Source organism: Streptomyces sp. NPDC050674, assembly GCF_040654575.1.
Classification (GTDB): domain Bacteria; phylum Actinomycetota; class Actinomycetes; order Streptomycetales; family Streptomycetaceae; genus Streptomyces.
Genome location: NZ_JBFAIG010000009.1, coordinates 1 through 55,301 on the forward strand (window position 1 = coordinate 1; position 55,301 = coordinate 55,301).

The 55,301-nt window shown below is 70.0% G+C and carries 55 protein-coding genes and 1 pseudogene (1 of these 56 running past the window's edge); 26 read left to right on the plus strand and 30 right to left on the minus strand.

Annotation, left to right across the window (positions count from 1 at the left end; genetic code table 11):
• Both AB0I06_RS16430 and AB0I06_RS16435 read right to left on the minus strand, forming a co-directional pair.
• Window positions 1–840, minus strand: a pseudogene (locus AB0I06_RS16430) (phosphoketolase); the annotation flags it as partial.
• A 216-nt stretch (window positions 841–1,056) separates the two neighbouring features.
• Window positions 1,057–3,504, minus strand: a complete 2,448-nt coding sequence (locus AB0I06_RS16435; protein ID WP_363119481.1) for a glycosyl hydrolase family 65 protein — start codon at window positions 3,502–3,504, stop codon at window positions 1,057–1,059.
• 368 nt (window positions 3,505–3,872) lie between these two features.
• Here AB0I06_RS16435 and AB0I06_RS16440 point away from each other — a divergent pair, with 368 nt between their 5' ends.
• Both AB0I06_RS16440 and AB0I06_RS16445 read left to right on the plus strand, forming a co-directional pair.
• Complete coding sequence (locus AB0I06_RS16440; RefSeq protein ID WP_363119482.1) at window positions 3,873–4,331, plus strand: cyclic nucleotide-binding domain-containing protein; 459 nt, start codon at window positions 3,873–3,875, stop codon at window positions 4,329–4,331.
• A 42-nt stretch (window positions 4,332–4,373) separates the two neighbouring features.
• On the plus strand, window positions 4,374–5,039 hold the full coding sequence (locus tag AB0I06_RS16445; protein WP_363119483.1) for a CBS domain-containing protein: 666 nt from the start codon (window positions 4,374–4,376) through the stop codon (window positions 5,037–5,039).
• Between the two features lie 84 nt (window positions 5,040–5,123).
• On the opposite strand, the gene AB0I06_RS16450 is transcribed toward AB0I06_RS16445, so the two are convergent.
• Window positions 5,124–5,798 (minus strand): pyridoxamine 5'-phosphate oxidase family protein, encoded by a 675-nt coding sequence (locus AB0I06_RS16450; protein WP_363119484.1) that lies wholly within the window; start codon window positions 5,796–5,798, stop codon window positions 5,124–5,126.
• A gap of 443 nt (window positions 5,799–6,241) precedes the next feature.
• Between AB0I06_RS16450 and AB0I06_RS16455 the strand changes: the two genes are divergently transcribed.
• Window positions 6,242–6,619, plus strand: a complete 378-nt coding sequence (locus AB0I06_RS16455) for an STAS domain-containing protein (RefSeq protein WP_363119485.1) — start codon at window positions 6,242–6,244, stop codon at window positions 6,617–6,619.
• A 13-nt stretch (window positions 6,620–6,632) separates the two neighbouring features.
• On the opposite strand, the gene AB0I06_RS16460 is transcribed toward AB0I06_RS16455, so the two are convergent.
• The 4 genes from AB0I06_RS16460 to AB0I06_RS16475 all read right to left on the minus strand — a co-directional run bounded on the left by AB0I06_RS16460 (window position 6,633) and on the right by AB0I06_RS16475 (window position 9,475).
• Complete coding sequence (locus AB0I06_RS16460; protein ID WP_363119486.1) at window positions 6,633–7,130, minus strand: flavodoxin domain-containing protein; 498 nt, start codon at window positions 7,128–7,130, stop codon at window positions 6,633–6,635.
• A 17-nt stretch (window positions 7,131–7,147) separates the two neighbouring features.
• Window positions 7,148–7,870, minus strand: coding sequence for a CBS domain-containing protein (locus AB0I06_RS16465; RefSeq protein ID WP_363119487.1), 723 nt, complete (start codon window positions 7,868–7,870; stop codon window positions 7,148–7,150).
• A gap of 205 nt (window positions 7,871–8,075) precedes the next feature.
• Window positions 8,076–8,948: a universal stress protein gene (locus AB0I06_RS16470; RefSeq protein WP_363119488.1), complete on the minus strand. Its 873-nt coding sequence runs from the start codon at window positions 8,946–8,948 to the stop codon at window positions 8,076–8,078.
• Between the two features lie 86 nt (window positions 8,949–9,034).
• Entirely contained in the window at window positions 9,035–9,475 is a 441-nt protein-coding gene (locus tag AB0I06_RS16475) for a pyridoxamine 5'-phosphate oxidase family protein (RefSeq protein ID WP_363119489.1), read from the minus strand.
• 235 nt (window positions 9,476–9,710) lie between these two features.
• Here AB0I06_RS16475 and AB0I06_RS16480 point away from each other — a divergent pair, with 235 nt between their 5' ends.
• Window positions 9,711–10,001, plus strand: a complete 291-nt coding sequence (locus AB0I06_RS16480; protein ID WP_363119490.1) for a hypothetical protein — start codon at window positions 9,711–9,713, stop codon at window positions 9,999–10,001.
• A 39-nt stretch (window positions 10,002–10,040) separates the two neighbouring features.
• On the opposite strand, the gene AB0I06_RS16485 is transcribed toward AB0I06_RS16480, so the two are convergent.
• Together AB0I06_RS16485 and AB0I06_RS16490 are read right to left on the minus strand one after the other, a co-directional pair.
• Window positions 10,041–10,706, minus strand: coding sequence for a response regulator transcription factor (locus AB0I06_RS16485; RefSeq protein WP_363119491.1), 666 nt, complete (start codon window positions 10,704–10,706; stop codon window positions 10,041–10,043).
• A complete protein-coding gene (locus AB0I06_RS16490; RefSeq protein ID WP_363119492.1) occupies window positions 10,703–11,854 on the minus strand; it encodes a sensor histidine kinase in 1,152 nt (383 codons plus the stop codon). Before AB0I06_RS16490 ends, AB0I06_RS16485 begins: the two co-directional genes overlap by 4 nt.
• A 242-nt stretch (window positions 11,855–12,096) precedes the next feature.
• Here AB0I06_RS16490 and AB0I06_RS16495 point away from each other — a divergent pair, with 242 nt between their 5' ends.
• The 3 genes from AB0I06_RS16495 (at window position 12,097) to AB0I06_RS16505 (ending at window position 15,154) form a co-directional block, all read left to right on the plus strand.
• Complete coding sequence (locus AB0I06_RS16495) at window positions 12,097–12,549, plus strand: hypothetical protein (protein WP_363119493.1); 453 nt, start codon at window positions 12,097–12,099, stop codon at window positions 12,547–12,549.
• Between the two features lie 243 nt (window positions 12,550–12,792).
• Window positions 12,793–13,569 (plus strand): MBL fold metallo-hydrolase, encoded by a 777-nt coding sequence (locus AB0I06_RS16500; protein WP_363119494.1) that lies wholly within the window; start codon window positions 12,793–12,795, stop codon window positions 13,567–13,569.
• 166 nt (window positions 13,570–13,735) lie between these two features.
• The gene (locus AB0I06_RS16505) at window positions 13,736–15,154 is read left to right on the plus strand and encodes an FG-GAP-like repeat-containing protein (RefSeq protein WP_363119495.1); all 1,419 of its coding nucleotides are present in this window, start codon (window positions 13,736–13,738) and stop codon (window positions 15,152–15,154) included.
• 30 nt (window positions 15,155–15,184) lie between these two features.
• On the opposite strand, the gene AB0I06_RS16510 is transcribed toward AB0I06_RS16505, so the two are convergent.
• The 4 genes from AB0I06_RS16510 to AB0I06_RS16525 form a co-directional block, all read right to left on the minus strand.
• Window positions 15,185–16,018 (minus strand): zinc-binding dehydrogenase, encoded by an 834-nt coding sequence (locus tag AB0I06_RS16510; RefSeq protein ID WP_363119496.1) that lies wholly within the window; start codon window positions 16,016–16,018, stop codon window positions 15,185–15,187.
• 230 nt (window positions 16,019–16,248) lie between these two features.
• On the minus strand, window positions 16,249–16,614 hold the full coding sequence (locus tag AB0I06_RS16515; RefSeq protein ID WP_363119497.1) for a MerR family transcriptional regulator: 366 nt from the start codon (window positions 16,612–16,614) through the stop codon (window positions 16,249–16,251).
• 51 nt (window positions 16,615–16,665) lie between these two features.
• On the minus strand, window positions 16,666–16,911 hold the full coding sequence (locus tag AB0I06_RS16520) for an MOSC N-terminal beta barrel domain-containing protein (protein ID WP_363119739.1): 246 nt from the start codon (window positions 16,909–16,911) through the stop codon (window positions 16,666–16,668).
• 127 nt (window positions 16,912–17,038) lie between these two features.
• Window positions 17,039–17,701, minus strand: a complete 663-nt coding sequence (locus tag AB0I06_RS16525) for an HNH endonuclease family protein (protein WP_363119498.1) — start codon at window positions 17,699–17,701, stop codon at window positions 17,039–17,041.
• A 392-nt stretch (window positions 17,702–18,093) separates the two neighbouring features.
• Here AB0I06_RS16525 and AB0I06_RS16530 point away from each other — a divergent pair, with 392 nt between their 5' ends.
• The 3 genes from AB0I06_RS16530 (at window position 18,094) to AB0I06_RS16540 (ending at window position 20,950) form a co-directional block, all read left to right on the plus strand.
• Entirely contained in the window at window positions 18,094–19,137 is a 1,044-nt protein-coding gene (locus tag AB0I06_RS16530) for a polyprenyl synthetase family protein (RefSeq protein WP_363119499.1), read from the plus strand.
• A 191-nt stretch (window positions 19,138–19,328) separates the two neighbouring features.
• Entirely contained in the window at window positions 19,329–20,192 is an 864-nt protein-coding gene (locus tag AB0I06_RS16535; protein ID WP_363119740.1) for an ABC transporter ATP-binding protein, read from the plus strand.
• On the plus strand, window positions 20,189–20,950 hold the full coding sequence (locus tag AB0I06_RS16540; protein WP_363119500.1) for an ABC transporter permease: 762 nt from the start codon (window positions 20,189–20,191) through the stop codon (window positions 20,948–20,950). The genes AB0I06_RS16535 and AB0I06_RS16540 overlap by 4 nt, the downstream gene beginning before the upstream one ends.
• 64 nt (window positions 20,951–21,014) lie before the next feature.
• Here AB0I06_RS16540 and AB0I06_RS16545 read toward each other — a convergent pair whose 3' ends face one another.
• A complete protein-coding gene (locus AB0I06_RS16545; RefSeq protein WP_363119501.1) occupies window positions 21,015–21,155 on the minus strand; it encodes a hypothetical protein in 141 nt (46 codons plus the stop codon).
• A 261-nt stretch (window positions 21,156–21,416) separates the two neighbouring features.
• Here AB0I06_RS16545 and AB0I06_RS16550 point away from each other — a divergent pair, with 261 nt between their 5' ends.
• Entirely contained in the window at window positions 21,417–22,010 is a 594-nt protein-coding gene (locus AB0I06_RS16550) for a CAP domain-containing protein (protein ID WP_363119502.1), read from the plus strand.
• Window positions 22,011–22,038: 28 nt separating this feature from the next.
• On the opposite strand, the gene AB0I06_RS16555 is transcribed toward AB0I06_RS16550, so the two are convergent.
• Window positions 22,039–23,112 carry a hypothetical protein gene (locus AB0I06_RS16555; RefSeq protein ID WP_363119503.1) on the minus strand — a complete coding sequence of 358 codons (1,074 nt, stop codon included), beginning with the start codon at window positions 23,110–23,112 and terminating at the stop codon, window positions 22,039–22,041.
• A 200-nt stretch (window positions 23,113–23,312) separates the two neighbouring features.
• Here AB0I06_RS16555 and AB0I06_RS16560 point away from each other — a divergent pair, with 200 nt between their 5' ends.
• On the plus strand, window positions 23,313–23,528 hold the full coding sequence (locus AB0I06_RS16560; RefSeq protein ID WP_363119504.1) for a hypothetical protein: 216 nt from the start codon (window positions 23,313–23,315) through the stop codon (window positions 23,526–23,528).
• A 40-nt stretch (window positions 23,529–23,568) separates the two neighbouring features.
• On the opposite strand, the gene AB0I06_RS16565 is transcribed toward AB0I06_RS16560, so the two are convergent.
• Complete coding sequence (locus tag AB0I06_RS16565; protein WP_363119505.1) at window positions 23,569–25,074, minus strand: WD40 repeat domain-containing protein; 1,506 nt, start codon at window positions 25,072–25,074, stop codon at window positions 23,569–23,571.
• A gap of 548 nt (window positions 25,075–25,622) precedes the next feature.
• Entirely contained in the window at window positions 25,623–26,447 is an 825-nt protein-coding gene (locus tag AB0I06_RS16570; protein WP_363119506.1) for an SAM-dependent methyltransferase, read from the minus strand.
• Between the two features lie 221 nt (window positions 26,448–26,668).
• On the opposite strand from AB0I06_RS16570, the gene AB0I06_RS16575 reads away from it, so the two are divergent.
• Window positions 26,669–27,151, plus strand: a complete 483-nt coding sequence (locus tag AB0I06_RS16575; RefSeq protein WP_363119507.1) for a GNAT family N-acetyltransferase — start codon at window positions 26,669–26,671, stop codon at window positions 27,149–27,151.
• Window positions 27,152–27,160: 9 nt separating this feature from the next.
• Here the strand turns inward: AB0I06_RS16575 and AB0I06_RS16580 are convergent, their stop codons facing one another.
• Complete coding sequence (locus tag AB0I06_RS16580; protein WP_363119508.1) at window positions 27,161–29,911, minus strand: tetratricopeptide repeat protein; 2,751 nt, start codon at window positions 29,909–29,911, stop codon at window positions 27,161–27,163.
• A 785-nt stretch (window positions 29,912–30,696) separates the two neighbouring features.
• Between AB0I06_RS16580 and rpmF the strand changes: the two genes are divergently transcribed.
• From rpmF to AB0I06_RS16600, 4 genes are all read left to right on the plus strand, one after another.
• A complete protein-coding gene (rpmF, locus tag AB0I06_RS16585; protein ID WP_363119509.1) occupies window positions 30,697–30,867 on the plus strand; it encodes a 50S ribosomal protein L32 in 171 nt (56 codons plus the stop codon).
• Between the two features lie 11 nt (window positions 30,868–30,878).
• Window positions 30,879–32,051: a GTP-binding protein gene (locus AB0I06_RS16590; protein ID WP_363119510.1), complete on the plus strand. Its 1,173-nt coding sequence runs from the start codon at window positions 30,879–30,881 to the stop codon at window positions 32,049–32,051.
• A 212-nt stretch (window positions 32,052–32,263) separates the two neighbouring features.
• The gene (locus AB0I06_RS16595) at window positions 32,264–33,175 is read left to right on the plus strand and encodes a hypothetical protein (RefSeq protein ID WP_363119511.1); all 912 of its coding nucleotides are present in this window, start codon (window positions 32,264–32,266) and stop codon (window positions 33,173–33,175) included.
• A 142-nt stretch (window positions 33,176–33,317) separates the two neighbouring features.
• A complete protein-coding gene (locus AB0I06_RS16600; RefSeq protein ID WP_363119512.1) occupies window positions 33,318–34,187 on the plus strand; it encodes a M23 family metallopeptidase in 870 nt (289 codons plus the stop codon).
• Here the strand turns inward: AB0I06_RS16600 and AB0I06_RS16605 are convergent.
• The 4 genes from AB0I06_RS16605 to AB0I06_RS16620 all read right to left on the minus strand — a co-directional run bounded on the left by AB0I06_RS16605 (window position 34,117) and on the right by AB0I06_RS16620 (window position 37,856).
• Entirely contained in the window at window positions 34,117–34,707 is a 591-nt protein-coding gene (locus AB0I06_RS16605) for a DUF1648 domain-containing protein (RefSeq protein WP_363119513.1), read from the minus strand. The two genes, AB0I06_RS16600 and AB0I06_RS16605, sit on opposite strands and share 71 nt — an antisense overlap.
• Window positions 34,708–34,845: 138 nt before the next feature.
• The gene (locus tag AB0I06_RS16610; RefSeq protein ID WP_363119514.1) at window positions 34,846–36,285 is read right to left on the minus strand and encodes a serine/threonine-protein kinase; all 1,440 of its coding nucleotides are present in this window, start codon (window positions 36,283–36,285) and stop codon (window positions 34,846–34,848) included.
• Between the two features lie 140 nt (window positions 36,286–36,425).
• Entirely contained in the window at window positions 36,426–37,319 is an 894-nt protein-coding gene (locus AB0I06_RS16615) for a hypothetical protein (RefSeq protein WP_363119515.1), read from the minus strand.
• A gap of 264 nt (window positions 37,320–37,583) precedes the next feature.
• The gene (locus tag AB0I06_RS16620; RefSeq protein WP_363119516.1) at window positions 37,584–37,856 is read right to left on the minus strand and encodes a hypothetical protein; all 273 of its coding nucleotides are present in this window, start codon (window positions 37,854–37,856) and stop codon (window positions 37,584–37,586) included.
• A 263-nt stretch (window positions 37,857–38,119) separates the two neighbouring features.
• On the opposite strand from AB0I06_RS16620, the gene AB0I06_RS16625 reads away from it, so the two are divergent.
• The 3 genes from AB0I06_RS16625 (at window position 38,120) to gap (ending at window position 41,126) form a co-directional block, all read left to right on the plus strand.
• Window positions 38,120–38,956, plus strand: a complete 837-nt coding sequence (locus AB0I06_RS16625; protein WP_363119517.1) for a helix-turn-helix transcriptional regulator — start codon at window positions 38,120–38,122, stop codon at window positions 38,954–38,956.
• A gap of 106 nt (window positions 38,957–39,062) precedes the next feature.
• Window positions 39,063–40,019: a helix-turn-helix domain-containing protein gene (locus AB0I06_RS16630; protein WP_363119518.1), complete on the plus strand. Its 957-nt coding sequence runs from the start codon at window positions 39,063–39,065 to the stop codon at window positions 40,017–40,019.
• A 108-nt stretch (window positions 40,020–40,127) separates the two neighbouring features.
• Window positions 40,128–41,126, plus strand: a complete 999-nt coding sequence (gene gap, locus AB0I06_RS16635) for a type I glyceraldehyde-3-phosphate dehydrogenase (RefSeq protein ID WP_363119519.1) — start codon at window positions 40,128–40,130, stop codon at window positions 41,124–41,126.
• Between the two features lie 22 nt (window positions 41,127–41,148).
• On the opposite strand, the gene AB0I06_RS16640 is transcribed toward gap, so the two are convergent.
• The 4 genes from AB0I06_RS16640 to AB0I06_RS16655 form a co-directional block, all read right to left on the minus strand.
• Window positions 41,149–43,005, minus strand: a complete 1,857-nt coding sequence (locus AB0I06_RS16640) for a caspase family protein (RefSeq protein ID WP_363119520.1) — start codon at window positions 43,003–43,005, stop codon at window positions 41,149–41,151.
• Window positions 43,002–43,394: a hypothetical protein gene (locus AB0I06_RS16645; RefSeq protein ID WP_363119521.1), complete on the minus strand. Its 393-nt coding sequence runs from the start codon at window positions 43,392–43,394 to the stop codon at window positions 43,002–43,004. The genes AB0I06_RS16640 and AB0I06_RS16645 overlap by 4 nt, the downstream gene beginning before the upstream one ends.
• Window positions 43,395–43,612: 218 nt before the next feature.
• On the minus strand, window positions 43,613–44,623 hold the full coding sequence (locus tag AB0I06_RS16650) for a BtrH N-terminal domain-containing protein (protein WP_363119522.1): 1,011 nt from the start codon (window positions 44,621–44,623) through the stop codon (window positions 43,613–43,615).
• A 5-nt stretch (window positions 44,624–44,628) separates the two neighbouring features.
• Window positions 44,629–45,384 carry a DNA alkylation repair protein gene (locus AB0I06_RS16655; RefSeq protein WP_363119523.1) on the minus strand — a complete coding sequence of 252 codons (756 nt, stop codon included), beginning with the start codon at window positions 45,382–45,384 and terminating at the stop codon, window positions 44,629–44,631.
• Window positions 45,385–45,594: 210 nt separating this feature from the next.
• On the opposite strand from AB0I06_RS16655, the gene AB0I06_RS16660 reads away from it, so the two are divergent.
• A complete protein-coding gene (locus AB0I06_RS16660; RefSeq protein WP_363119524.1) occupies window positions 45,595–45,732 on the plus strand; it encodes a hypothetical protein in 138 nt (45 codons plus the stop codon).
• Window positions 45,733–45,789: 57 nt separating this feature from the next.
• On the opposite strand, the gene AB0I06_RS16665 is transcribed toward AB0I06_RS16660, so the two are convergent.
• Together AB0I06_RS16665 and AB0I06_RS16670 are read right to left on the minus strand one after the other, a co-directional pair.
• Window positions 45,790–46,230, minus strand: a complete 441-nt coding sequence (locus tag AB0I06_RS16665; RefSeq protein WP_363119525.1) for a hypothetical protein — start codon at window positions 46,228–46,230, stop codon at window positions 45,790–45,792.
• Between the two features lie 234 nt (window positions 46,231–46,464).
• A complete protein-coding gene (locus AB0I06_RS16670) occupies window positions 46,465–47,133 on the minus strand; it encodes a hypothetical protein (protein WP_363119526.1) in 669 nt (222 codons plus the stop codon).
• Between the two features lie 380 nt (window positions 47,134–47,513).
• Here AB0I06_RS16670 and AB0I06_RS16675 point away from each other — a divergent pair, with 380 nt between their 5' ends.
• Complete coding sequence (locus AB0I06_RS16675) at window positions 47,514–47,684, plus strand: DUF5670 family protein (protein WP_030933194.1); 171 nt, start codon at window positions 47,514–47,516, stop codon at window positions 47,682–47,684.
• 292 nt (window positions 47,685–47,976) lie between these two features.
• Window positions 47,977–48,498, plus strand: a complete 522-nt coding sequence (locus AB0I06_RS16680; protein WP_363119527.1) for a GtrA family protein — start codon at window positions 47,977–47,979, stop codon at window positions 48,496–48,498.
• Window positions 48,499–48,750: 252 nt separating this feature from the next.
• Here AB0I06_RS16680 and AB0I06_RS16685 read toward each other — a convergent pair whose 3' ends face one another.
• Window positions 48,751–49,131: a tetratricopeptide repeat protein gene (locus tag AB0I06_RS16685; protein ID WP_363119528.1), complete on the minus strand. Its 381-nt coding sequence runs from the start codon at window positions 49,129–49,131 to the stop codon at window positions 48,751–48,753.
• A gap of 258 nt (window positions 49,132–49,389) precedes the next feature.
• On the opposite strand from AB0I06_RS16685, the gene AB0I06_RS16690 reads away from it, so the two are divergent.
• Window positions 49,390–51,156: a S8 family serine peptidase gene (locus AB0I06_RS16690; protein WP_363119741.1), complete on the plus strand. Its 1,767-nt coding sequence runs from the start codon at window positions 49,390–49,392 to the stop codon at window positions 51,154–51,156.
• Window positions 51,157–51,369: 213 nt separating this feature from the next.
• Complete coding sequence (locus tag AB0I06_RS16695; protein WP_363119529.1) at window positions 51,370–53,511, plus strand: serine hydrolase; 2,142 nt, start codon at window positions 51,370–51,372, stop codon at window positions 53,509–53,511.
• A 75-nt stretch (window positions 53,512–53,586) separates the two neighbouring features.
• On the opposite strand, the gene AB0I06_RS16700 is transcribed toward AB0I06_RS16695, so the two are convergent.
• The gene (locus tag AB0I06_RS16700; RefSeq protein WP_363119530.1) at window positions 53,587–54,783 is read right to left on the minus strand and encodes a cytochrome P450; all 1,197 of its coding nucleotides are present in this window, start codon (window positions 54,781–54,783) and stop codon (window positions 53,587–53,589) included.
• A gap of 155 nt (window positions 54,784–54,938) precedes the next feature.
• Between AB0I06_RS16700 and AB0I06_RS16705 the strand changes: the two genes are divergently transcribed.
• Window positions 54,939–55,301 carry the start of an FAD-dependent oxidoreductase gene (locus AB0I06_RS16705; protein WP_363119531.1) on the plus strand. 1,143 nt of this gene lie beyond the right edge of the window, so the window shows 363 of its 1,506 coding nt (coding positions 1–363); its start codon is at window positions 54,939–54,941; the stop codon falls past the right edge of the window.

The following is a 55,301-nucleotide window of genomic DNA, read 5'->3' on the forward strand; positions in this document are numbered from 1 at the left end:
GCGCCCGGTCACGCCCTCCTCACGGGCGGCGCGCTGAGCCTCGGCGATACGGTCCAGGGCGGTGTCCATGGCCTGCGCCATCGCGCGGTGGACGGCCATGGGTTCGTCCCCCACGACGTGGATGGGGTCATGGCCGTATCCCCGCAGGAGTGCGTCCAGCTCGGCTTCGGGCAGTCGGGACAGCACCGTCGGGTTGGCGATCTTGTACCCGTTGAGGTGCAGGACCGGCAGCACGGCACCGTCGTGGACCGGGTCGAGGAACTTGTTGGAGTGCCAGGACGCGGCCAGCGGCCCGGTCTCGGCCTCGCCGTCGCCGATGACGCAGGCGACCACCAGGCCGGGGTTGTCCAGAGCCGCGCCGTACGCGTGCGACAGGGCGTAACCGAGCTCTCCGCCCTCGTGGATCGAGCCGGGGGTCTCCGGGGCGACGTGGCTGGGCACCCCGCCGGGGAAGGAGAACTGCTTGAACAGCCGTGCCATGCCTGCCGAGTCCCGCGTGACGTCCGGGTAGGTCTGCGTGTACGAGCCTTCCAGCCAGGAGTTGGCGAGCACCGCCGGTCCGCCGTGCCCCGGCCCCCAGATGCACAGCGCGTCCAGGTCACGGGCTTTGACGACCCGGTTGAGATGGGTGTGCACCAGGTTCAGGCCGGGAGACGTGCCCCAGTGGCCGAGCAGCCGCGGTTTGACGTGTTCGGGACGCAGCGGTTCGGTCAGCAGGGGGTTGGCCATGAGGTAGATCTGGCCGACCGCCAGGTAGTTCGCGGCGCGCCAGTGGACGTCCAGCTTCTTCAGCTCCTCCTCCGTGAGCTCGGCGGACGTCTGCTGGGTGTCGACGGACATGGGAGTCCTTCCGGGTAGGGGTGCGGGCCGGGAACACCTACCGGGCCGCGCTTTCCACCTTCGTCCGCTCACCGGGCGCACGACAGGGCCTGTCGGCCCCTCCTGCGGTCCGGGAGTCCTCCTGACGCCGTCCATCGCCGTGGCCTGCTGGAAGCACATCTGCGAACTCGTCGGGAGTGTCAAAGCGTGGCGACGACCTGCCCGATCGCCTCGCGCTCAGCTTCCGGTGTCCATCCGGCGATGGACGTCATCGGTGAGGATCAGCCGGAACGTCTCCCCCGGCCGCACGCCGATCGAACGGTCCGGCAGTTCCACGTCGATGGGCGCAAGGTCGGACGGCGGTACGGCGATCTCCAGCTGCCCGCTCGTCAGGCGCAGCCTGATGCCCCAATGGCCTTGGTAGCGCAGGGAGAAGCCGTACGACGACAGCCCGGGCAACGGCATCGGGTCCAGCCACAGTGCCCCGGCGCGGGTCTCCAGTCCGGGCAGACCCCGTTGCACCAGGTCGAGGGTGCCGGCCATGGCGCCCAGGTGAATGCCCTCGCCGGTCGTGCCGCCCTGGAGGTCGGCGATGTCGCTGCGCAGGGCCTCCTGGCAGAACGTCCACGCGTCGGAGCGTCGGCACCGGGCCAGGACCCAGCCGTGCACGAGACCGCTGAGGGTGGAGCCGTGGCTGGTGCGGGCCAGGTAGTAGTCGACGGTGCGCCGCCAGGTCTCGTCCTCCAGCCGGTGACCCAACCGGTGGAAGAGACGCCCGAGTTCGGACGGTGAGAAGAGGTAGCCGAGCATCAGCACGTCGGCCTGTTTGGAGGCCTTGTAGCGGTTGACGCTGTCCCCCTCCGCTTCCAGGATCCGGTCCAGGCGCCGGATGTCGCCGTAGCGCTCGCGGTAGGCGTCCCAGTCGAGTTCGGCGAGCTCGCCGTACCCGTCGAACTGGCTGACGACTCCGGCGTGGAACGGCACGTGGAGCGTACGGGAGACGTGGTCCCAGCGGTCCGGTTCACCGTCGTCCAGGGCGATGCGCTCGAGGAGTTCGCGGCGGCGGGGCTCGGGCAGGATGCGCAGGACTTCCAGGGCCCGGGTGAGTACCCAGGCGGCCGTGACGTTGGTGTACGTGTTGTCGTCGAGGCCCGGCTGCTCGGCGCCGGGGTGGATCACGTGGTACTCGTCGGGTCCGACCACGCCCCGGATGCGGTGCCGTCGAAGGTCCTCGTCCCAGGTGGCGGAGTCGGCCCAGAAGCGCGCGATCTGCAGCAGCATCTCGGCGCCCTCGGTGTGCAGATAGTCGGCGTCGCCGCTCGCCTCGCAGTACTGCCAGACGTTGTAGGCGATGGCCGAGCCGACGTGGTGCTGGAGGTGGGTGTGGTCGGGCAGCCAGCGGCCCGAGCGGGGGTTGAGGTGCAGCCGCTGGGTCTCCTCCCGTCCGTCGCTGCCGCTCTGCCACGGGTACAGCGCCCCGCGCCGGCCGATGGCCCGTGCCGCGGCGCGGGCGCGGTCCAGTCGCCGGTGGCGGTAGTGGAGCAGGGCGCGTGAGACCTCGGGGAAATGCAGGTTGAGGTAGGGCAGGACGAACAGTTCGTCCCAGAACACATGGCCCCGGTAGGCCTCGCCGTGCAGCCCGCGGGCCGGTACGCCCACGTCCAGGTCGGCGGTGTGCGGGGAGAGCGTCTGCACCACGTGGAAGAGGTGCAGCCGCAGGATGGCGCCCGCTTCCCCGGGGACGTCGAGTTCGGCCCGGCGCCACCATTGGCTCCAGGCGACCCGGTGCGATGCGAGCAGTTCGTCGAAGGCCGGTGCCTCGCTCACCCTGTCCACGGCCGCCTGCAACGGATCACTGATCGCGGGGTCGCGTGAGGTGTGCAGGGCGATGGTCTTGTCGACGGTCGCCGTGCGGCCGACGGCCAGGGGCAGCATGACGCCCTGAGCCGCGTGCGAGGGGTCGGGGGTGTCCGTGACCGGTCCGGGAGCCGTTAGCCGGGCGGCCATGCCGATCCGGATGTCCGAGGTACGGGTGCGGCAGCGCAGCCAGACCGTGCCGGGCGCGGCTGTGCCGGTGTGCACATGGGTCAGATGGTGGCCGTCCAGGTCCCGGTACCGGGGGACGCCCGCGTTGACGACGGTCCCGTCGAGTGCGGCCCGGACCTCCAGTTCGCCGCTGAAGGACTCGGCGGTGAACTCGGTGCGCAGTGCGGCGATGTGCGGATCGCCCATGTGCACCAGTCGCTGCTGCCGTACCGCGAGGACCCTCCCCTCGCCGAGGGCGTAACGGGTGCGGCGCTCCAGCACCCCCGAGTCCAGGTGGAGGGTCTGACGGTGGTCCAGGACGTTCGCCGCGTCCGGTGTGAGCCACTCCCCTCCTCCGAGCCGGAAACGCAGCGGAAGCCAGTTGGGGAGGTTGACCAGGTCCTCGTTCTCCACCCGGCGTCCGGCGACGTCGGAAATGAGCCGGTTGTAGCAGCCGGCCACGTAGGTGCCGGGGTAGTGCACGTCGTCAGCCGTGCACTCGGGGAGTGTCCCGCGGGTGGCGAAGTAGCCGTTGCCGAGCGTGCACAGCGCTTCACGCAGCCGCTCTTCCGCGGGACGGTACCCCTCGTACTCCCAGGACCTGTCCGTCACGGAGCTGTCACCCCCCGGACGCGCTGCGGCACGACCGCCACGGGGCATGCGGCGCGGTGGAGCGGCGTGTGCGCCCAGGGAAGTCGCCTCGTCATCGTTCCCACCGCCTCGTACCCGGGCATGGTGCAGATCCACTCTCACCGTCGCATCTGCCGCGCCCGGGCGCGAGGGGCGACCGGTCCCCCGCCGGGGTTGTTCGGCCCGAGCTTCGGGCTGCTCCGGGAGCACGGACAGGAGAGGGCCGCCGCCACGCCGGACCCGGCCGGGCGGGCGGGCGGGCGGGCGGGCGGGCGGGGACCAACGGCCCCGTCCGAGGGCCGGGCGGCCCGTGGTGCCGGAACCGGGACGGGCACACGCTGAAGTCACAACCCCAGGACTCGCCGCCCGGCTGGGCGGCAACAGAAGGGAGCCTGGCGATGACCTCCACCACCAGTCTGTCCGCGGGCCTGGCGCCCGCACATCGGGAGCGGCTGATGCGCGTCTCCCGAGAGGTGTCCTTCGACGCGGGTTCGCGCCTGTTCGAGGAGGGCCGCCGCGCCGACCGGTTCTGGATCGTGCGCACCGGGACGGTCACGCTCGATCTCCGGGTCCCCGGCCGCCGGGCCGCTGTCGTCGGGTCCCTGGGGCACGGAGAGCTGGTCGGCTGGTCGTGGCACTTCACGCCGTACGTCTGGCATCTGGGGGCGGAGGCGATGACCCCGGTGCGGGCCTACGAGTTCGACGCCGAGGCCGTGCGGGCGATGTGCGCCCGGGACGCCGAGTTCGGCCGCGCCGTCGCGAACTGGGTCGGCCGGGTGGTCGCCCACCGGCTGCACGCGTCGCGCGTCCGGCTGCTCGACCTGTACGCCCCCTACGGCAGCGGCAGCCCGGTATGAGCGACCGGGCCGTGCGCGTCCGATCAGCGAAGGAGCACGACCATGCAGGGCAGCCCGCACATCGTCGGCGACGTCATGACCTACACCGTAGTCGCGGTCGGCCGCGGCGCCGCGTTCAAGGACATCGTCAGGACCATGCAGCAGTGGAAGGTCAGCGCACTGCCCGTCCTTGACGGTGAGGGCAGGGTGATCGGGGTGGTCTCGGAGGCCGACCTGCTGCCCAAGGAGGAGTTCCGCGACAGCGACCCGGACCGCCGCACCCAGATGCACCGGCTGTCCGACCTTGCCAAGGCCGGCGGGGTGACCGCCGAGGAGCTGATGAACGCCCCGGCCGTCACCGTGCGCGCAGGCGCCACGCTCGCGGAGGCCGCCCGTGTCATGGCGCAGCGCAAGGTGAAGCGGCTCCCGGTCGTCGACGACGAGGGCGTCCTCAAGGGCATCGTCAGCCGGGCGGACCCGCTCAAGGTGTTCCTGCGAACCGACGAGGACCTTGCCGAGGAAGTCCGCCGCGAGGTCGTGAGCTACCTCTTCCCCGCTCCCCTCGTCCCCATCCGCGTCGAGGTCCAGGACGGGGTCGTCACGCTCACCGGCCGGATCCGGGACACCCGCCTCGTACCCGTCGCCGCCCGTCTGATCCGCGCCGTCGAGGGCGTGGTGGACGTCGAGTGCCACCTGGCCGGTGCGTCGCCCCGCAGTGACCCTGGGTGACCCGGGGGGCCTACGGCGATGCGTCAACGACCGCACTCCGGCAGGCATCGGACGCCTGGGCCGGAGCCCATGGCCCTCCTGCCGTCAGACCGTGATCCGGCGCCCGGTGACCGCCACGGGCTCGATGCGCAGCAACAGTTCACGCCGGCCTCCCGCCCAGGGCGTGCTGTACGCCAGGGCCGCAAGACGAGCGGCCTCCTCCTCGTCGGTCACGGCCCGGGCCGGGCCGCGCACCAGCACGCTCCAGCCCTCGCTGAACGCCTCGTCGATGCGGTCGACCTCGAAGGCGACCCGTTGCCCGGCTGCTTGTGCCGGGGCCGTGCCCGGGGCGGTGCGGAAGAGGATCTCGCCGTCGACGACGCTGTAGTTGACCGGGACGACGACCGGGCCGGAGTCCGCGGGTACGGCAAGACGCCCCACCCCGTGCGTCGAGAGCAGCGAGCGGCATTCCGTTTCGGTCAGCTCGGTGAAGCGAGGGGTCCGCCCGGCCTGGCCCAGGCCGGGCGGGAGCTGGCTGTCGCCACCGGTCAGGTGCCCCACCGTCGTCTTCAGCGCTCCGGCCAGCCGGAGCAGCGTGCCCGCGCCCGGATCCGCGGTGGGACGCTCCTCCAGGTACTGGAGGTAGGCCGGTGCCATGCCGGCCTGTGCGGCCGTCTCCTGCCGGCTCAGGCCGAGTTCCGTGCGCCGCTGGGTGATGCGCCGCCCGAGGTCACCCATGGGGCGCCCTTCGATGGCGTTCGACGAGGCCGGATCGGTCATGGCCCCTCACCTCTCTCTCCTACGTCCTGCCCCCGGTAGGGGACGGCTTCCTCGTGCTGTTCCTCACCCGGCAGGGCCTTGAGCGCGGTGCCGGTGGCCCGGGCTGAGGCGGGGCAGGGTGCCCGGTCTCACCTCTGGGTCGCCTGCTCGACAGTGGGGTCCGGCGGCGTTTCCTTTCATGCGGGCCGCCCAGGGCCGTGGAAGACGCTGGTGTTCATGCGTCCCACCTTCCTGATGCGGGCGAGTCGACCGGATCGCACCGCACCTCCAGCTTGGACCGGATCGGTGTGGCGCGCTTGGGCCGGTCGGCCCCACCACCCACCCCCGCAGGGGCGCGCCCACCGCGCGAGCCCCCTGTCGCGCGCCGCGATGGTCCCACCGGCCTCGCGGGCGGGACCGAACGGCCTTACCGCACGCCACCGCCGCCCGGCTTTGCTCTGACCATGGCTGACATCTCCAGCAGGTCCGTTCTCCCGCAGCCGCCGGAGCGCAGGGCAGACGTCGCGACGCTGACCGGCGAGATCGACCTGGCCACGGCGCAGGCACTGAGGACGCGTCTCGACGCGCTGACGGGCGGCAGCGGCCTCGACCTGATACTGGATCTGCGCCCGGTGTCCTTCATCGACTGCGCGGGACTCGGAGTGCTGTGCCGGGTGCGAAACCGCGTCCTGGCGCGGCGCGGGCGGCTGCGCCTGGTCAGCGACAGCCCGTCGCTCCGGCGTGTTCTGCGGCACGCCGGACTGGCCGGGGTCTTCGACGTGCTTCCCGAGATGCCGGAGGCCCTGGCCGGCGCGTTGCCGGAGAGCAGCTTGGTCCGGTGACGCCGAGACGGCGTCAGTCGGACCGCAGTTCCCGGCCGATCCGTGCCGCCCACGCCTCGATCCGCTCGACATCGCGGAAGTCGCCACCCTTCCCGTTGCGGATGATCATCCGGGCGACCCAGCCCTTCGCACCCTCCTTGAGACAGCCGCCGAAGGTGACGTGCTCCGTGGCGTCGAGGCCGATCATGGCCTTCTTCACGCCGGGCACGGGAGGAAGGTCCCTCTCCGAGGCCGACGGGTCGAGCGGTCCGCTGCTGAACAACCACAGCGGGCGTTCGCGCAGTGCCTTGCGGTGGTGTCGCACGAAACGGCGGGCGTCCTTGTGCCAGCGGCCGGCGTACAAGCCCCCGCCGACCACCACGGCGTCGTACGACGCCACACCGGGCAGGGAACGGGCCGGGAGAGCCTCGGCCCTCAGCCCGTCCCTGCGCAGAACTTCGGCGACCCACTCGGCGATCTCCGCGGTGGATCCGTTCGTCGTCGCGTACGCGACCAGCACGTTCTTCACCATGACGGTCCGTCCTCCTCTCACAATTCGCGCAGCCAGTCGTCGGCCGCGCAGCGCAGTGTCCGCTCGTCCGCCCGAAGACGCGTGTCGTCCAGACGCCAGGTGAGCCGGTCGACGACCGCGACCACCCCGTCGATCTGCCAGGTCATGGCGACAGCGAACTCCTTCTCGCTCCTGAGTTCCAGCCCGCCGGCGAGCATGACCACGCCCTCGCTGACGGAGACGTCGACGCTGCGCGGCATCAGCCACAGGGCACGCACGAACACCTCGTCGACCACCTCGTCCCGGATGTCCTCGTCGGAGCGCGCGAAGACCTGGAGCAGGTCCCGGTGACTCAGGACTCCGACCAACCGGCCCTCCTCGTCCAGGACGGGCAGCCGCTCCACACCTCGCCCGGCCATGGCCCGCGCGGCTTTGACGACGGTGTCCTCGGCATGCACCGGGACCGGGGGCACCCTCATCACCTGTCCGGCCGTACGAGGGGCCGGGCCTCCGCGCCGCCGGCCGGTGGTGGCGCGTGCGACGAACCGGAAGCGGCGCCACCCGCCCGGCCCGGGAGCCGCGACCTCGTGAGCCCGCAGGTCGGCGTCGGTCACGACGCCGATCATCCGGTCGTCCTCATCGACCACGAACAGCCCGGTCCGGTGCACGGCGAGCATCCGGGCCGCTTCCTCCACAGGCGTCCCTTCGGCGACCCGCACCACTTCCGTACTCATCACGGAGCCGATCTTGGCGTGCTGCATTCGGTTCCTCCTCCAGGACTCGGTCCACGTGAGCGACTCGGCCGAGTCGGCGCAGGCGGGGTCCGGGCAGTTCGGGAATTCTCCTCGGAGCCTTCCCGACGCTTCGAGCGTCCCCCGGCCCGTGGCGCCGTCCCAGGGGCCGATCGGGCCGACCTGGGACCGATGGGCCCTGGACGTCGAGGACCGCGGGGCGCGACCGTGTCCGCTACGGGACCACTCCCACGGGGCAGGCGGCGTGGTGCAGCACGGCGTGGGTCACACGGCCGGTGTGCGGACCGAGGCGTCCCCCGGGGCGCTGAGCGCCGATCACGAGGAGTGCCGCATGGGCCGATGCGTCGAGAAGGGCGGTGCGGGCACGGCCCTCGACGATCCGCTGACGCACCTCGACGTCCGGGAACTCCGCGGCAGGTGCGCGCAGCGCGGTCTCCCAGGCCTCGACCGCGCGCCGCCGGTGCACCTCGGCGGGTTCCCCGGGAACCAGCGCGTGGTCGGTCGTCTCATAGGCGTGCGGGTGCCAGGCTCGGACCGCCTCCAGCGGAACGCCACGCCGGTCCGCCTCACGGAACGCGAAACGCACGGCCGCCGAGCCGTCCGGTTCTTCGGGCACTCCCAGGACGACGCGACGGCCATGGAGCCGGGCCGCGACCGGGTCGTCCTGTACGCCGCGGACGACGATCACCGGACCGTCGGCCCGCCCGGCGACGGCCAGGCTGACCGAGCCCAGCAGCAGTTCCGCGGTGCTCCCACGACCGCGGGAGCCGAGGACGAGCGCGGAGGCCTTGTGCGCGGCATGAAGGAGCACGGGCACCGGCCCCGCGGGCACGACCTCGGTGGTGATCGTCATGCCGGGACATCGCCGGCCGGCGCGTTTGGCCGCAGTCACCACGAGCACGTCGGTGAGTATCTGCTCCGTCCTGCCCGGGCTCGTGGGAAAGACGGCACGCTCGTAGCGCTGCCAGAGTGACGCGTACACCACATGCAAGGGCACCGCGTGCAGCTCGGCTTCGTCGACCGCCCAGTCCACGGCTTGCAGACTGGATTCGGAACCGTCCACTCCGACGACGATGGGCCTGCCCATGGTCTTCATCCTCGCCCCCGCTGAGAGGTTCGGCAGATCGGCCCACAGTCGGCGAGCCGACTCGAGGTGACTCGTTGACCGCTTCACTACGACGAGAGTTCGACCCCGTACAGGGTGCGTCCGCCGGTCAGGGCGCGTCCGGTCACCAGCTCCGGATCCACGCGGACGAAGACCTCCTGTGGGGCAGGCGCCCATGATCGGGGTCCTTCCCGCAGGAGCCGAGTGTGTTCGGCGGGATCGGTGACCAGGGTGGCCGTGCCGGTGACCACGACGCTCCAGCCCGCCTGGGTGTGCGTGTCGAACTGGTCGGCCTCGAAGGCCACCACCGCCCCCGCGACCGCACTCGCCAGCTCGGACGTCACCGAGGTGCACAGCAGAACCGCCCCGTCGCCGGCCAGGCGGAAATTGACGGGGAGCACGGCAGGCAGCGCCTGCCGAGTGAACACGATGCGCCCCACGGGCACCTCGGTCAGAAGACGCAGGCACTCCTGCCGGTTCAGCTCACGAAATCCGTCGTTGGAGTACATCTGCCATCTCGTCTCTCACTCGATGCTCCTGATGAGGGGTGCTCTCATCCTCGGGCGAACGGCTCGGCCGGACCAGGGCCGATCGTCCCCGCGTCACCGGCTGCTGGTCCCGGCACATCGGGACGGCTCTCGACTCCTCGGGCCGGAGACCACCGCGGTCCCGCGGAGCTCCGAGCTCCGGCGGCGGTCCCGCGGCGGCCTCGCGGCGGCCTCGCGGCGGCCATAGGATGCCTGGATGCCCAAGCCGATATGGACGAGCCGCCACACGTGGGTAGCCGCGTGGGTGGTGCTGTGCGCGGTCGGGATCGCCACCACCGCCTGGCTGAACTCCTCCTCCGCACCGGACCCGCAGCCCGAGAAGCCCATCACTGCCGAGTGCGCCGAGTACATCGCGAACATCGAGACGCAGCTGGCCGAGGCCAAGCAGGAAGGCGAGGACGACGGCGTGCTGGCCTTCTCGCGCAGCACGGTCGGCGCGGATGACTGCGGCGACGAGGTTCTCGACCACTTCGGTGGCGAGCGGTGAGCGCGGTCCGGTCGGAGACTCGCTTGTGCCGCCCGGCTGCTAACGGGCTCGTCCGCCCGGGGTGACAAGCCCCGATTCGTACGCCACCACCACAGCCTGCGCCCTGCTGTCCAGGTCCAGCTTGGTCATCGTGCGGTTGAGGTGGGTCTTGACGGTCGCCTCGCTGATGTAGAGGCGGTCGGCAACCTCCCCGTTGGACAGGCCCCGGGCGATCAGTTTCAGCACCTCGAGCTCTCGGGACGTCAAGGGATCCAGGTCCACGGGCTGTTCGACGGCGGTCTGGCGGGCGTACGCCTCGACCAGGCGGCGGGTGACGCTGGGCGCGAAGAGCGCGTCGCCACCGGCGACCGCGGCCACCGCGGCGAGCAGCCGTTCGGGCCCGGAGTCCTTGAGCAGGAAGCCGGAAGCCCCGGCGCGCAGCGCCCCGTACACATACTCGTCGAGGTCGAAGGTGGTCAGCACCAGGATCCGGGGCGGCGGTTCGGCGGCCTGGGCGAGGATGCGTTCGATGGCCTCGATGCCGTTCATGCCGGGCATCCGGATGTCCATCAGGATCACCTCGGGGGCGGTCTCGGCGGCCAGTGTGACGGCCTCCGCGCCGTCGCTCGCCTCGCCGACCACCTCGATGCCGGGTGCGGCACGCAACAGCCCCACGAGTCCGGCCCGGATGAGGAACTGGTCGTCGACGACGAGCACGGTGGTCATGTGGTGGCGTCGTCCCCCCGCCCTGCGGCTCGCGCGGAGGTCGGCAGGGTCAGCCGCACGGCGAAACCCCCTTGCTCCTGCGGGCCGATGCTGATCTGCCCGCCGTAGAGCTTGGCTCGCTCGCGCATGCCGAGCAAGCCGTGCCCGCCGTCCGTTCGTACTCTGTCCGGAATCACCCCCCGTCCGTCGTCCGTGACCGAAACGGACACCTGGTGCGGTTCATACGTCAGCCGTACGTCGGCACGCGCGCCGGGCGCGTGTTTCAGGACGTTGGTGAGCGCTTCCTGCACCACGCGATAGACGCAGAGTTCGACACCGGGGGCGAGCGGGCGTGGGGTGCCCTCGGCGTTCAGAACGACCGACACCCCGCCGGCGCGGACGCGTTCGGCCATCTCGTCGAGACGAGCCAGCCCGGGCATGGGGCCGGCCGGGGCACCGTCGTCGACGGCGCGCAGGACCATGAGCATGCGGCGCAACTCTTCCAGGGCCTCCTTCCCGGTGGCGTCGATGGTGTCGAGTGCGGTGCGCGCGGTCCGGCGGTCGGTGTCGAAGACGAACCGGGCGAGACCGGTCTGCACGGAGATCACGGACATGTGATGGGCGACCACATCGTGCAACTCGCGGGCGATCCGACCGCGTTCCTCGGCCACCTCGCGCCGGGCCCGTTCGGCCTGTTCCCGGCGCAACTGCCGGGTCAGTTCGGCCGAGCGGCGGGCGACGACGCCGAACCGCCACAGCACCGCCGGATAAACCACGGCCTGCCCTACGACGGACGGCCAGGAGTCGGTGTGGCTCACCGCGCCCGCGTAGATCCAGACCCCGCCCATCAGCGCGGCGCACGGCACCGAAATCCGCACAGGGCGCAGGGAGGCGACGGTGTAAACGGCGAGCATGGGGCCAAAGCTGCACACCACGGCCCAGTAGCCGGCGGTGATGTACACCAGCCATGACGCGTGTACGAGGCAGCAGACCACGACCGGGGCCCGGGCGCGAAGCACCAGCGGCAGGTGGACCAGAACCACCAGCGCGTAGGCGGTCGCATCGAGGGGATTCTGCCCTTGGCGCGCGGCTTCCGGCCCCAGCAGTACGGCCACGCCGGTCAGCGCCGCCGCGATCAGAGCGTCGACTGCGAGGGGACGGATCCGCATTGCAGCAGCGTAGGACCGGTTGGCCGAATGAGCGTCACATATGCGGTGTACCGCGGAAGTTGTAGGAACACAGCGGCTACCACGTTGGTCCGGGCGGGAGTTCAACCCCGCGTGGGACGCGGGCCGCGCAGGGCGGACCGTACGTTCTGGGAGCAGAGGGAGACCGGGGTGGACGGCTTGGCGCCACTGCCGGTCTCCTTCCTCGACCGAAGCAGAACTTCGAGCGCTTGGGGGAAACACTCGTGAAGTTGCGTAAGACACTCGCCATGGCAGCCGGCACGCTGATGCTCGCCGGTGGAGCCGTCACCGCCGCGCAAACCAGCGCGGTCGCCGATGGCACCGACCCCGGAGACGAACTCGTGGAGGTGGGCTCCAACGGCTACTGCACCTACAGCAAGTGGGGCGGACGCTTCCTGTGCGGGTCGCAGACGGCGCACAGGCTTCCCAACGGCCACACCCAGGTCTTCGTCATCGGCACCAACAACGTGCCGTACACCAAGTGGAGCTCGGGCAGCGGTGTGAGCGGCTGGAAGTCCATGGGCGGCAAGTGCATCAAGGGCAACAAGTCGATGGGTGTGGAGTGGGCCAACGGCTGGAACTTCGCGGTCACCTGCATCGGAGGTGACCGCAACCGCTGGTACAACGAGCGTTACACCAGCGGCCACTGGTCCGGCTGGGACCGCACCCGCACCTGACACGGCCTCTTCGTGACCGCATGACTGCGGCCCCGCCCCTCTTTCCCGGAGGGTGGGGTCGCAGTCATGGTTCCCCGGGCGCCGAGTTCGTCGAGGGCGAGGCGGTGCGGCATTGGACCAGCTGCGACCACACGTCGAAACAGCTTCCGCGGAGTCTCTGGTACCGATGTCTCGATCACCTCCGCGCCCATGCCCCGAAAATGCCTGCCAACGAGCAGGGCATGGCCGCTAGTGTCCTTTGGCATGCAACTGACCGTTCTCGGCGGCTGCGGGGCGTGGCCCACCGCAGTTCAGGCATGCAGCGGCTACCTCGTCGAGTACGCGGGTTTCCGCCTGCTCATCGACCCCGGGTACGCCACGCTGCCACGTCTGCTGGAGCACAACGCCGTCGACTCCGTTGACGCAGTGCTGGTCAGCCACGGGCACCCCGACCACTGCGCTGACCTCAACCCTCTCCTGCGCGCCCGAGGTCTGAGTGACACCCCACCGCCGGCACTGCCGGTATACGCACCCCACGGCGCGGTCGACGCTGTACTCGCGCTCGACAAACCGAGCATGCTCGCCGAGGCGTACCGCCTGCGCGAGTTCCGGCCCGGCGACCGGTTCGACATCGGTCCGTTCACCACCGACACCTGGCTCCTGCCGCACTTCGTGCCCAACGCCGGCATCCGGCTGACCACGGCGGACGCCGTGCTCGCCTACACCGGCGACACGGGTCCGAGCCGCGACATCCCGCGCCTCGCTGAAGGTGCTGACCTGCTGTTGTCGGAAGCCACATACATCCACGAGGTGCCGGCCGCCGACGCACCGTATCTGCTGACCGCACGGCTGGCCGGCCAGTACGCGAGCCAGGCGGGCGCTGCCAGGCTCATGCTCACCCACCTGTGGCCGGGGACAGATCCGAAAGCCGCACACGAAACAGCGGCGCAGATCTTCCGGCACCCCATCGACGTCGCCACCCCCGGGCTCGTCACCAACCTCGCCCGGGGAAGTGGTCATACGGCTCCTGGCACCGAATGACGCGGAAGACAGTGCCGGAAGGCGATACAACCTTCGGTGCCACTGGGGCGTCTGCTCTTTGTTGCGCATCGTGTGATCTAGCGGGTGGCCGCCGGACACGGGGGCAGCGGTCATCATTTCCACGTCGCGGACACCATCGGCGTCCGCGATACAGCAGGGGGTTCTCGTGCGTCACTCAATCCGTCTTGCCGTGGCAGCGGCCCTCGCCGCTTGTCTGACCGGCAGTCTGGTGGCGGTCTCGGCCGACCAGGCCGTCGCCGCCGGGTCCAAGTGGGCCGACGACTTCAACGGCGACGGATACCGCGACCTGGCCATCGGCATGCCCGGGAAGACGATCAGCGGGAAGGAGAGCGCCGGTGCCGTCCTCCTCACCTTCGGGTCCGCCCGCGGTCTCACCGGCAAGCACGTCTACATCACGCAGAACTCCGCCAACGTCCCTGGCACGCCCGGATACCAGGACTTTTTCGGCAGCAGCCTCGCCAGCGGCGATCTCAACCGCGACGGGTTCGCCGATCTGCTCGTCGGCAGTGAAGGAGACGCGTCGGGGAACGGTTCGGTGACCATACTGTGGGGCGGCACCTCACCGTTCAGCAGTGCCCTGGCGCTGCCCTCGGGGCCCTCGTATCCCTCGCGTCTGTTCGGCTCGCACATCGTCGTGGGCGACTTCACCGGCGACTCGGGCCCGGACATCGCCGTCTCCGGGCAGACATCTCTGCGGCTGTACACCGGCGCCTTCTCCCGCACCAAGGCCCCCGCCGGCACCGACGTCAATGGCCCCGATTCCACCAGCAGCGGCCACCTCGCCGCCGGCGACTTCACCGGGGACGGCAAGGACGAACTCGCTGTCGTCCAGCAGAAGACCACCCTCGTCTACGGCCAGGCCGTCGGCACCACCGATGCCGACTCCTTCACCGCCCGGGCCCGGCTCGCCGGCGGAGACCGCGTGGCGACCGGCGACCTCAACGGCGACGGCCGCGACGACCTCGTCATCGCCCTCTCCAACCCCCGCCTGAGCCCCAACGGCCTGGCCGATCCGAGCAACGGGTCCGGCTATATCACCGTCCGTTACGGCAACCCCCAGGTCGACGGCGGCCTCGCTCCCTCCGGGCGCGTCTACCACCAGAACACCGCCGGTGTCCCGGGTGCCAACGAGAAGGAGGACGAGTTCGGTGCGACGATGTCGATCGGCGACATCAACGGCGACCACCGCGAGGACCTGGCCGTCGGTGTCCCTGACGAAGCCCTCGGCCGAGCCGTCGGGGGTGGCGACGTACTCGTGCTGCGCGGAGGCGCCGACGGGCTCACCACGGCGGGCGCGGCACGCTACTCACAGGACACTCCCGGCGTTCCTGGCAGCGCCGAGAGCAACGACGTCTTCGGCTCTCAGGTCCGCCTCGCCGACTTCAACCGCGACGGCAAGGCAGACCTCGCAGCCTCCGCTCCCTACGAGGACCACGGCAACGGCGCCATCTGGCAACTGCGGGGCACCACCGGCGGCCTGAGCACCAGCGGCGTCAGCGTCTTCGGCCCCACGCAGTACGCCCTCTCCTCCGCCTCCGGCATCGGCAGGACCCTTCTCGGCTGAAGCGGGAGGATGGTGGAAGCACGGACGTTCCTAACGCCAGGGATCGAGGGCGAGCTTGCCCTCGGTCTCGCCCGCTTCGAGTTGCCGCAGCAGCATCGCCCCCTCAGCCAGAGGATGAACCTGGGGGGTGCCGGGCGGGTACACGCCGTGGGCGATGAGCGCCTCGATCTCGGCGAGCAACCACTGGTAGACGGACGGGGCCGCGACCGCCAGCGCACCGATGTGCAGACCCTTGATCTGAACCTGATGGGTGAAGACCAGGTCGTGTGTGGTCAGTGTGGCGTCACCGGAAGCGGCACCGAAGACGACGATGCGTCCGGTGAAGGGCTTGGTGACCGACAGGCTGGTCTTGAACGTGGCCTGCCCCACTGATTCCAGGACCAGGTCGACACCGCCGGTCGAGCGGGTGATCGCCTCGGCCAGATCGGGGCGTCGGCTGTCCAGGACCTCGTCGGCGCCGAGCGCTTGGACGGTGTGGTGCTTTGCTGGTGACGCTGTGGCGATCACGCGCGCACCATAGTGACGGGCGAGGCGGACGGCAGCCTGCCCCACGCCTCCGGCGGCGGCCTGGACGAGCACGACCTCACCCCGCTTGGTCTCGCCCAACGGCTTCAGCGCTGCCAGGGCTGTGGCCCAGTTCAACACCATGCCGAGAGCGGCGGCATCGCTCCAGCCGTACGGCACCGGAAGGACACCCGAAGCCGGCATCGTCATGTACTGCGAGAAGGCCCCCGGGCCGGCTCCGACGACGTGAGTACCGAGCGGCAGCGGACTCTCGACGTCCGGGCCGACACCCACGATCTCACCGGCGGCCTCGAAGCCCGCGACATAAGGGGGCCTGAGGGCCTCCCCCGTATGTCCCACGGGCCTGCATGACGTCAGCGAAGTTGACCCCGGCAGCGCCCACACGGACCAGGTACTCACCGGGCCCCGGGCCGGGGCGGCGCTGATCGGTCGTGAGGGTCAGGTCCTGCGGTCCCCGGTGCGACCGCTGGACCAGTACGCGCATCATCTGCTCAGCGGTGTTCCGCTGCTGGGTGATCTCCATGCAGCGAACGTAGAAATCTGACACTTGCGTCAAGGTCAAGCGGCGGTCAGAGATCAGAACGGCGGGCCTCGCGCAGGTAGGTGTCGAGTGCCGCCTGCTGACCGCTGAGAACGGCGATGCGAGCAGCGAGCCGATCGCGATGACTCTGCACCTCGTGCAGGAACTCCGCGCACACCGCGCCGGTGCCGGCATCGGAGCCGCCGGTGAGGTGGGGCAGGAGCTCCCTGATCAACCGGACAGGCAGCCCGGACTCCAGCAGGGTGCGGATGACGAGCACCCGGTCGATCGTGGACTGGCAGTAGTCACGGAACCCGTTGCTGAAACGGCCCGGGACGATCAAGCCCTCGTCCTCGTAGTGCCGCAACGATCTCGCACTCACACCGCTGACCTTGGAAGCCTCACCGATCTTCATACCAGGGGGCAACGCTGGAGAGCGCCGCGGTCTTCCGGACGGTGCATCAGGTCAGTGCAACGGTGTCCCCGAGTCGTACGCGCCTGATCGAAGTGCGAGATCAAACCCTCTCGGGCGGCTCCCAAAAAGCCCGGGCATGCGCCGGAACCGGCGTGTGTTCTTGCCCGAGCCGAACTTCCCCTCTGCGTCCCACACAGCGTAGAGCCGGTCGCCGTCGAGGCCCCGTGCGTCCACGGCGGCCTCGTCCAGCACTTCACCGCCGATGGACTTGATGGGATACCGCCAGATCCGCTCGATCGTCGATCACAGCTGGGCTGTGACACCGCCCACGGCAGGCCGGGGCGACCGGCTCGGGCGCCCGGCCCCCTGCGGCGCCGCAAGGCGGTGGCACCGCAAGAGCGCCGTTCATCGGTTGCGGACGCCCCTACGGAGCCGGGGTGAAGGTGACCGTGGTGTTGGGACAGGACTCGGCGAGCTGGCTGAGGGACTGGCGCTCATTGCGGTCTGCGGTGAAGCGCCAACGCAGTTTCACAGCGGTCCATTCGGTGATGTAGCGACAAGTCGCCTGGGTGTTGGGCGGCAGCCAATGCGCCGGGTCCTGGTCGCCTTTGCTGCGATGAGAGGTGGCCGAGACGGCGTTCAGCGTGCGGGGATCGCCCAGGTCATTGGCGTAGGCCTCGCGGCGCGCGGCGGTCCACTCGGAGGCGCCGGACTCCCAGGCTTCGGCGAGCGGCACGGTGTGGGTGACGTCGAGAGCGGCTGCGGAGGTGACCTCGCGCGCGTCGTAGTACGACCACCACGTGCCACCCACCAGACGGCAGCCGGGCTCGACCGCGGGGGCGCTCACCGCTTCGGCGAGGAGGACCTCGCCGCGGGTGTCACATCCGTCGCCGGGATCGGCTCCGGCGTTCCAGTGCCGGAACTTCATGCGGTCGTATCCCGTGTGCGATTCGGCGGCCTGCGGAAGGGCTGCGATCGCCTGGTCGAGAGACAGGGACTGTGCGGCGGGGGCAGGTACGGCGAGGACGAGGACGCAGACAGTGCCGGCAGCGGCGCATGCGGCGGCTCGGGCGAAGTGGTTGATCACGTCCAGCAGGGATAGCGGGGCCGCCGCGATCAAGGCCGCGTGGCACGCGCCGGGTCACCCGGGCGGCCGTAGGAAGAAACGATGCCGCAGCGTGTCGCGGGTCAACTCCACCTTGACGCATAGACAAGCGGACCGTCTCCACCTCCCTGCTGTGACCTGCCCTTTCGACACCTGCGCGGTGCGGCCGTACGGCCGCCCGCAGCCCGGCCCGTGATCGTCTTCCGACTGTCCGTTCAGTGCACCGTATGAGGGATGGGCCGCCTTGGTGATCCTTTCGCCGGGTGGTGTGCCGCGGCCGTTTCTGTGCCGCGCGGGGCCGATTGACTGAGGTGAACGCGGTGTCGGCCCTGACTGCCGCGCCGCCCGCTCGAGTTGCTCCTGAGGAGTAGTGCATGTCGCAGATCACCGATCCCGTCCCCGGCGCCGTCTTTCCCCGTCTCGGCTGGGTGGAGGAGATGTTCATGCCGGCCCTCCAGGCGGCTGTGGCGGAACTTCCGCGCACCGAGCAGCGGGTAGCCGGGTACCACCGGGGCTGGTGTGAGGCCGACGGCACACCCCTGGTGTCGGCACCCAGCCGGGGCAAGACGGTCCGGCCGGCGCTGACGCTGCTGTCCGCGATCGCCGTGGGGGGCGACCCGTCGAGCGCGTTGCCGGGAGCCGTGGCGGTGGAGCTCGTACACGACTTCACGTTGCTGCACGACGACGTCATCGACGGTGACGCTCTGCGCCGGCACCGCCCGGCCTCATGGACGGTGTTCGGCACGCCGTCGGCGGTGCTCACCGGGGACGCACTGCTGGCGGCGGCGATGCGGGTGGTCGCCGAGACGCCGTCCCCGGTCGCGGCCGCAGCTGTGCGCGAACTCGTCAAGGCGCTGCTGGACCTCGTCCAGGGCCAGAGCCTGGATGTCGCCTATGAAGGCGCTTCCGAGGTCTCCGTGGCGCAGTACTTGGCCATGGCGGAAGGCAAGACCGGTTCCTTGATGGGCTGTGCTTGCGCGCTGGGCGGGGTGCTGGCAGGGGCGGACGGGGAACGGGTGCGGGGTCTGCGGGAGTTCGGCCGTCGGCTGGGAGTGGCCTTCCAATGTGCTGACGACCTGCTGGGCATCTGGGGCCGTTCGACGCGCAGCGGGAAGCCGGTCGGCGCCGACTTGATGGCACGGAAAAAGTCACTGCCGGTCGTGGCCGCCCTCGCGGGCACCGACTCGGCCGCGGAGCGCCTGCGGGCCCTGTATGCCTCGGCTCACCCCTTGGATGAGCAGGACGTCGCCCGTGCACGGGAGTTGGTGGAAAAGGCAGGGGGGCGGCAGGCGGCCGAGGAGGAGGCGCGTCGGCAGATGTCCGCGGCACTGCGTGCGCTGTCCTGCGCACAGCCGACCGCTGACGCCTACCGGCAGTTGCAGGAAATCGCCTGGGCGATGATCCGACGGGATTCATGACGGTGTCGGAAGGCCCCGCCCGGGGGAATAAGACCACGAAAAGGCCTGGTGCGGCCGTGACTTGTCGCAGCGTGGGCCGTTGACCGTGCGGTGGCGGTTCAATGGTTTCTTTACTCCCCTCGCTTTTGCCACCCGACCGGCATCATTTCGTGACGAAACGCAGTGGAACAGTGCAGCAGACCGAACCGAGTATGGCTCTCCCCGGTGATGTTCCGGCTGTGTCCGCCTATGGACTTCAGGTGGTCCGCGGCAGTCACACGGTCCTATCGAATGTCACCTTCACCATTCCCCGTGGCTGCATCGTCGGTTTGCTGGGTCCCAGCGGATGTGGAAAGACGACCCTGCTGCGCTCCGTGGTCGGCGTACAGACGGCCACCGCGGGTCACATCCAGGTCCTGGGATATTCCGCCGGATCCGCGCCCTTGAGAACCCGCGTCGGCTATGTCACTCAGGCCCCGTCCGTATACGCCGATCTGACAGTGCTCGAGAACCTGCGCTACTTCGCCGCTGCGCTCGGTATGCGTGGCTGGCGCAGGGAGGACGCAGTGGTTCGGGTGGTGAAGGAGGTCGACCTCGCGGGATACGCGGACAAACTCGTCACCCGGCTTTCCGGCGGCCAGTACTCGAGGGTCTCCTTGGCGGTGGCGCTGCTGAACAGCCCCGACCTGCTGGTGATGGACGAACCGACGGTCGGCCTTGACCCCATGGTGCGCCGAGAGCTGTGGCTCGTGTTCCAGCGGCTGGCGTTGGAAGGCACGACATTGCTGATCTCCAGCCACGTCATGGACGAGGCCGACCGGTGTGACCGGCTGCTGCTGATGCGCTCCGGCCGGCTGCTGGCCAGCGCCGACCGGGCCACGCTGCTCAAGCACACGGGCTGCACCGATGTGGAAGAGGCATTCATGCACCTGGTAGAGGCCGCCAGCACCGCGGAGACACGCGCCCGGCAGCGCGCCGCCGCGCAGAGCATCCCGCCCGAGCTGTCCGGTTTGCTCGATCAGCCGACCGCGCGCGATGCGGAGCAGGCCTTCTTCGCCACGGACACACGATCGTGAACCGCTCGCGTCTGGCCGACCGGCTGCCGTTCTCCCCCACCATCACCGCCGCCACGGCCGTCCGGGTCCTTCAGCAGGTCTCGCGCGACAAGGGCAGCACCGCTCTGCTGCTGGGCATCCCCTGCATGCTCATGGTGCTGCTGAAGCTGATGTTCCACGACTCCGCGGACACCTTCCAGCGGGTCGGCCCACAGGTCTTCGGCGTCTTCCCGGTCATCGTGATGTATCTGGTGGCGTCGGTCTCCACCCTGCGCGAACGCACCACCGGCACCGCTGAGCGGCTGCTGACCATGCCCGTGCGGCGGCTCGACATCGTCCTCGGCTACAGCCTCGCCTTCGCCTTCCTGGCACTGCTCCAAGCAGTCCTGTCCACCCTGCTGTCCGTGGGTCCACTGGGGTTGGACATCAAGGGGCCCGCCTATCTCCTTATGATCATCGCGATGCTCGGGGCCCTCCTGGGCTTGGCACTCGGACTGCTGGTGAGCGCCTTCGCCCGCAACGAGTTCCAGGCTGTGCAGTTCCTGCCCGCGGGAGTGCTGCCGCAGTTCCTGGTGTGCGGGCTCTTCGTGCCGCGTGACCAGATGCAGGGAGCGCTGTCGGCGGTGGCCGAGGTCATGCCCATGACGTACGCCGTCCAGGCGGCCGGGGAAGCGGCCACCCATACCGGGGTCACCGGACTCTTCGTGCGGGACGCCCTGCTGATCCTGGCGTGCGTGATCGCGGTGCTCGTCGCCAGCGCGGCCACGTTGAAGCGATGACCGCATGATGAACGGCTTGAGGGGAGCCGTCCAGGACGGCTCCCCTCAAGCGGATCTGCTGATGTCAGTCCCGCAGGCCCCAGGTGAAACCGCCGGAGACGCTGCCGTACCGCGGAAATTCAAACGGCCCGAAGTGCAGGGGCCGCTCCCGGCCTCCGTGGTAGCCGTTCGCACCGCCCGTGCCGTCGGGCTCGGGGTAGGACACCGTGGGCGCCGACTGTGCCGAGGCAGCCGCCGTCGCAGCAGCAGACCCACCGGCCAACACGGCCAGCGCAGCGACGGAGACAACAGCAAACCGACGAACCAGCAAGGACATGAAAACTCCTAGGAATTACGGACTTGCGTGGAGGGGGGATTGGGTGTTTCCACCCTAGCCGTCGCGACCTGCCCTATCGGACAGGAAATGCCGCTTTCCCTCGAAAGAGGGGCCGGACACAACACCGGAAAAGATGAGAGAAAAGCAACCATGACGAAAGCCCAAGTGAGCCTGCTGACCGCGGTGGTGGCCTTTCTGCTTTTCCTGCAAGCCTGCGCCACGCCGGCGTGGGCCGGGCCGCCGTTTCCCGATCCGCCCACCTACGAGCCCCCTTCTTGGACGCCCCCCGCCCCCCGGCCGTGGCACGCGCCGGCATCCCCCGGCTACGCCACGCCCACCGCGGATGAGGTGCCACCGCCCCGTCGCCCCGTCCGGGAGGTGATCGACGAGATCAACCGGCGGCGTGCCGCGGCCGGTTGCGTACCGGTACGTCCACAGGCCGGGCTGACCCGGGCAGCCCAGCGGCACAGCGACGACATGGCCCGGCACGCTCGCCTCAGTCACACCGGTTCCGACGGCTCCAGCCCGGCCGGCCGGGCCCGGGCCGCCGGGTACCGCCCCGGCCACAGCGCGGAGATCATCGCGGCCGGACCGACATCGCCGAGCGCAGTCGTCGCGGTGTGGATGAACAGCGGGTCCCACCGCGCCATCCTGCTCACCTGCCGATACACCCGAGCGGGAGTCGGCGTCTCCGCGGGTGCCGACGGGCCGTGGTGGACGGTGGCTCTCGCCTCCGGCGGCTAGGAGCATCGCGGTCCGGTACCGGCCGAGATCAGCGGAGGTCCGCGTCCCACCACCAGGCGATCGTGGGCGCGCCCTCGACCGGGCCCGGCCGGCAGTCGGACGGCTCCTCGGAGAACGTCAGCGACAGGTCCTCCCTCTCGTCCGGCCAGCGGCCGAGGCTGAGATAGCGCGGAACGCGCATTCCCCACTCGTTGTTGCCCCGCACGCCGTAACGCAGCCCTTGCAAGTAGACCGCGAGATCTGAGCCTGCCGTCGGGCGTACACGGTCATGCAGGTGCAGAAACCGCACGAGGATGCGGTCACGCAGCGCGTTGGCCTCGTGGACGGCCTGCTGGAGGGAAATGGCCCGCTCGGCCATCAGCACGGTGTAGATGTTCTGGTCCGCGTGGCCCCGGGACATCTCCTTGTGCAGCGAGTGCCGGTCGTTGTCGAGAGAGGCAACCATGATCGCCATCTCGGTCAGGGCCTGCACCGCCGGGCTGTACAAGTCCCGGCCCGGTACTTCTCCCCCCGTCGCCAGCTCCAGCAGCGCGAAGGTCGGGTGACCGCCGGCCGCCAGCAAGCGCATGCTGAGGAACTCGTCGAGTACCGGCATACGGCCCAACGCCTGGTTGCCGATCTGCCACGCCACCCCCGACAACCATGCCCGGTGCGCGTGAACGAAACGGCTGACCTGCTGGGGCGGGGCGTAGGAACGGAAGCGGCGCATGATGTCCTGCAAGGCGCGTGCGTACCGGTCCTCGGGCCGCGCCGAACCCGTCTCGCATGCCCGCTGCACCTGTCCCGCCAGGGCGTTGAACTGAGCGGGGCGGCTGCTGAGGGGCCCGCTGTCGCAGCGCGCGTCGTCGAACGCAAAACCCCAGTAGACCCACAACGCCGCGGTCAGCAAAGGCTCTTCGTCGGCGTCCGGCGCGAAACGGGCGAAGAAATCCGCACTGTGCGTCGCCACGATCCAGGCCTTCTCGCGTTCTGACGCGCACATTCCGCTGTCTTCGATCCATTCCACTGCCCGCTTCTCCACACGCCGGACCAGCGGGTTCAGCTTCGATTCCAAAGGGCAGAAAAGAGGGGGCAATTCCATCTGCGACACGCGGTCTCGCATGACGGCATGAACCTTCCGACGAGAGGACGGGGAGATTCACGATCATCTGCAACCCCGCACGGCGACGCGACGGGGCATGCCCAAGGCGCCCCGCTGCCAACCGAACGGATGACGCAGCGCGCGCCGTTGACCCCGGGTGTCTGTCGATCACACAAGTCGTGGGGCTGTGACCTGCGGAAGAACAGGTCGTTGAGGGAGTCATGCGATCTCGTTTGCACCTTCGTGCCGCTCTTGTCCTCATTTCCGTCATCGCCCTCCAGGGCGGGTCCACCGCCATGGCCGACGACCGGGGCCAGGACACCCGGTCGGCTTCCATCGACCCGTTCACCCCCTTCATGTCAGGGGCATCAGCACTCGCGGCCATGGCCGAGCCGTTCTACAACGCCATCACGGGCTCGGCGTCGCCGCAGAGGTGATCAGCCTCTAGAGGTCTCAACAGAGGGGGGGCCGGATCGGCTAGCACGGCGGCTCGGACGGTGCCCCCTCGGGCAGCAGCCTGCGTTCAGCTGCGGTGTAGTCGTGCCCCGCGGCGGAGCACAGGGCACGGAACTGGGTTTGGGGGCGCAGGTCGAAGGCTTGGCGCAGGTCGCCGGTGTCGATGCTCAGCTGCCGGTCGGTCACGCGGCCGGTCGTCCAGTCGCCTCCCGAGACTGCCAGCGTGATGGAGGAACCGCCGTGCGTCAGGTCGTGGATCGAGACCCGGCGCTTGGCCGACTCGTACGTGACGACGCTGCCACCGGGCCCGAAGCCGATCAGGGTGTCGTCGGACGAGATGAGGGCGCCACCACTGAGCTTCCGCTCGCGGTCCACGTCCCAGACGCGTACGCGCCCGTCGGCGTTCTGCATGGCCAGGTGCGAACCGTCCGCGTCGAAGGCGAGCGGGCTGGTGACGGACGTCAAGGGCGCCAGCGGCGTGCTGATGGTCGATTTCGACCGCAAGGTCGTGATGTGGCGCGGGGCGCGGACGTCCCACACCAGGATTTCCCCGCGTACGCCTCCCCTCCTGGTGACCACGACGACCTGGCCGGGGTGCCCGGGACGGGCGAGCAGATGGCCGCTCATGGAGCGCTCGTTGGTGGAGCCGGTGGACGTGGGTTCCGGGTGGACGAGGAAAGGCCTGGCGCTCATGGCTCCGTCGGCGGCGTCGACGCGGGTGAGCGTGCCGTCCTTGCCCAGGAGGGCGATCTCGCTGCCCTGGAGCGGGGCGACACTGTCGACGTCGCCCGGTTTCCGGACGTCGTCATCGAACGGCACGCTCTCCGTCAGGTCTGCTACGGCGTACGACCGGTAGAGGCTGTCGTGCTCCCCGTTCTCGCCCCAGATCACGATGCGCTTCGAGTCGGCGGTCCAGACGGGTCTCCAGTCGGCCGCTTCGGCCGGTGCCGGCAGCGGTACCGACTGGTGGCGGGTGCGGGAGGCGTCCAGGATCTCGAGGCGCCGTTCGGTGGTTCGGGCGATGAAGCGCCCGTCGGGCGAGAGTGAGTACGTCTCGTCGACGCCGTTGTTCTGCGAGAACTGTTCGTTGCCACTCGGTTCGGCCCGGACCGCCATCAGTGTGGTGCCGACGGGCACGAGGACGGTGAGTCCGCCGTCGGCGCGCGGCGCCGCGGCGATTCCGTCATAGTCGGTGGGAGTGCTGCCCGAGGTCGGGATGCGGGTGCGGTATGTGCGCCCGGTGCGCAGATCGGTCAGGACCGGCTCGGCGTAGTCCGCGTCCTGCAACCCTGGGTCGTACGAGTGTCTTGTTCCGTCCACTGTGTACCTGGAGGTGGCGTCCGCTTCTCCTCTGCGGGTGGGCAGCTCGCGCTTGCGGCCGGGTGTGCGGTCGAGCGCCTGGACGTAGGTGGTGTCCGTCCTGACGAGGAGCTCACCGCCGGCTCGAAGCTCCGCGTAGTCGTCTCCACCGGCGGTGGAGGTGTACCGCAGCTTGCCGGTGAAGCCAGCCCGAGCCCTGCCCCGCACGCAACGTGCCCGCGGCCCACACTCCGTCGTCAGCACGAGCCGGGTATCCGAACGCGCGGAACGTGTGCCCCCACACCCCCGTCCCGTCGACGAGCTGCACAGGCCTCCCGCCCTCGACCACCGCGTCGAGCCTCAGCAGCGCGACATCGGCCCCGCCGGCCCTCCAGGACACGACGGTCGCCCGCGCCCTGGGACGTCCGGCCAGCAGCGGAAATTCGAGGTCCACCGGCTTGCTCGGCGCCTGCTCCGCTCCGTCCGGTTCCCCGAGCGCCCGCGCGACGACATGGGCACAGGTGCACACCACATCGGCGGCGACGAGGAACCCGGCGCCGGTCACCCGGCCGGCAGACGAGTGGATCCGCACCTGAGACGCCTCGAGAACGTCGCTCCCCCGTACGGCGACCATGGACTCCCCCCTTGCCCGGCAGATCGCGCAGCATGTGACAAGTCAGCATCCCCGGCTCTGCCACCACATACAACTCACGGTGCCCGCTCAGCAGTTGCCTGAGCAAGCGCAGCACCCGGCAAGCGCCGTCCCGGAAACGCGTCTACGCCTTCCGGGCCAGTCCGGCGACGATGAGGTGTTCCCAGACCGTGAGCTCTCGCCTTGCGTCACCGTTCCACGGGTTGTCGGTCTCGTCGGGACGCCACAGGGACGCGGGGACGATCCCGGGGTCCAGGATCTCCAGGCCCTCCAGCAGGGAGGCGATTTCCGCGTCCGTGCGCCACCGGCCGCGGCCGAACGTCTTCTGGAGGACCTTCTCGGCCTCCGCGGTCTCCGGGTTGTCGCCGGAGCGGAAGTGACTGATGAAGAAGTGACTTCCGGAGGGGACGTGGTCGCGCCAGTAGCGCACGATGCCGGCCGGGTCCTCGTCATCGTTGACGTGGTGGAGGATGGCGCTGAGGATGACGGCGACGGGGCGATCGAAATCGATCATCTCGAGCGTGGCCGGGTGCGTGCGGATGCCTTCGGGGTCGCGCACGTCGAGCGCTATGACGCGGGTCCGGTCGTTGTCCTCCAGCAGTGCGCGGCCGTGGACCAGCACTTGGTCGTCGATGTCGACATAGACGACCCGGGAATCGGGAGCGTGCCGTTGCGCGACCTGGTGCACGTTGTCCGCGGTGGGCAGGCCACTGCCCAAGTCGATGAACTGCCGAATGCCGGTGGTCTTCGCGATCTCCCGGACCGCCCGGGTCAGGGCGGCCCGGTTGGCGAAGGCGATGGAAACCGAACCGGGCAGGTCGCGCTTGAACACGTCGCCGATCTCACGGTCCACGGCGTAGTTGTCCTTGCCGCCGAGCAGGTAGTCGTAGACGCGGGCGATGCTGGGCTTGGCCGGGTCGATGGAGGAGCCGTACGTCATGGCGGCCATTCTTCCCGGCCATTGGTCTGCGCACCCTCGTTTTGGGTCCTCAGCCGACTACGGATCGGGCACCATCAGTCGTCCTCCACTGCCCGATCATGCCCACCGGCAGCTGAGGCTCCTTGATCATCCGTCCGCCCTCTACGTCCGACCGGTTGTCGCCGCATGCCACGGACTCTCCCGCGGGCCCGCGGAGGCTCCGGGCTCCCCCGGCGCGTAACATGCTCTACATGCGGTCAAGCATTACGTCCACACACGGCGACATCGTCATTCGGCGGGCCGTCGCCCCGGACGCGAAGCGGCTTACGCGCCTCGTGCGCGGGTCGCGTGCCTACGAGGGCCCCTACTCGGCGATGGTCGCGGGCTACCGCGTCGGGTCCGACTACATCGAGACCCACCAGGTCTACGTGGCCTTCGACGCCGATGATTCCGCGGGCCTGGTACTCGGCTTCTACTCGCTCGTACTCGTGCCGCCGGAGCTGGATCTGCTCTTCGTCCAGGACGCGGCGCAGGGCCGGGGCATCGGGCGGCTGCTCATCGAGCACATGAAGTCCGAGGCGCGCGCGGCGGGCCTGGACCGGGTCCGGGTGGTGTCGCACCCTCCGGCCGAGGGCTTTTACCGCAGCGTGGGCGCGCGGCCCACCGGCGTCGTCGCGGCCAACCCGCCCGCCGTGGCCTGGGACCGGCCCGAGCTGGAGTTCCCGATCCCGTAGCGGTCGGGATCACCTGGCCGATCGACGGAACCTGTTTCGCACGGCGACGAGCGGAGCGAAGGGACGCATGAGCTGGAGAGGCACCTTCAGCAGGTCCTTCAAGAAGCGGAAGTACTGTCGCAGAGCCTGGTCGTCGTCCTCGTCGAGACGCCTCACCATCGCATGGACCAGGGTCATCCACGACCAGAAGGCCTTGACCACGCGGCCCACTCGCTGTTGTGTGAGTGCGAGGGCGATGAGAATCCTCGTCTCCTGCCCGAGCTCGGCGTTCGGGGGCAGGCCGGCCAGGACCCAGGTGTACCGGGCCATGGTGTCGGCGGCTCGCGGTGTGTCCTTGACGGGCAGGCCCAGGTCGTCGAGTGCTCTGCTCTCGCACCATGTGTCCTCCAGATCGCGGTAGACGGCGACCGCTCTGACGCCGGCCTCCACCGCCTCCGGCCGGCGGCGTCCCTGCCTCAACGTCGTGGCAAGACGTTCCAGGGCCTCCGCCTCCTTGTGCCGGTCACCGCGCGCCCGGAACAACGCGATCTCGCGCTCGTGCACCTCGGCGGCTTCCGTGATGCGTCCCGCCGCACACAGCGCGCCACCCAGGTTGTTCAGCACACTGATCAGCAGGTCTTCCTCGTCACGCTCCTCGTGGATCGCCGCCGCCTCGCGGTGGGCCGCGACGGCCTCCTCGTACCGGTCGAGCTGCCGGAGTCTGCTGCCCAGGGCGTTCAACGCCACGGACTCCAGGGCGCGGTCGCACACCTTGCGGCAGACGGCCACGAGTTGCTCGTAATTGTCCACCGCCTCCTCCGGGCTCATGTCGCTCACCGACCACAAGAGCTGCAAGGCGATGGCCTGGTGGTGCTCGTCGCCGCGCTCCTGGTAGAGGACGAGTGCGCGGCGGTATGTGTCGACGGCTTCGGCGCGCTGCTGGGTAGCGAACAACGCGTCGCCGAGGCGCATGAGTTGCAGGCCCTCGGCATGCCAGTCGCCCAGCGTGGCGAAATGCCGTACGGCCTCGGTGAACACCTCGGCGGCCTTCTCGTACCGCTGTGTCTCGTACAGAGTGTCGGCCAGACCCATGAGTGCCTTGCCGATGCAGCGCTGATCGTCGAGTTCCCGGCTGAGGGACAGGCTCTCGGTATGGGCTTTCACAGCGTCCTCGGACCTGCCGACGCGCTGTAGGGCGGCACCGAGGCTGGTCAAGGCCGCGGCCTGGCCCTTTGGGTCATCGCGTGTGCGGCTGATGTCCAGGCTCCTGGCAGCGGCGCGCACCGCCTCGTCCGGCCTTCCGCAGTCAGGGAGGACATGGCTCAGATGGTTGAGAGCGGTGGCCTCGCAGCAAGGATGGCCGATCTCGCGGGCGCAGTCCACGGCGTGTTGTGCGACGGTCACGGCGTCGGCGGCGTAACTGCGCCTGCTGACCAGGAACAGCCAGAGGTGTTCCTGCAGATCGAGGACCGCGCGCGCATGTCCGGTGGCCGCGGCCCGGGTGATCAGCGCGATGAGGTTGGCCCGTTCCTCCTCCAGCCAGTGCATGGCGTGCGGGCGGTCCCGGAAGTCGTCCGGCAAGGGGTCGTCGTCACAGGTGTGCAGGTGCGCGTTGGCCGCCCGTACGCGTTTTCGACAGTGGTGCAGCAGGCGGGTGAAGGCGTCGCCGCGCCATTTGGCGCTGTCCCGTTCGGCCAGTCCGGCGGCGTAGACCCCGAGGAGGTCGTGCATGCGCCAGCGTCCTGAGCCCACTGGCTGCTCCGCCAGCAGTCCGGCCCGGGCGAGGGCGGCAAGGCCGTTCCGGGTGCGGGTCCGTGACTGTCCCCAGAGAGCCGCTGCCGCGTCCGTGCCGACGTCCGGGCCGGGGCTGAGCGCGAGTTGCCGGAACAACTGGCGGTGGTGCGGAAGCAACCGCTGGTAGGAGAGGTGGAAGGCAGCCTGAACCGCGGTAGTGTGCCCGCCGTCTTCGTAGCGCAGTACGTCGAGACGGGTGTGGGCGTCCGCCAGTTCGGCGGTGAGTGCGGCCACGGGCCGGCCCGCGTCGGTGGTCAGCAGGCAAGCGGCGATCTGGAGCGCGAGCGGATGGTGGCCGCAGTGTCCGGCGAGTTCGGCGAGGGCGTCGGCCTCCCGCAGACGCGGATCGTCGGGACGGGCGTGCCTGAGTGCTTCGGTGATCAGATCGACGGCGCCGCGTGGCGTGAGCTCGTCCAGGCCGACGAGCCGAGCGCGCAGCGAAGGGCCGGTGAGCAGGTGCCGGGAGGTCACCAGCAGCCGGTGCTCGGAACGGGGTGGCACGAGGGGTTCGATCTGCGCGGCGCTCGACGCGTCGTCGGCGACCAGCAGCACCGCCCTGCATTCGTCGGCGAGCCGGTTGAGGACGGCGTGGCAGAGGCCGGCCTGCTCGTCCCGTGGCACCGCGTCGTCCACGCCCAGGGCTCGCGCCAGTGTGCCGACGGCCTCCTGCGAGTCGACCGGGCCTGCCGGGTCGTACCCTCGCAGGTGGAAGAAGATCGCGCCGCCGGGGAACCATCCTTTCTCCACGGCCCGATGGGCGACATGGAGGGCCAGAGCGGTCTTGCCGATCCCCGGCAACCCGGAGAGCACCGAGACAACGGTGGCGGCACGCGCACGGGACGCGGGGGCCAGCAGCGCCAGCACGGCCTCGGCTTCCTTCTCCCGGCCCGCCAGATACGCCGGCTCCGCGGGGAGTCGCAGCATCGGCGCCGGATCCGCGGGGGCCGACGCACAGACGGTGTTGCCGGTGCCGCTGACCTGGATCACATGGCCCTGTCCTGAGGCCGTGGCGGTCTGTGACCGCGCGGCCCTGCTCCTACCGATCCCCACGCTCGGGCCCTGTCGTGCCGTCGCTCCCGCCGACTTGGGTGACACGGGCCTGGCCCGATGCGGTGGCGCGCTGCGTCACCTTGCCGGGGCGTTCCTCGGTTGCGTGCCCGGGACTTCGGTGCCCCGCCACCTGTGCGACACGGGCGGCATCGGACGCCCTGGCGCTCTGCCGTACCGCTCGCCCTCCCCTCCAGTACCGGGACCGGGCCACCGGCGAGGGGGTGTCCGGGGGGACGGGAGCAGGTCGCCCCCTGTCTCCCGCTCCCGCCCACCAGCCGGCGCCCGCTCCGACGAGAGTGGCGACTGTCGTCGCGAACGCCGTCGCAACCAGCCACCGGTCGGCCTCCGCCCTGGGGAGGAAGCCGAAGGGTGCGGCCCGGGCCGCCCACAGACAGATCACGAACGAGCCCGCCCCGGCCAACACCGTGACGGTCCAGCGCCTTGCGCGTTGCATGCGTCCCCCCTTGTCTCGACGCGTGGTGTCAGAGGTACAGCGGAGGACGGCACCCGGGGAGCAAAACACGGAAAGCCGGGACGGAGTGCCCCTCTTCGGCTATCGCGCACTCCGCGCCCGTGCATGCGGTGGCGTGACCAGGCCCGGTTCGCGCAGGACATCGAGTGCCTCACCCGTCGCCCCGGTCGCCATGGCCCTCGACGATCCCTATTCGTAATGGGATCCATTTTCATGTAGGTTCTTCCCCACCTACCCAAGGAGGAGCCCCATGGCCGTCCCCAAGCGGAAGATGTCCCGCAGCAACACCCGTCACCGCCGCGCCCAGTGGAAGGCCGCCACACCGGCACTGGTACCGGTCATGGTCGACGGCGTGCGACACCTCGTACCGCAGAAGCTGGTCCGGGCGTACGAGCGCGGGCTGCTGCACCCCGAAGGCTGAGAGGAACGGGGATGCTGCACGACCGGATGCCGGTGACCGTGCTGTCCGGCTTCCTCGGGGCGGGGAAGACCACGCTGCTCAATCACGTGCTCGGCAATCGTGAGGGGCTGCGGGTAGCGGTCATCGTCAACGACATGAGCGAGATCAACATTGACGCGGCTCTCGTGCGGGGCGGCCGAGCGGCGCTTTCGCGCACCGAGGAACGCCTGGTCGAGATGACCAACGGGTGCATCTGCTGCACGTTGCGCGACGACCTGCTGGTGGAAGTGGAGCGGCTGGCCCGGGAGGGGCGCTTCGACTACCTCCTCATCGAGTCCAGCGGCATCTCCGAGCCCATGCCGGTCGCCGCCACCTTCGCGTTCGCCCGCGACGACGGTGCCAGCCTCGGTGATCTGGCCCGCCTGGACACCATGGTCACCGTCGTCGACGCCGCCAATTTCCTGCACGAACTGGCGAGTGGCGACGAGCTCGCCGAGCGCGGCCTCGACCAGTACGAGGACGACGAACGCACGGTGAGCGACCTGCTGATGGACCAGATCGAGTTCGCCGACGTCATCGTGCTCAACAAACTCGACCTGGTCGACGACCACGCCGCCGAACGGCTGCGGGCGACGCTCATCCGCCTCAACCCGGTGGCCCGGATGGTGCCGGCCGTCCACGGACACGTGGACCTCGAAGAGGTGCTGGGCACGCGGCTGTTCGACTTGGAACGGGCCCAGCAGGCACCGGGCTGGGTCATGGAACTCAACGGGGACCACGTCCCGGAGACCGAGGAGTACGGCATCTCCTCTACCGTCTTCCGCTCCGAACGCCCCTTCCATCCCACTCGGTTGTGGCGATTCGTGACCGAGGAGATGGACAGCGGCCGCTACGGGCAGGTGCTGCGCTCCAAGGGGTTCTTCATCCTGGCCAGCCGTCCGCGGGTGACGGGGCTGTGGTCGCAGGCCGGCTCGGTCGCCCGCTTCGAGCCCTCCGCCGCCCGCGACAGCGACAGCCCGGCGGGCCAGGAACTGGTCTTCATCGGCACGCATCTGCGGGCCGATGCGCTCCGCGATGCGCTCACCGACTGCCTCCTCTCCCACGGCGAGAGTCTGCCGCTCGACGACCCGTTCCCGGCCTGGGACACCTACGGCACAGACGACAGCTGCGACCATGAACAGCCGCAGGTCGTGACGCCTGTCTGAAGCGTCGCGCCGACGACGCCTACGAACGAGCCCGCTGACACCAGGTGTTGGCTGAAACATCAACTCATCTCAGCAGAAACACAGTTGTCGGCCATCACTCTGGTTGGCAGACTCACCTCGCCGACGGAACATACGCACATGCGTGCGAGAGCGCGTACCGAAGCATTCCGTCGGCGGACGGGACTCATGCCATCTCACCAGGGGGAACAACCATGAACCTCAGCCTTCCCAGACGCGTCCTGGCCCGCGCCACCGCCACCCTCGCGCTGGCGCTGGCCATGGCCACCGGCACCACCGGCCTGCTCTCCGGTACCGAAGCACACGCCCTGCCGGTCACCGACGGCTCCTTCAGCTTCAGCGGGGACGAGGACGACTACATCAGCGGCGGTCGGTCCTACGCCTACCAGACAGCGTCCCAGGACCGTTTGAACGTCTCCGGCAACACCGACAACAGGGTGGTCACCGTCTCCGTCGACGGGGCGAACGGTGACTGGTGGACCCTGAATCTCGCGGCGCCCTCCGGCAAGGCCCTGGCGCCGGGGACCTACACGGGGGCCACCCGCTACCCGTTCAACGAGGGCACCGAGCCGGGCCTGTCGCTCAGCGGCAACGGCCGCGGCTGCAACCAGCTCACCGGCGAGTTCACCGTCTCCGCAGTGGAGTTCGGCCCCCAGGGTTACGTGAAGAAGCTCGACGCCACCTTCGTGCAGCACTGCGAGGGAGGCACTGCGGCCGCACGCGGCGAGATCCACGTCGAGAACCCGGCCCCGCCGGCCGAGCTCGGCCTCGGACTCGACATCGCCCTGGCCGGCACCGCCAGCTCCCTGAACGGCAAGGCCACCGTCCATGGCACGGTGAGCTGCAACAAGCCGGTGCAGGTGACCGTGGCGGGCGACGTCACGCAGGTGAAGAAGCGGGACCTCATCCGCGGTTCCTTCTCCACATCGCTGACCTGCACCCCCGGCGCCCCGGTCGCCTGGAAGGGCACGGCCGTACCCACCGGCTCGGTTCCCTTCCAGAAGGGTGACGTCGAGGTCGAGGGCCGCGCGACGGCGACGGACCCGGACTACGACCTGCCGGTGACGGTCGGCGAGACGGTGGCGGTGCGCCTCACCCGCGTCTGACCCCGCGTCCTGACGCACAGCCACAGGCACACCGCCCGGCCCGGGCCCCGATCCTCACGAGGAACGGGGCCCGGGCCGGGCCCAGTTGCTTGGTCTCGCGCCTTCGAACAAGCACCCGGCATTTCATTCACGAGGTTCGCTCTTGCTGACATCCCTGTCGAAACGCCACGGCCTGTTCTTCGCTGCCGGAGCACTCTGCATCCTGGCCAACCGTCAGGGCCTGGGCCCCCTGTGGTACACGGGGGTCGTTCTTCTCATACTCGGCATGTCGATGCGCTGGGGGCTGTGGCGCCATCAGCATCCGCCGCAGGAGCAGACGCCGATCCTGGTCGACGTGCCCGTCTGCGGACGCTGGCGTGCTCTGAACAGTCCTGCCACGAAGGTCCCCAGCCACACGCACAGCCATGCGCAGACCTTCGCCATCGATCTGACACACCACCCGGCAGCAGCAGAGCCCACACCGGCGTTCCACTGGTTCTGGCCGCTCGCAAGCCGTCCACACCGCTACCCCGCGTTCGGTGCTCCCGTTCTGGCTCCGGGAGACGGCGAGGTCGTGATGCGCGTCGACCGTCAGCGCGATCACTTGTCCCGCAGCTCGCTGCCGGGGCTCCTCTATCTGTTTCTCGAGGGCTTCGTTCGCAGCCTGGGCCGGCCTCGCCATCTCTGGGGCAACCACATCATCGTCAAGCTCGACGAGGGGGTGTACGCAGGGCTGGCGCATCTGAAGCGCGGCTCCCTCCGTGTGGCCGTCGGCGATCGGGTCAGCGCAGGTCAGCTGCTGGCCGAGTGCGGCAACTCCGGCAACTCCTCCGAGCCCCATGTGCATTTCCAGCTCATGAGCGATTCCGACCCCGAGACCGCCCACGGCCTCGCCTTCGCGTGGCACTACCGCGACGACGACGGCACCGAACACACCGGAGTGCCCGAAAACACCGTCTCCTTCACCTCGGTTCGACACGCAGCGAACGGCCGTCCCGGAGACCGGCCTCACGAGCGCCCTCTTCAGGATTAGCCGTCGTCGCCGGATCCGCCTCCGCTCGCGGGTCCGCTGTCAGAGCTGCGACCCTGCTCGACCGGCGACCGGCCATCAAAGCGGCCCCGGCCACAGCGGCAGCCACCAGGAGGGTCACGACGACCGGGCCCGCGACCGAATCGGCCTCGCGCCAGTCCGCGTGGTCCAGATTCGCCCGTACCACGGACAGTTGCCCGCCCAGCAGCGCCACACCCCCGAACCCCAGCGTCGCGCCGATCCACCCCGGCGCTGCGCCCCTCGAAGTGGCCCGGGCCCGCCACCACGCCAGTCCCAGCATCGTCGCCGCCACTGTCCAGATCACCGCCGGAAACAGCGACGCGGCCCACAGCGGCATGGAACCGTCGGGCTTGCCGGAGCCTGTGTCCCAGTGTGTGGCCAGCCGGTCCGGTAGCCGACTGCCGGCGACGAGCGGTGACACCACCAAGAGCACCAGTACTCCTGCCGCCCAGCAGACGCCGCCCCGGACCGCTGCGGGTCTACGCCCTGCTCTGTCGGTCATGGAATCCCCGGGTCATGCCGTCGGCGGTGGGAGGCATGCCGCGAGGCTAACGGAAGGTTTTGAAAGGCGGCTTGGCGGCGGTGGAAGCTGTCCGGGAATGCCGTGAAGTCGGCCGGGATTCAGGCGCGTCCGCCGCTCCTATTTGGCGTGTGCTGCCTTCTTCATGCCCTTCCGGTGCTTCCGCTCTTGCCCCGGCGGCTGCACGGGGGCGTCCGCCCTGTCCTTGACCGCGGCCTTGGCCGCCCTCTGCTCGGAAGTGCCGGGCGGAGAGTCGGGGCGGTCAGCGGGCCCGGCCTTCTCCATGGACGGCCACGCGTGGGGCGTTGTGGCGGGGTCGGTCAGTGTCCGGACTGATGCCGAGGGGCTGCGCGAAGGTGCGCTCGCCGATGCCGAGGGGGTGTCATCGTCGTGAGCGGCGGTGTCGGGGGCCGCGGAAGGGGCGGACGGATCAGAGGCGGACGGTGCTGCCTCGCCGGTGGCGTCGTGGTGGGAGAAGCCGTCGGTGAGGATCAGGCCTCCTGCGACCAGGGCGGCCAGTGCGGCCGCCGCCGCTCCCCGGGCTCCCGGACGGCGGCGCGGGGAGGCGGCCCGGGAGGTCCCCTGGAGGGAACCCGTCGAGGAGTTTGAGGCGTCCGGCGCGTTCGCGGCGAGTGACACACTCCGGTGCGTGCTGTCGGTGGGATCCTCGGCCGTGTGAGGTACGGCGCTGAGCACCGCCCGCGGGAAGGACGCAGCGGGGTGTGCCGTGGTCGTACCGGCGAGACGGGCCAAGGCCTGGGCGCAGTCGCTCGCGCCGGGGCGAGCCTGTTCGTCCAGGCCGGTCATGTCCCGAAGGAGGGTGGCGAAGGCGTCGGGCAGGAAGTCCGGGAGGTCCGGTGGGCGGTGCAGGCGCGCGATGGCGGATTCCAGAGGGCCGCCGTCGTATTCGAGTCGACCGGTGAGACTCTCCAGGAGGACCAGGCCGAGGGCGTAGATGTCAGCGGGGCGGCCCACGGATCGGCCCAGCACCTGTTCCGGGGAGAGATAGGCCGCTGTGCCGGTCAGGGTGCCGGTGGCGGTGCGGGTGGTCGCGTCCAGCAGGCGGGAGATGCCGAAGTCCGTCAGGTGGGGATGGCCGGAGCGGTCGAGAAGGATGTTGGACGGTTTGACGTCCCGGTGGACGATTCCCGCCTCGTGGGCGTGCGCCAGAGCTTCTGCCAGCTCCGCGCCCAGCGCAGCGGCGGCCTCGCAGGACAGAGGACCCTCGGCGATGCGCGACTTCAGGGTGTGCCCCTCGATCAGTTGCATGACCAGGAAGGCTTCACCGTCGTGGCGTCCGGCGTCGAAGGCGGTCACCAGGCCCGGGTGCTGCAAACGGGCCAGGATCACCGCCTCGCCGCGCAGAGCGTCCTCCGTGTCGAACCCGGTGCCGGCGCGGAACAGCTTCACCGCCACCGGTCGCCGCAGCCGCAGGTCGTGTCCGCGGTACACGTCAGCCGCGCCGCCGGAGCCGATCAGCGCGTCCAGACGGTAGCGGCCCGCCAGGATCCGGGCGTTGCCTCGCCGTATCCAGGCGCCCCGCTCCTCACGCAACCCCACCCTGATCTCCCCACTGCGTACACTCGCACCGTTCGGTGGCCCGCCGTCGACGGGCCGCCGGACGCAAGTACCCACCCATCCGCCGCTTGCACCACGGACGTATCGTCCCCGCGCGATCGGGCCGAGTCACGGGCAGGGGGTCAGTCTCCGTACTGGAGCGGGCGGTAGGCCTTGTACTCGCTGCCCGGCGACAGCCCGTAGGTCAGCGAGCGGTGGCTGGTGCCGTGCACGCTGCGCTGTTCGTAGGCCGTGTAGGAACGGTGGGAGGAGTCGTCCCACTTCTCGAAAATGACGACGTGGCGGGTGTTGTTGTCGCCGATGGCGTCGATGACGAGGTCGCCGGGCTGGAGCTCGTTCATGGGAAGGGGACGGCTCCTGCCGCGGTCGGCCAGGCCCACGGTGTTGGTGCCTGGCGCGGGCAGGCCGAGCGCCATGGAGGCGAAGCCGGAGCAGTCCTGCCGGTAGCCGTCACGCCAGTACGAGCCCTGGTGGTAGGGCACAGGGCGTCCGTTGTGGGCGGTGAGCCAGGTCGCGGCTCGCTGGAGGGTCTGTTGGCGTGAGCCGGAAGGCTGGGCGGGCGGACCCGCCTGTACGGGGACGCCCGGCAACCGGTCTTCGGGGATGTCCACGGCGACGACGGTGAGGAAGCCTGTGACGGGCTGGGTGATATGGGCCATGAAGGTGGAGCAGGCGGCGCCCTCGCACACTCTGCGGCCGGTGTCGACCTGGTAGTCGGCGGTGATGCGGTCCTGGCCGGGGGTGTTCCGGTTGATCATTCCTACGGAGGGCGAGGCGATGTCCGGCGTCGCGTGCACGACCCAGCGCGTTCCCCAGGTGGGGAAGGTCGCGGCGGCGGCGCGCTCGGCGGCAGGGTGAATCCCCGTCGCGCCGGAGTGGGCGACGGTCGTCGCGCCGGCGGGTACGGCGAAGCCGGCTGCGGCGAGGCCGAGCAGGGTGAGCGTCGGTAGGAGCCGACGCAGTGCGGTGGGGCGTGAGGGGCCGGACGCGGGGGCGCGGTGGGGGTGGGGGGACACGGGTCTGCCCTTCGTGTGGGTGTGGAGAGGTGGCGCCGACGGGTGGGTCGGGCGAGGCGTGTGAGCGCAGCGAGCGGTGACGGCTCCCGCCGCAAGGACAGCGGGGAGCCGTCACCGCGTCCGGCCACCACCGTGGGGCCGGCTCACCTCGCGGGAGGTCCGGTGGTGGTTCGGGTGAGTGACCGTGGACGCCTGTGCGGCTGGGCCGCCCGCCGGTGGCCTCCCCCGGCATGGACGGAGGAGGCCACCGGCAGCGTCACGTCGTCAGCGGTTGGTCCACAGGTTCCACGTCCAGGGCCACATGTTGCCCTCGGCGCACTGGTAGCGGTCCCAGTGACCGCGGTCGATGCCCTGCTGGCCGGCGGTCTGGCAACCGCCCAGGGTCATGTACTTGCCGCGGTGGATGTCGAGGCCGTCGGCGGCTTGGACCGCGGAGACGTGGTGGGGTGCGGCGCCGGCCGGTGCTGCCGCGCCCAGGGCGCCGAGTCCGACCACGGCGATGGCTGCGAGGGCGGACAGTGTGGTGCGTACACGCATGGTGAAGATCCTTCCGGTAAGGGTTCGGGTCGGTCCGTGCGAGATCCGTCAGCACGGCCAGGAGTGCCGGCACGCTCACCCTCGAGGTGATCCGCTCAGCCGGTATGCCGAGTTTGCGCAGGAAACAGCAGCTCTACAACCAGATCCCGGTTGCTTCACCGATGTCGGGATAAATACAGTCCTGACCTGCTGGGACACGCGCGTCCCGGGACATGGGACAGCGGGCGGGACGCTGTTGTCCCCCTGCGGAAGGGCTTTGACCGATGAGCGGCCGACGACCGGAGTCCCGAGCGGCAGCACGCAAGCTGGGAGACGCCCTGCGCAGTCTCCAGCAGCAGTCCGGGCGTCCGCTGCGCAGTCTGGAGGCGCAGATCCGGATCAGCGACTCGTCCCTCTCCCGCTACTTCCGCGGCGACACCGTGCCGACCTGGCCCGTGGTGCGGGACGTGTGCCGGGCGCTGGGCGCGGACCCCTCCGAGTACCGGGCCCTGTGGGAAGCGGCCAACCCCGCCGACGCCGAGGCGCCGGCCGTCACGGACGACGGCGTCGACAGCCACGGAGTCGCCGCCTCCGGCCCCCTCCCCCACCGCTCCGCTCGGCTCCGGCTGCGCGGGCCGTGGTCCCGGCGACGGGTCGTCACAGCGGCCTCGGTCGCGGTCTCCACGGCGGCACTCGTGACGGTCCTGCTGCTCCTGCTCCCCCGCGGCGGTCCCGGGACCACGCCCGCGCAGGGCGCCGCCGCCGGCACCGCGAGCGCGAGCGGCAGTGCCGGGGTCCTCGTCCACAACGTCGAAAAGGCGTGTCAGGAACCCCGGACCCACACGTGCGCGCTGTCACTGGCGTACAACCCCTACCGCCCGTACACCACCACCAATTCGGCCGGACGCGTGTGGCACCACGATCTCCTGCAAGCGCGCTGCACCATCGCCAACGGCGTGACCGTCACGGACGAGAACCACAAACACACCAGCATCTGGATCCAAGTCACGCACCACGGGGAGCACTTGTGGCTGCCCGGCATCCGTGTCCGCCCCGACCATCTGACCCAGCTCACGGCCGTCCTGCCCCTGTGTTCCCCGCAGGCCGGGCCGACCCGCTGAGAACGACCGGGCGGTCTCCGGTGAATGCCGCTGCCGGAGACTCCTCCTCAGTGGCCCCGGCGGAGAGGTGAACGCCGCGACGTCACCTCCCACGTAACCTCTTCGCGTGCCATCGCCCCGCCTTCACCGCGTCGCCGTCCTCGTGCTCGAGGGTGCCAAGCCCCTCGACGTCGGCATCCCCGCCCAGGTCTTCACGACCCGGGCGAGCATGCCGTACCAAGTGCGGGTGTGCGGGGCGGCACCGGGTCTGGTGACCGGCGGCGACGGACTCGCGTACCACGTGGCCCACGGTCTGGACGCGCTGGCGTGGGCAGACATCGTCTTCGTCCCCGGCTACCGGCACCCGGACCGGGAGGATCCTCCGCGGGCCGTGGTCGACGCGCTGAAGGCCGCTCACGCCCGGGGCGCCCGGCTCGCCGCCATCTCGACAGGGGCCTTCGCGCTCGCCGCCACGGGCCTGCTCGACGGCAGGCGTGCCACCACGCACTGGCACTACTCGCGTGCGCTCGCGGCCAGATACCCGCTCGTCCAGGTCGACGAGAACGTGCTGTTCGTCGACGAGGGCAGCGTGCTCACCTCGGCCGGCGCCGCCTCCGGCATCGACCTGTGCCTGCACATCCTGCGGGGCGACCTCGGGGTGGCCGCCTCCAACCACGCGGCCCGGCGGCTGGTCGCGGCGCCCTACCGCAGCGGCGGCCAGGCGCAGTACGTGCCGCGCAGCGTGCCCGAGCCGCTCGGCGAGCGCTTCGGAACGACCCGCGAGTGGGCGCTGCACCGGCTTGGCGAGCCCCTCTCCCTCGACCTGCTGGCGCGGCAGGCCGGCGTCTCGGCCCGCACGTTCTCCCGGCGTTTCGTCGAGGAGACCGGCTACACGCCGATGCAGTGGGTGATGCGCGCCCGCATCGACCTGGCGCGCGAACTCCTGGAGCGGTCCGAACGCAGTGTCGAACAGATCGCCACCGACGTGGGGCTCGGTACGGGCGCGAACCTGCGCCTGCACTTCCAGCGCATTCTGGGCACCACCCCGAGCGAGTACCGGCGCACCTTCACCCGGGGTGAATAGGACCCCCGGGACAGCCCTGGCGCGATCCTTTTGAACCGTGGCGATCGCGCCACTGTCGTCGGCCCGAGCTGCGGGCGAGCCTGGTGGCCAAGGGAAGGGACACCACTTATGACTCGCATCGCCATCAACGGATTCGGCCGCATCGGACGCAATGTGCTGCGCGCCCTGCTGGAGCGCGAGAGCGCCCTGGAGATCGTCGCCGTCAACGACCTCACCGAACCCGCCACGCTCGCCAGGCTGCTCGCCTACGACAGCACGGCCGGCCGCCTTGGGCGTCCGGTGACGGTCGAGGGGGACGCCCTGGTCGTCGACGGCCGTCGGATCACGGTGCTGGCCGAGCGCGAACCGGCGCAGTTGCCCTGGGCGGACCTGGGCGTCGACATCGTCCTGGAGGCCACCGGCCGGTTCACCTCGGCGAAGGCGGCCCGCGCGCACCTCGACGCGGGCGCGAAGAAGGTGCTGGTCAGTGCGCCGTCGGACGGTGCCGACGTCACTCTCGCGTTCGGGGTCAACAGCGACGCCTACGACGCGGACCTGCACACGATCGTCTCGAACGCCTCGTGCACCACCAACGCGCTCGCTCCGCTGGCCAAGGTGCTCGACGACCTCGCCGGTATCGAGCACGGGTTCATGACCACGGTGCACGCCTACACACAGGAGCAGAACCTCCAGGACGGCCCGCACCGCGACGCCCGTCGTGCCCGGGCGGCCGGTGTCAACATCGTGCCGACCACCACCGGCGCCGCCAAGGCGATCGGCCTGGTGCTGCCGGGCCTGGACGGCAAGCTGTCGGGCGACTCGATCCGCGTACCGGTGCCGGTGGGCTCGATCGTCGAGCTCAACACGACGGTCGCCCGCGAGGTGACGCGCGACGACGTGCTCGCCGCCTACCGTGCCGCGGCGCAGGGGCCGCTCGCCGGCGTCCTCGAGTACTCCGAGGACCCGCTGGTCTCCTCCGACATCGTCGGCAATCCCGCCTCGTCGATCTTCGATTCGGCTCTCACGCGCGTCGACGGCCGCCATGTGAAGGTGGTCGCCTGGTACGACAACGAGTGGGGCTTCTCGAACCGCGTGATCGACACGCTGGAGCTGCTCGCCGGCCGCTGACACGTCCGGGCCGCCCGGTCGGTCACCAGTGCCGGCTGCCCACCAGATAGGCGATGCCGATGAGCACGGCGATGATCAGCGCCGGGATCGCCAGGGTCTTGGCGATCGAGGTCAGGGCGCGCGTACTGTTCGCCGCCCGCCTCGTGTAGTGCTCCCGGAGTGCTCCCGCTTCGTGCCGGGCGTAGGCGCCGACCACCAGTGCCACCCCGCCGGTGATCAGGCACACGATCAGCGGTGTGAGGGCTCCCCGCTCGCGGACGTGGTCCTCGAGCTGGCCGCCCAGTCCCGCGTCGACGCGGTCCAGGACGGCACTGACCCCCATCTGGATGCTCAGGATGAGCGAGACGACCGCCCCTACCGCCAGGGTGAGGGCGGCACCGGCGAATGCCTGAGCACGTCGTGAGGCGGTCGGCCGGCCGGTGTCCGCGTTCGTGCTCGCGCCGTGTGCGCGGGGCGGCGGGACGGGCGGCGGTGTCGGGGGTGGCGGTGTCGGGGGTGGCGGCGGGAGACCGGAGGGCTTGACGACCACCGTCTCCGGCTCGGTGCCCGGTCGATGCGTGGGCTCGGAGGGGCCGTACGACGGGTCCACGGGGCGGGGCTCGGCGTGCGGGGGCTCTCCTGCCGGTTGCACTTCCGCCTCGACGTGGATCACCGACTCGTCGGCCACTCCCTTGAGCACGATGTCGCCGGACAGGTGGCCCTCTACGGCCGTGTCGACATGGACTTCCAGACCGGACGGGGTGGGGTCGACCCGCAGCCACGGCTGCTTGGGCTGGGCCACGCAGTGCCGGGCCAGCGGTGGGCCGTGCAGGGTCACTGCCTGCTTCTGTGGGGGTGAACCCCTGGGGACCGGGCCGAAGTCCACGTGGTCCGGGGACGGTGCCAGGCGGATCTCACCCAGGGCGTCGGCCGCCAGCTCGGCGATCTGCTGGATGTCGTTGCGCGCGACCTCCTCCAAGTCCTGCCGGGCCCCTTCCGCCAAGGGCAGCTCCGCGTGCAGCAGTCGTTTGTGCAACTCCATGACGGCGCCCTGCCGTGTCAGGACCTGGTCGCTGCTCAGGGCGCTCCGCAGGGAGGGCGGCGAGGGACGGGCCGCGATCTTGATACGGCCGCGCCTGCTGTGAGCCAGGTGCAGCTCCCCTTGCAGCTCCGCCGCCTTCTTGGGTGTCTGGTGGGGGTTGCGTTCCCGTACGTGTCTGAAGACGTACTCGTACAGGTCGTCGAGGGACACGTGGCCGTCGGCGTCGAGGTCGGCCTCACCGGTCTCGAGGCCCTCGACCACCGCGTGGGTGAACAGCGAGGGTCGCGGAGCGGTGTTCTCGGCGAGTTCGTCGCCCTCGAAGGAGTACTCCATGGAGTCGGACGCGGTGATGACGGCCCAGCCCCGCCCGCTGACCGGCTCGTCCTTCGCGAACGAGTCGAGGACATTGACCTCGCCGGCGGCCCGCACCGAAGCCGAACCCCGGGAAAAGGCGCCGCCGTAACAGCAGTCGAGGAACAGCACGGAGCGACCGGCCCGGGTGCCGGACATGCAACCGCGGACGAACTGGGAGGCGACGGCCGTGGCGGCCAGCAGCGGGGGCTCGGTGTCACTCGCGGCGAAGTACAGCTCGCCCGATTCGCTCTTGAGGCCGTGGCAGGAGAAGTGCAGCAGGAGTGTGTCGGAGCGGCGGCGGTCGTGGAAGAACCGCTCGATCCGCCTGCGCATGAGGTCGGCCGTGGCGTTGTGCACGACCTCCACTTCGAAGTCGCCGATCTGCGGATCGTGCAGCACCCTTTCGAGCGCCTCGGCGTCCTGGGCCGGCGCCTTGAGCTTCTTGAGTCCCTGGTCGGCGTAGGTGTCGTTGGCGATGATCAGCGCGTGTCTGGAGTCCGTCATGGCTCGGCTCCGGCGGGAGAATGGCGCTGGACGAAGACCTTGAACGCTTCCGCGACCTGCTCGTCGGTCGCCTGGGACACTTCCAGGACGTCGTCGCCCATCTGCAGGTGCAGGGACGGATGGGCGTCGTGGCGGCGGCCGACCCATGACCGGATGACGGTCATCACCTGGTTCAGGGCGGTTGCCGAGCTGCCCAAGGTCACCAGCAGGGCACCGATCTGTGTGACGTCCACGGCGCGTGCCCCGGGCGGGACCTCCCCGCCGGGCAGTGCTGTGACATCGTCTACGTCGAGTTCGAGCAGTTCCTCGCGCAGGTAGCCGGTCAGCTCGGCGACGCGTTCGGCTTCGGCGTCTTCCTCGGTGAGGAGGATGTGCAGTTCGTTCTCCACCGGTTCAGCCCCTCTTGCTCGTGCTCGTCGGGGCGGCGCAGAGTCGGCCGGTGGTGGGCTCCACGTCATCGATTCCAGTTTCCGCTGCTGAGAGCCGGGCGGCAAGTCGCCCCGGCGAGCATCAACTTGACGGTTCAACGGTGCCGTTGCCCGTTCAACGGAGGATGGCTCGTCGGCGGAGCAACGAGGGGGAGACGGGTCGAGCGGGGTGTTTTGGGTCAGCTCGACAGGTTCAGGAGGCGGTGCATCAGGCGCTGCTCCTTGTCGGCGACCTCGTGCACGATCTTTGACGCGCTGTGGAGGGATTCGCGTGACGAGGCGGACCCGGCCTCGTGCAGAAGTGTGGCCACCTCCGTCCATTTCGCCGCTATCTCGCGGTACGCCTCCGAGATCTCCCGGTATACGCCGATGCCGGTGACCTCGGCGACCTCCACCAGGAAGTCCGCCCAGATCGTGCGAAAAAGGCCCCCGCCCGTTCCCGCGTCCTCCATGACCGTCCAGATCCGGGAAAGGCCGTCCGCAGGAGACTCGAGATCGTCGAGCCACTGCGGGATCAGGTCGGCGACTTTATGCATTCCCTTGTAGCCGACATTGGAGATCGGCGGGTTCAGGAAGGTTTCGGCCGCTGATCTGATCCCTCGCCGGGCCGCCTTCCCCAGATCAGGAGGGCCGCCTTTCGGGAGGTCGAGGGTGAAGGCACGGTTGCGTGAACTCATCGGGCCTCGCGGGTTGCGCGCGGCCGCGAGGGACTCGCCGGAGGCCCATTGCAGGCCGAGTGGCCGGGTCTCGGCCAAGGCGAATCGGCCGTGATCGTCATACCCGACACAGGCGACGTAGTGGGCAGCGAACCGGAAGTCGTCCGTGCAGTAGTCGAGGCAGTAGCGGTCGAGCTTCAGCCCGACAAAGGTTCCGGATTCAAGCTCTCTCACCAGATGATCCCTCGCCCGCTTCGCCGATGACGTCTCATGCACGTCCAGCCGCAGTCCGAGAGTCCGGGCGAGATTCTCCGTCAGCGTGTCGGGCTTGATGCGGCCGCCGATGAAGGGGGTTGGCATGTGCTTCGTCCGCCAGTAGATGAACGACAAGCCGCCGGCGAGTCCGAAGACAAACGACTCGGACAAGTCGACCTCTCGCTGGCGCAACAGATTCACGAGGGTGGTCGACTCGCAGTGGTCACCGACGTACGGATCTTCTTCCAGAAGCGACACGTGTTCTCCGGAGCGAGTCATGAACGTCACCTCCGGCCCAAGTCCATCAATGCCCGACGCAGTCGTGGATCCATCTTCTCCACCGCGTACCGGAACGTCTCGCGGGGCATCTCCTTGTGCCAGGTGCGCAGGAACTCGGCCACCTCGTCGGGGTGGACCTCGGCGGTGGCCTTGAGCAGCCAGCCGGAGCCCTTCCGCACGTAGCTGTCGTCGTCGTGCATCAGCCGGACACAGTTGTCGAAGACGTGTGACGTCGGCAGCTCGAAGACCGTGCGGCCCACCTTGCGCCGCACGAATTTCACGACGGCCACGTTCGCAGCGCGTCGGGCCCACGGGGAGGCCGAACCGACCCAGTCACGCGTGCGCGGGATCAGGTCGAGGTGCCCGAGGAAGAAGGGGTACAACAGCTTCAGGCACAGGTCGTCGCACTGCGCCCAGTTGGACACGTACGTCTCGAGCCAGTGCTCGCAACGGTCGAGCAGTGCCGCGCCGCCGAGCCCGGTCCTGGCGACCCGGTGCAGGACCGCGAAACCCAGCAGGACCTCCTCGTGGTACTCGGCGCGCGCCAGTACCTCCTCCGCCACGAGCAGCCGCGTCGCCGCCGGGATCTCGGGCCGCTCTCGGAAGTAGCCGGTGGCGATCCGGACCACGGCGGCGTTGCTGACGCCGAGGGCCCGGATCTCGTGCGGGAAGTACCGCTGCACGCGTACCGCCATGTCAGGGTCGGCCAGAGCCGCGAGTGTCTTGGCCAGTTCGTCGGCGGCGGAGGGAACGTTGGTCACGTGGTGCCGATCGTCAGTTCCGGGGGCTGGATCGGCAGCGGTTCGGTGCGCGTTCCAGCCGGGGCTTGCCTCGAAGGACCCTGGCCTGCTCTCGCAGGATGCGGCCTTGACGGCCCGGAGCCGCGGGCGCATGGCCATGCCCGAATGACTTCAGGGTATCCGGGCCCCGTTGCGCGTCCATCATCTTGCGGCAGCCGACGGGGAGATGACATGACCGACGGAGAGTTGACGGTGACGGCGGTGGGAGGGCGGGCACCCGACTTCGTGCCCATGTGGGTGCAAGTGCTCATCGTCGTAGTCGCCTTCGGGGCGTTGGCATTCGGAGTGCACCGCCGCAAGAAGCGTTGACCGGCCCCGGCCGATGCGCGGCGGCCGGCCCGTGGGCCGGTCACCGGGAGCGCTCCGTCAGGTGCAGAGGCCGTTGTCCGAGTTGTAGTAGATGTCGAAGGAGCCGCTCCACGTCAGGCACTGACCGTCGTCGGGGGCGTCCTTGTAGACCGGGCCCGCGTAGCCGGTGTAGGAGCCGGAGTCCTTGGCCTCGCCGCTGCTGTAGGGCCAGGTGTCCAGCGTGACCTCCATGAAGACGCGGGCACCCGGGTCGGTGCGCACGGTGACCGCGCAGACCTTTGCGGCGCTGCGGTTGAAGGTGACGAACGTGGTGGCCGGGATCGTGGACTGCGACGAGTGGACCGGTGTCGCCCTGATGACCTCGTAGCCGGTGCCGCAGGCGCCGTTGTAGCGGGTGGGCGTGGCCGCGGACGCCGGTGTGGTCGCGGCGAGCGTGCCGCCCAGGGCGAGGACGGCCAGAGCGGTGGCGGTGGCTGCCTTGCGACGGGTCGACTTCATGGTGTTCCCCCAGTGGTGATCGTGGTCGATGCGCTGAGGACGGCTGGTCGTCGCCGCCCACGCAAGGTGAGACCCGGGAGGCACACGGACGGTTGTGGGCTGTTGCGTCACTGTCTTGTCACCAGTGTCACGACAGGACCATCGTGGCGGGGCGGGACGGAGGGCAGGTGCCTCGGGTAGCGCGGTCGCGGCCGGTCCGCCCGCCCAGGGCTCTTGGGCCGCATGCACGAACCCTCAGCGCAGCAGTGCCCCGCGCACGGAGATGCCGTGCCGTGTGCGCAGCCGTCGCAGCTCCCACATCGACACGGCGGTGACGGACAGCGGAGCTCCCAGGACGAACGCCGCCCGCACCCCCAGCGGCACACTGTCGTAGGTCCCGCGGAACATGTCGAACAAGGCGACTTCCCAGACGAGCAGCATGGCGAGCAGCGGCGGGACGGTCTCATGCAGGTCGGCCGTCCTGAAGACATGGACGAGCGACTGCGCGATGCCGTAGAGCGCGAACGGGGCGAGCCACAGCAGGAAGGCGCCCAGGGCGAACAGCAGGACCACGCGGCCGGCCGACGCCGTCCAGTCCGTCTTCTCGTCCACGTAGCCCAGGCCTGTGATCAGTCTCGGCACCGCGAGCGTGACGACCAAGGCGAGCATGGCCCCGGCGGGCTTGGCCACGCGGCGCAGGAACACACGCCGGTTGGGCGGGCGGGCCGCCGTGATGAAGACGGCGACGGCGACCGGGAAGGTCACCCCCAGCACGATCAGGGTGGTCCGGATCTGGGCGAAGCGGTCGTCCAGCACGGCGTCCGCGTCCGAGGCCGGCCCGTAGGACAGCAGCATCCACGAGATGGCGACCAGGCCGAGGATCGTCCGCAGGACCTGCACCCTCTTGACGGCCGGGTCGTGCACACGGTCCGGCCGCGACGGCGTGAAGACCGCACGCCCTACGGCGATCGGGTTGAAGAGACGTCCGAAGGTCAGCCCGCGAACCGGATCCGACGGCCACGGCCCTGGAGGCCGACCTCCTCCGTTCGGATCCCACGGCACCCCGCCACCGCCCCCGCTCATCCCCGAGTCCTCTCCGTCGCCGCACTCGGAAGCCCCGAGGAGAATACGCGGATCTCGGACGGCTCGGAGAGTGCCGGGAACGTACTCGGCACGCGCTGCCGGCGTGTTGAGGCGAGTGGGGAAACTGAGCCCGGTTCCCGCAGGATTGGTAAAGAAACCACGTAGATCGTCCGTATGTTCTTCAGGTTGCCGGGCACGAGGAGCGAAGGAGGTTGATAACTATGGTTCCCCTGCTTCTCGTTCTGCTTCTGGCCCTGATCCTCTTCGGCGCGGGGTTCGCCCTGAAGGCACTGTGGTGGATCGCCGTCATCGTGCTGGTCGTCTGGCTGCTGGGCTTCGTGATGCGCAGTGCGGACACAGGCGGCCGCAAGGGCCGCTGGTATCGCTGGTAGCCCACGAGACAGCAGCCTGCTTGTTGGCCCCGGGGAGACCCGGGGCCAACAGCATGTTCGGCGCCAGAACACCGCGCCACAGCCACGCCTTAGCTTTCACTCCCAGTCATTGCAACAGAGTATCTCCGGGTCATTGCGTTACAGGAGGCCGTTGCAACGATTTAGAAGTTCCGACCTGCACATATGTAGATTCTCCGCAATAACTGCGTTGCCCGACCCACGCAGGCAACGTAGCGTTTCCAACCGAGGAAAAACAGGTGGAGGTTCGCGAAGCCCGGACCAAGGGGGAATCATGGAGACAGCGCCGAGGCAGCGGCAGGCGGCACCCGGCGCCCTCACTGCCTTCGCCCGCTTCGTACTCTGCGGCGGTGGCGTGGGGTTCGCCTCCGGCTTCGCCGTCGTGGCCCTCGCCTCCTGGATGCCTTGGACGGTGGCCAACGCCCTGATCACCACCGTGTCCACGCTCCTCGCCACCGAGTTGCACGCCCGCTTCACTTTCGGAGCGGGCCGGCATGCGAGCCGGCGCCAGCACGTGCAGTCGGCCGGGTCCGCGGCGCTCGCGTACGCGGGTACCTGTGGGGCGTTGGGCCTCCTGCACCATCTGGTCACACGGCCCGGTGCGACGCTGGAACTGGTCGTCTACCTGTGCGCCTCGGCGCTGGCGGGGCTCGCGCGGTTCGCGGTCCTGCGCCTTGTCGTCTTCGCGCGGCACCACGCACGGAGCGAGGACACCGCCCGCGCCACCCTTTCCTGCTCACCTTTGGGTCGTGGCTCCGCCTCGGTCGGGACAGCGGCGCTCTGCCGCACGGCCTGACGATCCCGGCAAGACGACAGAGGGGGGCGGGTCGGCCCTACGTCGTAGCCTCGGCGGATCCCTCGTCAGGGTGGTCTGAGGGTGCGTCGCGTGTCTGATTACTGATCTTCGCCGTTCCCTGTCCGAACTACAGGGACGAGGGGCGGCCTGGACGTCAGGCTGGCGAACGAGGCCGCCGATGTATGGCGATTGGTGACGAAGGTGCGCCGCCGAACCGTGTCGATCTGACGCCGGTCCGCGTCGTCCTCGCTCTCAGGACGGCCTTCGTCGGACCGCGGCGAGATTGGTCGCCACCCACCTCGTCCTCTGATCGCCCGCGCCGAACACTCGTCTGCAGTCGGCCAGGAGACGCTCGTACATCTCGACGGCGGTGCCCCGATCGCCGGTTTCGGCATGGGCGTCGGCGAGATTGTTGAGGGCGCCCAGCGTGTCGGGGTGGTCGGGTCCGAGCACGCGTCGGCATGCGGCAGCCGCGCGCCGGTGCCCCTCGAGGGCTTCTCGCCGGTTCCCCGCCGCCTGGTGTGCTGTGGCGAGGGCGACCGGAGCCTCTCCCCCAAGGAACCGGTCCGCCCGCCTGCCGTCGGGCAACTGATTGCCCCTCACAGGATGCCCCAGTTCGATCGCCGGTGACACGCACGAGTCCCGACTCCGGATGTACGCACACCCGTTCGCGCGCCCTGGAACGATCCGGAGCGATCCGGAGCGGGGTCAACCACTTGTCCAGCCCGGTGATCAATGCGCCACAGCCTCTTCCCTTGTCATGCCCTCTTCTGAAATCTTGCGTCGACCCAATCGACCCACGGCCCGGCCGGCGCCACCCCTTGCCCCGGGCCCTCGGAGGATGCCGTGACCACCCCCCGCATATCCCAGCGCCGTCTCAGACGGTCGCTGCTGTCCGTGGCCGCCGCCGGCGCGGCCCTCGCACTCGCCACGCCCGCCGGCGCGGCCGACGCGGGCACCGGCCTTCCGCCGGGCCCGGCCTCCGCCCGTGCCGCCACGGCCGCCCAGACCGCTGCCGGTTGGGCCGCCGGAACCCGCTCCTACCTCGTCATCACCGCTCCGGGCGACACGTCGTCCGCCCGCACCGCCGTCGCGGCGAACGGCGGTTCGGTCTTCGCCTCCTACGACGCGATCGGCGTCGTGGTCGCGCACTCCTCCTCGGCCGGTTTCGCCGCCGCGATGCGCTCGGTCACGGGTGTGCAGAAGGTGGGCGCGACCCGCACGTCGGACGTCCCCGCGGACGCCTACTCCCCCACCGTGCCGGGAGCTCCCGCGCAGTCGTCGACCACGCTCACCGAGACCGCGCGGTGGGACATGACGAGGATCAACGCCGACAAGGCCTGGGCCGTCAGCACCGGCTCGCCGTCCGTCACGGTCGGTGTCCTCGACACCGGAGTGGACGACCGGCACCAGGACATCGCGCCCAACTTCGACGCGGCGGACTCCGTCTCCTGTGCCTACGGCAAGGCCGACACCCGAGCCGGTGCCTGGCGGGACGTCGGCACCCACGGTACGCACGTGGCGGGCACCGTCGCCGCCGCGAAGAACGGCAAGGGAGTGGTCGGCGTCGCCCCGGGCGTGAAGATCGCCTCGGTGCGCATCGCGGAGCCGAGTACCAGCATGTTCTTCGCCGAGAACACCATCTGCGGCTTCATGTGGGCCGGTGACCACGGTTTCGACGTCACCAACAACAGCTACTACACGGACCCGTGGATGTTCAACTGCCCCGACGACCCGGATCAGGCAGCGATCATCGAAGGGGTGCGCCGGGCTCAGGAGTACGCGGAGGGCAAGGGTTCGCTCCAGGTCGCGGCGGCGGGAAACTCCAACTACGACTTGGCGAACAAGCGCACCGACGACTCGAGCCCGAACGACTCCACCCCCGTCAACCGCACCATCACCAACGCCTGTGTCGACATCCCGACGGAACTGCCGGGTGTCGTGACCGTCGCGGCGATGGGCAACGGGAACATCAAGGCGTCCTACTCCAACTTCGGCCGGGACGTCATCGACGTCGCGGCGCCGGGCGGCGACGGATCCTACGGCGTCTACTCCACCCTTCCCGGCGGCAAGTACGGGAACATGAACGGCACTTCGATGGCCTCGCCGCACGTGGCCGGTGTCGCCGCACTGCTGAAGAGCGCGGATCCGGCCGCCACCCCCGCCGACCTCCGCGCCCGGCTGGGAACCCAGGCCACGGACACGGCGTGCCCGTCCGACAGCCGTTGCACCGGCACCACGGCGAAGAACGCCTTCTTCGGAGAGGGCCAGGTCGACGCGTTGAAGGCCGTCGGCGGCGCCACCCCGCCGTCGGGCCGGTACTTCGAGAACACCGCCGACGTCGCCGTCGCCGACAACGCCACCGTGGAGTCTCCGATCACGGTCACGGGCGTGGCGGGCAACGCCCCGGCCGCGCTGAAGGTGGGGGTGGACGTCAAGCACACCTACCGCGGGGACCTGGTCCTGTCCCTCGTCGCCCCCGACGGCTCGGTCTACCCCCTGGAGGACTTCGCCGACAGCGACAGCGCGGACGACGTGGTGAAGACCTACACGGTCGACGCCTCTTCGGAGACTGCCTCCGGTACGTGGAAGCTGCGTGTCCGGGACATCGCGACCCAGGACACAGGGCGGATCGACGCCTGGAACCTCACCTTCTAGCGAGCGGGTTCCTCCAAGGGCGTGTGCTCCTCGCGGCGCGGCGGTGACGCCGCAGCGCCGCGAGGAGCGGGCCCGTCGCTCCCGGCCGCGGTCGGGGTCGGGGTCGGGGGAATGTGACTGAACGGCAACAGGAATCACTGGTGGGCAACTTTCCCGCCACCTCGATCATCTGTGTACGCGACATCGTCAGAACGCAGGTAAGAGGGCCCAACGATGAACGCGGTACCGGTCGACGAGACTTCCGCCCAAGAGCCGGAGCGCGAGAAGGCCCGGGACGACGGGCAAGAGGCGCGGGCGGAGACGTCCGACGCCGTCGGCGAAGACACCGGTGCCGGCGCCGGCACCGGTGAAGAGGCGGGTGCCGCGCCCGCGGTCGAGCCTGACAACGGCGCCGAGCCGGGATCCGCTGAGGCCGGACCGGAGTCGGAACCGCAGCAGGAACCAGCGCGTGAAACGGAGTCCGTCACCGCTCCCCGAGCAGACGCGCCTCCGGAGCCGGAGCCCGAGTCAGGGCCGGAGCAGGACCCGGAAGCGGAAGCGGTACCTGCTGCCGGACGCGAGGTCGCGGTCGTGGCGGACGTCGACGGGAGTTCCGCCGATGCACCGGACGAGGACGAGGTGGCTCCCTCGTCGAAGCCGGAGCCGGAGCGGGAGCAAGAGAAGAAGAAGGAACACACGCCGGCCCCGAAGCAGGAGCAGGAACCAGGTCCCACGCCGGAACCGAAGTCGGGACCCGAGCCGGATCCCGAACCTGAGCCGGACCCCGAACCCGCACCGGGCCCCGGACCCAAGCCCGACCCCGAACCCGAGCCGGACCCCAAACCCGCACCGAACCCCGGACCCAAGCCCGACCCCAAACCCGAGCCGGACCCCAAACCCGCACCGAACCCCGGACCCAAGCCCGACCCCGAACCTCAGCAAGACCACCCCGAACCCGCCCCCCACCCCATATCCGACCCGCAGAAGACCCTCACCCTGCGCCTGTCGGAACCCCCTCTCGCCCCCGCCCCGGAAGAAGACACCACCGCCCCGGAGCCGACGCGGGAAACTCCGCTGCCCCCGGTCGATCTGCTCGCGCGGCTCACCAACACTCCCCCGCCGACCGAGACCCCGGCCCGGACCCTGGTACGGCGCCTCAAGATCTGGACCCCGGTGTTCCTGTTGCTGGCCGTGGTGTTCACCGGCGTACAGGCGCTGCGGCCGCTGCCGGAACAGACGTTGGACGGCACGAAGACCTCGTACGTGCTGCCGGGCCGCTTCGAGATTCCGTGGCCGGACCACGGGCAGGGAGCGGTGCGCGTCCCCGGTAGCGGCCAGGTCGCCGTGTTCGGTCGGCAGAAGCCGGCACCGACGGCCAGTGTCGCGAAGATCATGACGGCGTACGTCATCCTCAAGGAGCACCCTCTGAAGAAGGGCGAGGAGGGGCCGCGGATCACGGTGGACGCCAAGGCCGTGGAAGAGGGGAAGGCCAAGCACGAATCGCGGATCGAGGGCCTGAAGGCAGGGGCCTCGTTCAGTCAGCAGGACATGCTGAAGATGCTGATGATCCCCTCGGGCAACAACGCGGCCCGGCTGCTGGCCCGGTGGGACGGCGGCGGCACCTCCACGGCGCCCTTCGTGGCGAAGATGAACGCCGCGGCGAAGGACCTCGGGATGCACGACACCACCTACACCGACCCCAGCGGGCTGGACGCCAGGACGGTGAGCACGGCCGTGGACCAGCTGAAGCTGGCGGAGGCGGTCATGAAGTTCGACGTGTTCCGGGCGATCGTCGCCATGCCGAACGCCACCATCGAGGGGCTGGACGAGCCGCTGTACAACAACAACGACAGCCTGCTGCTCGCCGGGTTGAGCATCAAGGGCATCAAGACCGGTTCCAGCACGCCGGCGGGTGGCACGCTGGTGTGGGCCGCGTACAAGACGGTCGGCTCGCGTACGCCGCTCATCCTCGGTTCGATGATGGGCCAGCGGGTCGACGGGCCCGACCCCAACGCCACCAGGAGCCTCGCGTTGGTGAAGTCCAACAGCGAGAAGGTCGTCGCAGCCGTCCGCGCGGGGCTCCAGGTGCAGAAAGTCGTGTCCGAGGGACAGGTCGTCGGGCACGTGTACGACGGGTTCGGCCGCCGCACGCCCGTCGTGGCCGCCGAGGACCTGCACGTGGTCGGCGTACCCGGTCAGAAGCTGGACGCCGTCCTGAGGCACGACGGCGAGGCGCTTCCCCGTTCCGCCGCGGCCGGGACCGTGGTCGGCACACTGACGGTGGGCAGCGGGCCGCAGGCCCCGTCGGTCCCGGTGAGCCTCCGCGGCCGGCTCGCGGAGCCCACGTTCACCGACCGGCTCACCCGACTGGGCTGACCGGAGCCTCGTACCGCCGCCCGGCGGCGTCATGTCCGCCGGTGTTCCCCGCCCACTGGTCCCGGCCCCGTGCCCTCACCACGTCACGGGCAGTTCCAGCGGGAAGCGGCGGATGGTCTCGGTGTCCCAGCGCACGTCCTGCGCGGGCACCGCCAGACGCAGGTCGGGAAGGCGGGTGAACAGGACCTCGATCGCGGTCTTGAGTTCGGCGACGGCGAGCGTGCTGGCGACGCAGTGATGGCCGCCCCAGCCGAACGTCATGTGGGGACGGGACGGACGGTCGGCGTCGAGGGTGTCAGGGTCCTCGAACACCGCCGGGTCACGGTTGGCCGCGAGGTAGGAGACGTGGACGTAGTCCCCGGCACGGATCAGCACTCCTTCGAGTTTCACGTCCTCCAGGGCGACGCGCGGAATGCCGACGCCCTTGCGGAAGGGGATGTGCCGCAGGAGTTCGTCCAGGAGCCGGGGCAGTCGTTCGGGACTGCGCCGCAGCAGGGCGAGGAGGTCGGGGCGGGTGAGCAGGGTGTAGGCGATGTTGCTGATCTCGCAGGTGGCCGTGTCGTTGCCGCTGAGGATGAGCGTCAGTGCCAGGACGGCCAGTTCGTCGTCGGTCAGGGGGTCCTCCCCCTGGTCGCAGGCCGCCATGGTGTTGATGAGGTCGCTGCCCCCGTCCTTGCGGCGTTCGGCGACCAAGGTGGAGAAGTACGCGCGCAGGTGCCGCTTGGCCTCGGCCGCCGCCTGGCGGGCGTCGGGGGCCGTGGCGAGCATCTGCTGGGTGAGGCGCAGCATGAGGGGCCGGTCCGCCACGGGTACGTCCATCAGGGCGCAGATGGTGTGGTTGGGCAGCGGTACGGACAGGCCGCGGGCCAGGTCGGCGGGCGGCCCGTGCTCGGCCATCTCGTCCACCAGCCGGTGGGCCACCTCCTCGATGGCCGGTGTCATGCGCTTCACGCCGCTCTGGGTGAAGGCCCGGGCGGCGGCATGACGCAGCCGGGTGCCGCGCGGCGGGTCCATGACGTTGAGCGACTCCGGGGAGATGATCGGCTCGGGAGTCATCCGGGGGTAGTCACGGCCGACGATGGCGGCCCTGCTGAATCTCGGGTCGGTCGTCACCTGGCGTACGCCGTCGAAGGTGGTGACCAGCCACGCCTCGGCTTCGCCGTAGGGCAGTCGGATGCGGCTGACCGGGCCGTCGGCCATGAGCTGTGCGAGGGACGGGTCGAAGGCGAGGTGCTCGCTGAAGTCGAAGGGGCAGGCGGTGGCATGAGCCATGTGTACTCCCGAGCTCGTGCGGCGATGCGGCCATGTGGGCGGAACCGGTGGGCGCGGGCCTCGGCCGCCCGGCCCGTGGGGGACATTTCGCATAGTGCGGCAGAGCGCCGCTCCGTGCATCCAGTGCAGGGGCAGACGGCAGAAAGCGGGAAGACGTGTCCGATCCCACCCTTCGAACCCCACAGCGGCCGGCCGTGGACGTGCTGGTCGTAGGCGGCGGCCCCACCGGCCTCACCCTGGCCTGCGACCTGGCCAGGCGCGGCGTGCGCACCCATGTCATCGAGGCGGCCGAGGAACTCCCCGCCGGTTCACGCGGCAAGAGCCTTCAGGCGCGCACGCTGGAGACGTTCGACGACCTGGGTGTCACCGAGGCGCTGAAGGCCTCCGGCTCTCCTTTCCCGCCGATGCAGACCTGGCGCGACGGTGAGCGCCAGGGCGAGTGGTGGCTGATCGAGCCGGACCCCGAGGCGCCGGTGTCGCAGCAGCCGCAGCAGTGGCTGATCCCCCAGTGGCGCACG

What these genes read in the sequence shown, in the direction of transcription:
- AB0I06_RS16435 (WP_363119481.1), bottom strand. Translation starts at nt 3,504, where the DNA reads ATGCCCCGTGGCGGTCGTGCCGCAGCGCGTCCGGGGGGTGACAGCTCC.
- AB0I06_RS16440 (WP_363119482.1), top strand. Translation starts at nt 3,873, where the DNA reads ATGACCTCCACCACCAGTCTGTCCGCGGGCCTGGCGCCCGCACATCGG.
- AB0I06_RS16445 (WP_363119483.1), top strand. Translation starts at nt 4,374, where the DNA reads ATGCAGGGCAGCCCGCACATCGTCGGCGACGTCATGACCTACACCGTA.
- AB0I06_RS16450 (WP_363119484.1), bottom strand. Translation starts at nt 5,798, where the DNA reads ATGACCGATCCGGCCTCGTCGAACGCCATCGAAGGGCGCCCCATGGGT.
- AB0I06_RS16455 (WP_363119485.1), top strand. Translation starts at nt 6,242, where the DNA reads ATGGCTGACATCTCCAGCAGGTCCGTTCTCCCGCAGCCGCCGGAGCGC.
- AB0I06_RS16460 (WP_363119486.1), bottom strand. Translation starts at nt 7,130, where the DNA reads ATGGTGAAGAACGTGCTGGTCGCGTACGCGACGACGAACGGATCCACC.
- AB0I06_RS16465 (WP_363119487.1), bottom strand. Translation starts at nt 7,870, where the DNA reads ATGCAGCACGCCAAGATCGGCTCCGTGATGAGTACGGAAGTGGTGCGG.
- AB0I06_RS16470 (WP_363119488.1), bottom strand. Translation starts at nt 8,948, where the DNA reads ATGGGCAGGCCCATCGTCGTCGGAGTGGACGGTTCCGAATCCAGTCTG.
- AB0I06_RS16475 (WP_363119489.1), bottom strand. Translation starts at nt 9,475, where the DNA reads ATGTACTCCAACGACGGATTTCGTGAGCTGAACCGGCAGGAGTGCCTG.
- AB0I06_RS16480 (WP_363119490.1), top strand. Translation starts at nt 9,711, where the DNA reads ATGCCCAAGCCGATATGGACGAGCCGCCACACGTGGGTAGCCGCGTGG.
- AB0I06_RS16485 (WP_363119491.1), bottom strand. Translation starts at nt 10,706, where the DNA reads ATGACCACCGTGCTCGTCGTCGACGACCAGTTCCTCATCCGGGCCGGA.
- AB0I06_RS16490 (WP_363119492.1), bottom strand. Translation starts at nt 11,854, where the DNA reads ATGCGGATCCGTCCCCTCGCAGTCGACGCTCTGATCGCGGCGGCGCTG.
- AB0I06_RS16500 (WP_363119494.1), top strand. Translation starts at nt 12,793, where the DNA reads ATGCAACTGACCGTTCTCGGCGGCTGCGGGGCGTGGCCCACCGCAGTT.
- AB0I06_RS16515 (WP_363119497.1), bottom strand. Translation starts at nt 16,614, where the DNA reads ATGAAGATCGGTGAGGCTTCCAAGGTCAGCGGTGTGAGTGCGAGATCG.
- AB0I06_RS16530 (WP_363119499.1), top strand. Translation starts at nt 18,094, where the DNA reads ATGTCGCAGATCACCGATCCCGTCCCCGGCGCCGTCTTTCCCCGTCTC.
- AB0I06_RS16535 (WP_363119740.1), top strand. Translation starts at nt 19,329, where the DNA reads ATGGCTCTCCCCGGTGATGTTCCGGCTGTGTCCGCCTATGGACTTCAG.
- AB0I06_RS16550 (WP_363119502.1), top strand. Translation starts at nt 21,417, where the DNA reads ATGACGAAAGCCCAAGTGAGCCTGCTGACCGCGGTGGTGGCCTTTCTG.
- AB0I06_RS16555 (WP_363119503.1), bottom strand. Translation starts at nt 23,112, where the DNA reads ATGCGAGACCGCGTGTCGCAGATGGAATTGCCCCCTCTTTTCTGCCCT.
- AB0I06_RS16560 (WP_363119504.1), top strand. Translation starts at nt 23,313, where the DNA reads ATGCGATCTCGTTTGCACCTTCGTGCCGCTCTTGTCCTCATTTCCGTC.
- AB0I06_RS16570 (WP_363119506.1), bottom strand. Translation starts at nt 26,447, where the DNA reads ATGGCCGCCATGACGTACGGCTCCTCCATCGACCCGGCCAAGCCCAGC.
- AB0I06_RS16575 (WP_363119507.1), top strand. Translation starts at nt 26,669, where the DNA reads ATGCGGTCAAGCATTACGTCCACACACGGCGACATCGTCATTCGGCGG.
- rpmF (WP_363119509.1), top strand. Translation starts at nt 30,697, where the DNA reads ATGGCCGTCCCCAAGCGGAAGATGTCCCGCAGCAACACCCGTCACCGC.
- AB0I06_RS16590 (WP_363119510.1), top strand. Translation starts at nt 30,879, where the DNA reads ATGCTGCACGACCGGATGCCGGTGACCGTGCTGTCCGGCTTCCTCGGG.
- AB0I06_RS16595 (WP_363119511.1), top strand. Translation starts at nt 32,264, where the DNA reads ATGAACCTCAGCCTTCCCAGACGCGTCCTGGCCCGCGCCACCGCCACC.
- AB0I06_RS16605 (WP_363119513.1), bottom strand. Translation starts at nt 34,707, where the DNA reads ATGACCGACAGAGCAGGGCGTAGACCCGCAGCGGTCCGGGGCGGCGTC.
- AB0I06_RS16620 (WP_363119516.1), bottom strand. Translation starts at nt 37,856, where the DNA reads ATGCGTGTACGCACCACACTGTCCGCCCTCGCAGCCATCGCCGTGGTC.
- AB0I06_RS16625 (WP_363119517.1), top strand. Translation starts at nt 38,120, where the DNA reads ATGAGCGGCCGACGACCGGAGTCCCGAGCGGCAGCACGCAAGCTGGGA.
- gap (WP_363119519.1), top strand. Translation starts at nt 40,128, where the DNA reads ATGACTCGCATCGCCATCAACGGATTCGGCCGCATCGGACGCAATGTG.
- AB0I06_RS16640 (WP_363119520.1), bottom strand. Translation starts at nt 43,005, where the DNA reads ATGACGGACTCCAGACACGCGCTGATCATCGCCAACGACACCTACGCC.
- AB0I06_RS16650 (WP_363119522.1), bottom strand. Translation starts at nt 44,623, where the DNA reads ATGACTCGCTCCGGAGAACACGTGTCGCTTCTGGAAGAAGATCCGTAC.
- AB0I06_RS16660 (WP_363119524.1), top strand. Translation starts at nt 45,595, where the DNA reads ATGACCGACGGAGAGTTGACGGTGACGGCGGTGGGAGGGCGGGCACCC.
- AB0I06_RS16665 (WP_363119525.1), bottom strand. Translation starts at nt 46,230, where the DNA reads ATGAAGTCGACCCGTCGCAAGGCAGCCACCGCCACCGCTCTGGCCGTC.
- AB0I06_RS16675 (WP_030933194.1), top strand. Translation starts at nt 47,514, where the DNA reads ATGGTTCCCCTGCTTCTCGTTCTGCTTCTGGCCCTGATCCTCTTCGGC.
- AB0I06_RS16680 (WP_363119527.1), top strand. Translation starts at nt 47,977, where the DNA reads ATGGAGACAGCGCCGAGGCAGCGGCAGGCGGCACCCGGCGCCCTCACT.
- AB0I06_RS16695 (WP_363119529.1), top strand. Translation starts at nt 51,370, where the DNA reads ATGAACGCGGTACCGGTCGACGAGACTTCCGCCCAAGAGCCGGAGCGC.
- AB0I06_RS16700 (WP_363119530.1), bottom strand. Translation starts at nt 54,783, where the DNA reads ATGGCTCATGCCACCGCCTGCCCCTTCGACTTCAGCGAGCACCTCGCC.